We start from the raw sequence: 57,671 nt of genomic DNA on the forward strand, positions 1-57,671 counted from the left end.
CGGTCCTCTTTCTCGTTGCTGGCAAGCTCGATTTCTCCGGCTTCAACCCGCATGCCTCGTGAGCCCCGTTACCCACTGCATTTTCAAAAGAGCCAGCTTTAGTGAAATCGCATCGATTGACGGTGTGCGCCGCCTTTATTGGTTCAAGAATTTTCCGGGGCTACCTCTGATCATAATGGTCGCCGCGGCCGAGCGTGATATGTACGCGCTTTGACGCACACGTGCAATCACAATCGGATCGCTCATGTGCATCTTTTTGGGGCTGTGTTTATTGCGCTTTCGTTTTCACTTGCGGCTCAGCTTCGTCGCCGGATACAGGCAGAGGATGAACTGCGTTTGATTGCACGTACGGATGTGCTGACTGGCTTGAACAACCGACGCACTCTTGACGAAATCCTGGCGAAGGAATGGAGCACGGTGAAGCGAAATGGCTCGGAGTTCTCCTTGCTGTTTCATCGACGTCGCCGAAGGGCTTTGACGGGTTGAGCTGTTCGTACCAGGCGACCATCGCGGGATCTTCCCATTGTGAACGCGCCATCTCTGTCTTGAAGGTGCCGGGTGCGATGCCGTTCGCGCAAACCCCTTTGATTAGCGGGCAACAGGCGGTCGGGTATGGACTAGCGGAATCGCATAGTTGCCTCCGGACAGTTGATGGACGAGGCCCTGAAACTCGCTGACAAGCTGCTCGCCCAGCCACACAACGCCCTTCGGGAGACCAGGAAGATCATGAATACGGTTCTGCGTCAGAGTGCATCGCACGTGCTCGACACGACGCTAGCAGCGCAGCTTTCCGCCACGCTAAGCGATGAGCATCATCAGCTTGCAGGAGCATTTCTCGCTGGCCAGAAGCGCGCCCGGCGCGCCCCGGACTGCGGAGTACTCCATGCGCCCTCAGCTTTGCAGCATCCGTATTACCCAGCTTCTCGACATACGGCACCTGTCCGATTCAAGTTTGTTACTGACGCCTACAATGGCGGCGTCCGCCCGAGTCGCCGGCAGATTAAATTTCCGTTGACGGATGTTTTGAGGCTAGCCGATAGTCACTGCCGAAAAGACCCGTCAATTCCAGGCTCATGCGTGAAAGACACAACCCAATCTCCCTCATCGCGCGCTGACCATGTTTATTTCAGCGTGCGCGACGATATCTTCGACATGCGCCTGCTGCCCGGCGATCGTATGACCGAAGGCAGTATCGCGGATCGCTTCGGCGTTTCCCGCACACCGGCGCGCGAGGCGCTGCAGCGCCTCCAAAGCGACGGGTTGATGCGCGGCTATGTGCGCGGCGGCTGGGAAGTCGTGCCGATCGATTTCAAGCGCTTCGAAGATCTATACGAAATGCGCAAGCTGATCGAGACGTTTTCGGTCAGCCGGTTCTTTGGGGTCGACGGCGCCTTATCCGCGACCGCCTTGCAGATGCTCGAGCGGCTCGAGCGCATCTGGAACGTTCCTCACGCACAGCGCGTTCGCGATGGCCGCGAGATGGTGGCACTCGACGAAGCCTTTCACGAGGCGTTGGTCGTCGCCGCCGGCAACGCCGAGTTGAGCGCGGCCATGCAGCGCGTGACCGACCGCATCCGCGTGGTGCGGCGGCTCGATCTCGTCTATGGTGACTGCATCGATGACACTTACGACGAACACATTGCAATTCTCGCGGCCATCCGCAATCTTGCGGCGGACAGTGCCGTCGAGTTGCTGGGACGGCACATAGAAGGGAGCAGGGCGGAGGTGCGCACGCTGACGACCGAGCGCCTGCAACGCGCCCGCACCGCATTGGAGCCTCACAGCGCTCCCTATGCACCACCAAGGTTGCGCGGCACCATCTAGCAACATACGTTGGAGCGGCTCGAGCTTTTAAGCTCCTTCTGCAGTCAGCCTCTGCGGGAATTCTGGCTGATGGCACGGTTTTCGCATAGAGATGGGTATGTATACAAGCAAACCTCTATTGCTCCCATGGCATCCAAATTCCTGAATCCGGGCCGCGGAACCCGCGGCATGGCGGTTGCGCCCCACGCGCTCGCCGCGCAGAGCGCTCTCGCCATCCTGCGTGAAGGCGGCAACGCCGTCGAAGCGATGATTTCCGCCGCCGCGACCATCGCGGTCGTCTATCCGCACATGAACAGCATAGGCGGGGACGGCTTCTGGCTGATCTCCCGTCCCGGCGCCGAGCCGGTCGGCATCGAAGCATGTGGCGCGGCGGCGCTGGCCGCAACAATCGACGAATACCGCGCGCGCGGACTGGCGGCGATTCCCGTGCGCGGCCCGCTCGCAGCCAATACCGTGGCCGGCACGGTGTCGGGCTGGCAGCGCGCGCAGCGCTGGTCGGCTGAAACGCTCGGGGGCAGGCTGCCGGTCAAACGCCTGCTGGAAGACGCGATCCACTACGCGAAGCACGGCGTGCCGGTCACGTGCAGCCAGGCGCAGTGTGTGGAGAGCCGCCTTGCCGAATTGCGCCCGATCGCGGGTTTCACCGAAACCTTTCTACCCGGCGGTTCCGCGCCCGTTACCGGCGAGCGCTTCGTCGCACCGCGTCTTGCCGCTACGCTCGAACGTCTGGCCGACGCGGGCTTCGACGACTTCTATCGGGGCGACCTCGCACGTAGCATTGCCCGCGATCTGCAGTCAGCGGGCTCCCTGCTGAGCCTTGCGGATCTCGAACGGCACGAGGCGCGCCTGCGAACGCCGCTCGCGCTCAAGCACTCGCTGGGCACGATCTATAACATGCCCCCGCCGACCCAGGGGCTGGTGTCGCTGCTGATTCTGGGCATCCTCGATCGGGTGCTGACGAAGGACATGGACCCGCTTGGTCCCGAGTTCGTGCATGCGTGCGTCGAAGCGACCAAGCTGGCGTTCGCCGTGCGCGACGCCGAGATTACCGACCCGGATTACATGCGCGTCGATCCGCGTGAGTTGCTGCAGCCGGCCGCGCTTGACGCGATGGCCGCGCAAGTCTCGATCACGAAGGCCGCGCCGTGGGGCGCCGGTCGCGGGCCGGGCGATACGGCGTGGCTTGGCGTGACAGACAGCAACGGCGTCGCGGTGAGTTTCATCCAGAGCATCTATCACGAGTTCGGCAGCGGCATCGTGCTGGCGGGGTCGGGCATCAACTGGCAGAACCGCGGCTGCAGTTTTTCGCTCGACGAGCGCGCACGCAATCCGCTGATGCCGCTGCGCCGGCCTTTTCATACGCTGAACCCGGCGCTCGCACGTTTTGCCGACGGCCGTACGATGGTCTACGGCAACATGGGCGGCGACGGCCAGCCGCAATCGCAGAGCGCGGTTTTCTCACGCATCGCGAAATTCGGCTGGAATCCGCAAGCCGCGATCGATGCGCCGCGTTGGCTGCTGGGCCGGACCTGGGGCCAGTCGACCGACACGCTCAAGCTCGAAGCGCGCTTCGCGCCCGGCACAGTGGCCCGGCTCGAAGCGCTCGGCCACCAGGTCGAGACGATGCAGGCCTACGACGAGGCAATGGGACACGCCGGCGCAATCGTTCGGTATCCAGATGGATTGATTGAAGCGGGCTACGATCCGCGCAGTGACGGGGCAGCCGCGGGCTGGTAGACGCACACGCGCGCTTTTTTTCAATCGGATTGCAGGTCCGGCCTTTGAGGCCCGGAGGACGCTGCACGTCTGCCGGGCGCCGGCAGGCATTTGCTCAGTAAATGGAGTTACGATGACCACACCCACACGCTCGCAATCCATAGCGTCGGCGGACCTCCGCAGCACTTCGACCACCGTGACAGACAACCGTTGGCTTCAGTTGGGGCTGGGTCTCGTCTGCATGATGGCGATCTCGAGTCCGCAATATGTATGGACGCTGATGACCAAACCGCTTGCCGCGAAACTCGGCGTAGCGCTACCTGAACTGCAAGTCACGTTTTCGCTGCTGATCATATTGCAGACGTTTTTCTCGGCGTTTCAGGGCAAGCTGATCGACCGCTTCGGACCGCGCATGCCGATCTCGATCGGCACGGCGATGGCGGGCCTGAGCTGGATTCTGGCCTCGCAGGTGCATAGCGCGCCGATGCTCTATCTGACCTACGGTGTGATCGGCGGGCTGGGCACGGGCATTGTGTATGTCGGCGTGGTGGGGCTGATGGTGCGCTGGTTCCCGACCAGGCGCGGCTTCGCGGCGGGCGCGGTGGCTGCCGGCTATGGCATGGGCGCGATCGTCACGACGTTCCCGATCGCCACGTCGCTGCAGACACGCGGCATCGAAGCCACGCTGTGGATGTTCGGCATTGCGTTCGCAGTGGTCGGTCTGCTGGCTTCGCAGGGTTTGCGCGTGCCGCCTTCGCACGACGATGCCGCCGGTTCCGCGGGTTCCGCGGGTTCCATTTCCGCGCCGACGGTCGCGAGTTTTCGCCCGTCGCAGACACTGAAGACGCCGCTCTTCTGGCTGATGTTCGCGATGATGACCATGATGTCCACGTCGGGTCTGATGGTCACCTCGCAGATGGCCACCTTCGCCGCCGACTTCGGCGTGACCAGGGTGCTCGTGTTCGGCATGGCTGCGCTACCGCTGGCGTTGACAATCGACCGCTTCACGAACGGACTCACGCGGCCGCTGTTCGGCTGGGTGTCGGACAAGGTGGGGCGCGAGAACACGATGTTCTTCGCGTTCGCGCTCGAAGGCGTAGCAATGGCGCTGTGGCTGCTCACGCGCGATAACGCCGTGCTATTCGTACTGCTGTCGGGCGTGGTGTTCTTCGGCTGGGGCGAAATCTTCTCATTGTTCCCGGCGACGCTGACGGACACCTTCGGCACGCGTCACGCCACCGAGAACTACGGCTGGCTCTACATCTCGCAAGGGATCGGCTCGATCTTCGGCGGCCCCCTCGCGGCATTGCTGCATCAGCACGCGGGCAGTTGGGAGCCGGTGTTCTCCACCGCGATCACGCTCGACATCGCCACCGCACTGCTGGCCATTGCCGTGCTTAAGCCGATGCGCCGCCGCTTTCTCGCCGCACAGCGGGGCGTTTGACTCCGCCCGCCGTCTGCCGCAATGCACACCGAACCGTCGTCGAGGAACAAACATGCCCGTTCAGCTTGCCTTACGCAATATCCGCAAATCGTTTTCGAACAAACTCGGCTCGGTCGACGTCCTCGGCGGTCTGACCTTCGATATTCACGAACGCGATTTCGTCAGCATCATCGGGCCTTCGGGCTGCGGGAAAACGACCGTGTTCAACGTGATCGCCGGCCTGCTCGAGGCGGATAGCGGCGATATCGTCTATCGCGGGCAAAGCGTCGACGGCTTACGCGGCAAGGTCGGCTACATGATGCAGCGCGACCTGCTGCTGCCGTGGCGTACCGTGCTGCAAAACGTGCTGATCGGACCGGAACTGTCGAACATGCCGGCCGCTCAGGCGCTCGACATGGCGATGGAATACCTCAACACGTATGGCCTCGCGGGCTTCGAACATGCCTATCCCCGCATGCTGTCGGGCGGCATGCGTCAGCGCGTCGCGCTCATCCGCACGCTGATCAACGATCCCGACATCATCTTGCTGGACGAGCCGTTCTCGGCGCTCGACTATCAGACGCGCCTGTACCTGGAAGGCGTGTTGATGGAAGCTGTCGAAACGTTCCATAAGACAGTGGTGCTCGTCACACACGACATCGACGAAGCGGTCGCGTTGTCCAGGCGCGTGGTCGTGCTCGGCGGCCGGCCTTCGCAGGTGAAGAAGATCTATGACATCGACATCGCCGCGCGCTCGCCGATCGGTGCGCGCAGCGACCCCAACTTCGCGGGTTACTTTCATGCATTGTGCGGCGAGCTCGATATTCAGACGGAGGTAAAGGCAGCATGACACAGTCCATTTCCATCGATAAATCGGCACCGGCACGGCGTGCACCGAAGGCTCGCGTGCGGTACGCACTTGACAGCGGCTGGGGCCGCTCGCTGCTGCAACTGGCGGCCGTGATTGCGTTCTTCGCCATCTGGGAAGGGGCGGCGCGCCTGGGCTGGGTATCGAATTTCCTCGTCGGCTCGCCGTCGAAAATCCTCGCGGCGCTCGTGCGCGACATGCAATCGCATCAGCTTTTTATCGACACCGGCTATACGCTTTTCGAAGCCATTCTCGGTTTCGTGTTCGGCACGGCGGTCGGATCGGTGTGCGGGCTCGCGCTGTGGTATTCGCCGTTCGTCGCGCGGCTGATCGAGCCATTCATCGTCGCGATCAACAGTGTGCCGAAGATCGCTTTCGCACCGATCGTGATCTTGTGGTTCGGCACCGGGTTGATCTCGAAGGTCGCGCTGGCCATTTCGCTGACCGCGATCGTCGCGCTGATCGCCGCGTATGAAGCGGCCAAAGACGCCGATCCCGATTTGCAGGCGCTGCTTGTCACGCTCGGCGCGAACAAAAACGATGTCTTCATGAAAGTGGTGGTGCCGTTCACCCTACCCTATGTGATCTCCACCTTTCGCATCAACGTCGGCTTCGGTCTGGTTGGCGCGGTGGTGGGCGAATTCATCTCGTCAGAGAAGGGCCTCGGGCACATGATCTTCACAGCGTCGAGCCTGTATGACCTCAACACCGTGTGGGCGGGCCTGTTCGTATTGATGGCGATCGGCTTCGTTCTGTACTTTTTGATCGACCTGCTCGAGCGCAAGCTGCTGCCGTGGCGGCAGGCGTCGAATACCATCACGCTCAAGGTTTAACCCATTTCCGGCAGTCCAACCACTTCATCTCAGGACAGACGATGGCACTAACCGCAAGAAAGGCGCTGACCGCGCTGAGCATCGCTTTAACAGTGAGCGTTGCAGCTGTTTCGACGCCGGCGCTTGCCGCAGGCAAGAAAGTGACTATTTCGCAGGCGTTCCAGTCGATGCTGTATTTGCCGCTCTATGTAGCGATCGACGGCGGCTTCTTCGAGAAGCAGGGACTCGACGTTAGCAAGCAGACGGCGGGTAGCCCGAGCGCGGCGCTCTCCGCCGTGCTGTCGGGCAGCGCCGATTTCTCGCTGCACGGGCCGGAGTGGACGGCCGTGGCCGCCGAGAAGGGCGCGGACGTCGACGTGATCGCCAACGTCGTGAACGGTGCGGCGGTGTGGATCGCGGTTGCGCCGGACGTGAAGTTCAGCGGCATCAAGGATGTGAAGGATCAGGTTGTCGTGTCGGGACAGATGCCGACTACGAGCACGTCGCTGTTCTTCAAGCTGTTGAAGGAGAACGGCATGTCCCAGAGTGACATCAAGCTGGTTCAGGTGCCGCTCGGCTCGGAGATCGGACCGCTGGTCGCCGGTCAGTCGAAGATCGCGGTGATGTATGAGCCGGGTCTCGATCAGGCCGTCGCGAAGGGCATGAAAGTCGTGCTCGGCTTTCCGAAGCTCTATGGCGAATACGCGTTCTCGTCGATCTCCGCCAAACGCAGCGTCGATCCTGATGCGGCCGCGAGGTTCGTGAAGGGGCTGCAAAACGCGCTGGTTTTCATGCAGGGCCATCCTGCGGAAACCGCGGCGATCGCTCGCAAGGAATTCCCGACGCTCGATCCCGTGGTGGTCGATGCAGCCGTCAAGCGCATGCTGGACGAAGGCGTGTATCCGAAGAACGTCGGTATCACGCCGAAAGCGCTGACCGTCGCGATGGACACGCAGATCGCGCTCGGCAACCTGAAGCAGCAACCCAGCTACGATAGGTTCATCGTTCAGAGCTACATTCAGCCGGCGCTTGCCGCGAAATGACACCGTTTGCCGACGCTTCCATGACCATGTTCCCTGCTTCTTCCACCGTCGCCCCGATTCCCACTATCGCCCGGATTCGCGCCGAGGTCGCCTCGGGCAATGCAGACGTCGCGCAGTACGTCGTGCGCGCCTACGATGCCGCGTGCGAATCGCAGGCGTCATTGCATGCGTTCTGCTATTTGCCGGAGATCGCGCCGGTCAATGCCGTCGATGCGACGGCGCCGTTGGCGGGCGTGCCTGTCGCGGTGAAGGACGTTCTGGATACCGCCGACATGCCGACCGAATTCAACTCACCCGCCTACAAGGGCCGACGCCCTGAGCACGATGCGTGGGTGGTGGCGCGTCTGCGTGCGGCGGGCGCGTCGATTATCGGCAAGACCGTGACCACCGAATTCGCCTGGCGTCAGCCGGGCGCGACCGTCAACCCGTGGAATGGCGGGTACACACCGGGTGGTTCGTCGAGTGGCTCCGCGGCGGCGGTGGCGGCGGGCATCGTGCCGCTCGCACTCGGCACGCAGACCCAGGGCTCGGTGATCCGGCCTGCGGCGTACTGCGGCATCGTCGGGTTCAAGCCGACTTTTGGCGCGATCGCGCGCACGGGCGTGTTGCCGCTGGCGTGGTCGCTCGATCACGTCGGCATGTTCGCGACGCGCGTCGCCGATGTAGCTTACACACTGGCGCTCGTCACTGGGGCCGATGCAGCCGATCCGCACGTCTCGCACGTTCCGCACGTTCCGCACACTGCCGCGACGACGCGCGGCACTGGGACGCGGCGCATCGGCGTGCTGTCGAAACAGGTCGGCGGCGAAGTCGAGCCGGCGCAGCAGGCCGCGCTGGACAGGCTCGCGGCCCAGCTCGCGCGAGACGGTGCCGAGATAGTCTCAGTCGATCTGCCTGCCGAGATCTTCGAAACGCCCGCGCATGCGTTGAAACTGATGTCCGTGGAAGCGGCCATCACGCACGGCGAACTTGTAGACCGCACGCCCGAGCTCGTGAGCCAGGCAATGCGCGGTCTCGTCGAAGAGGGACGCAAGCTGCCCGTCACCACCTACGCCAGGATCAAGGCGGCGCAGATGCCGATGGCGCATCGCTTTCACGACTGGCTGACGCGCACGATGGCGCTCGATGCGCTGCTGGTCGCGCCGGCCACGGGCGAGCCGCCGCGCGGACTCGACTATACGGGCGACGCATCGTTCTGCGCACCGTGGACGTTCCTCGGTGTACCGGCCGTGACCGTTCCGGTGGGATTCGGGCCGGCGGGCTTGCCGCTTGGCGCACAACTGGTGGGCGCCGCTCACGGCGACCTGGATTTGCTGATGTTGGCGGAGTGGGTGGAAGCGCGCACTGGCTGGCAAGCGACGGTGGCTCAGCAGCACGGCTGAGCGCAGAGGCAAGGCTGGGGGCAATCGAAAACCGCATATCGCCGAGGGGCCGGTGAGCTGGCCTTTCCCATCGGCCGGTGTTGGTGTTCGTAAATTCCGCTAGCCGTGTTCGCAGCAGCTATCCGGCGGCGAAGGCCAATATCCCTGAACTGGCGAACGTCAGGCATGTGTTCGTCAAAGCGAGCGCTCGTGTCAACAACCGCGCAAAGCAGTCATCAGCCGACGCGCGAGCGCGAGCGCCGAATGCGTGGCTTCCGGGCCCCAGAGAAATTGAACAGGGCCTAGGCATCCGGATCGAAGCAACGCGTTCAGATCGCGTCGACGTCGACCGAGCTTTCGTCGTGCGCGAGCAACTGGCTGTCCGGCAGGCGCAAGGGCACGAGGTTGTCAGCGAGTTCAGGCTGATCTGCGTGTTGACCGCCAGCTCCAGTTCGCCATCATGCCTCACCCGCGCGCGAATGGACGAACGGGACGAACGGCCCAGCTGAGCCGCTTACGAGTCAATTGCCCGATCTTCGCGTGCAACACCTTCACATCGACCGGGGGCTCGGCCGATGTCTGGCCCGTCTCGAACACTTCGGCAACACGCTCCTGCAGTTGCTTCTTCCAGTCCGTGATCCGGTTCGGATGCTCCTTGTTGCCGGCCATTATGACCGACTCACGTCCCAGCTTTTCCACTTACCGACCTGTCCGAATTCTCTCGGCGCCACTTCTGGCGCCGCCATGCGATCAGCAGCAGTAGCCGTGAAGGTTCGAAAAGAACTCCATATCCTCGTCCCAACAGGGGCGGATAGGTGTCGTAGTGCTACATGAGCAATCAATCATCGTCATGCACCCGCCAGTGCCAAAGTGACATTTTTTGACACACCTTTCCAACAGATTTGAGGTCGCGATCTCTGTACATTCTCTTCTCGGCGCGCAATCCACTTCGTGCGCCCTCTATGTAAAGGAGGATGCTCATGAAAACTCGAACGTTTGCCATGCTGGTGGGTGGGGCTTTGCTCACATGCATGACTGCTTCCGCATTCGCCGGCGTGGTCGTCGGTGTCGCCGTGCCGGCCCCCGTCGCTGTCGTTCCGGCGACACCTGTCTATGCGCCGCCGACCGTGGTCGAGCAAAACGGTTACGCAGCCGCCGCCGTGCCGGCGGCAGTCGCACCGGTTGTGACGGTTGCGCCAGCGCCCCCACCTCCCATGGCGGTCGTCGTCATGCCGCGTCGTCCTGAGATGTATGTAGTTACGGTGCCGCGTCGCGTCTGGATGCCTGGTCACTGGGTAGGTGGGGTTTGGGTGGCCGGTCACTGGTCGTGAATTCTCTGCGCCGAACCCGTCTCGTGCGATACATCACCCCGGTCCATCAAAGCAGCAATGCCATGTAGCACATCGCTTCGGCGCCAACGCTGCTTGCCGCGGTCTGCTGGTTGCCGACTTTGTGCTGCTGGGCGTCCTCGGTGCACTTACGGTTGGAGGGTGCATGAGGCTGAATGGACGTGCACCCAAACGATTGTCCCCCGCAGCGATAATTCACCATCGTTTACAGCTTGGCATCGCAGTGCACAGTGCCGCATGCGGCGCTAATGAATCTGGCGGAGCTCGCGCGACGCTATGGCAATTCGTCCGCCATCCTTTTGGACGCGCTGTACGGCACGACCGCGCAAGTGGATGAGTGCCTTTCCCGGGCAAGGATGCAGAGGACCCACTGCGATCCCGGGACTGGTCAATCGAATGCAAAAGGCATCTGACTGTTTTATGTATACCTGCGTAGCAGGTCATCGAGAGAGCGAGATGAAAGGAAGCGGTATGTCGGTATGGCGGGGTTCCCTTTTCGCGCGCAACGTATTGCTGTTGATTGTACTGATGCTGACAAGTCAGATCCTGGTCTTTGCCGTCTATCTGAACTTTATCCAGAAGCCCAGAGTTGACGATGGCGCAGCGCTCGTGGCATCGCAGATCCGGATCCTGGACCGGCTGTTGTCAGTACTGCCGGACGACGAGCGAAACCGGCAACTGCTCGAAATGAACGGAGCGCCCCAAGGTGAACTGCCGCCGCCACAGGCTCGCGACGGGTTGCCTCCCGACTACATGGCGCACCGCTTTTTCGGTCGACTGGCATCGGAACTTGCCCCGGACGAACAGCTTCGCTGGGAGCGCGACGGGCACCGGATCTGGGTGCGTCTCCATGTGCAGGACGTGCGGTACTGGGTGGCGCTGCGTGGAACGTCGGCCATGAGCAGTACGCTGCCTTGGGCGCTGATCGGCCTGTTGTTAAGTGCGGCCACCCTTCCTGCTCTTGGGGCCTATCTGATCCACCGGCCGGTCGAACAGGCGCTGCGCCGGCTGGCGCGCGCTGCCGGCACCATCGAGCGTGGCGTTTGGCCCGAAGCGGTTCCCGTGAGTGGCCCGCGCGAGCTGGCAACAGTAGCGGAGGCGTTCAACCGGATGGCGTCGACGCTCGAAGATCTCGAAGCGACGCGCGCCGAAATGCTTGCGGGCATATCGCATGATATCCGCACGCCGCTGACCAAGCTGCGCATGGCCATCTTCGCGCCGGAGTCATTCGAGGCCCCGGCCGCCAGTGCGGAACGCTTTGTCGAGGAGATCGACACGATCGTCCAGCAGTTTATCGATTTCGCCCGTGGGTGGGATAGCGAACCGGCGACGCACGGCGATCTGAACGCGCTGATCGAACAGCTCGCCGCCGACTATGCAGGTCTCGGTCGCACGTTCGAACTGTCGCTCGCGGAATTGCCACCTGTTGCGTTCCGACCGGTGGGCATGCAGCGCCTGTTGATGAACCTGATGCAGAACGCGGTCGTGTACGGTCAGGTCGGGCTCGCAGTCCGGACTACCATGGACGCGCGAAGTGTCACGATTGCGGTTGAGGATCGGGGGCCGGGCCTGCCTCAAGAGCTTCTGTCGTTGATAAAGCAACCATTCCGGCGCGGCTCAGAGGCGGATCGAAAGGGCGGGAGCGGCCTCGGCCTCGCGATAGCGGAGCACGTCGCACAGCAGCATGGCGGCACGCTCGATCTCTTCCAGAATGCGCCGTCCGGACTCAAGGCCGTGGTGCAAATTCCCATTCCTTAACGGGCACTTGTCGGCGCGATGACTGCGCCGTCGACGTGGTGTGGCAGGGACTACGACTTAATGTGACGCTCGAGCCCCGCCCAAAGGGTCGGGCAGGGCAGCGTGAGCATTTGATGAGATGGCCATTTTTCAGGTTGTGTGATGAAAAACCTTACAAGATACTTTGCGCTACTTAGTATATTCATGGCCGGCGTCGTGGCCGTCGGGTGGTTCCACCAGGCTCACGCTCACCGTCAGACGGCTGTCGCACCAGATCCGATCCCCGTGAGCGCGGTTGCGGTTTCGGTTGCCGATGTTCCTGTCTATATCGACTCGCTCGGCACCGTGACTCCGACACGGACCGTCACGGTCATCACGCAGGTCAACGGGATACTGCGTTCCGTCGATTTCAGCGAGGGGCAGACGATCAGGAAAGGACAGGTGATTGCACGCATCGATTCGCGGGCGCTCGAAGCGCAGTTGCTGCAGGCACAGGGTACGCTGCGTCATGACCAGGCTGTACTCGCAAACGCGAAACTGGACCTGCAACGTTATCAGCAGCTGATCAAAGCGGGCTCGATTACGCAGCAGACGCTCGATACGCAAGTAGCTACCGTCCAGGAGGACGAAGGCACCGTGCTGGCGGACACGGGCAACGTGAACAATCTGCAGGTTCAGGTCGGCTATTGCACCATCACGTCTCCCGTGGACGGCGTGGTGGGCCTGCGCCTGGTCGACCCCGGCAACTACGTGAGCAGCACCAGCACGACCGGTATCGCGGTCATCACGCAGCTGCAGCCGGCGACCGTGATCTACTCGGTGCCGGAAGACTACCTGGGACGGATCCGGCGGGCGATGTCGCAGGGGGAGGTTCAGGTGCTGGCCTATGACCGTGACGGCAAATCGTTGCTGGCGAAGGGCTCGCTGCTTGCGGTCGACAACCTCGTCAATACGAGCGCCGGCACGATTAACGTCAAGGCCGTCTTCCCCGATTCCGGCAGCGCGCTGTTCCCGAACGAATTTGTGAATGTCCGGATGCAGGTCGACACGCTGCAGCGGATTCCGGTCGTGCCGACTACGGCGATCCAGCATGGCGCGAACGGCGATTTCGTTTTCGTGATCGGCGGCGCAGGCGCAGTGGTATTGCGCAACGTGAAGACCGGACCGGTAAAAGGCGACGACACGGCGATTCTCGATGGCGGGGTGAAGGAAGGAGAGCGGGTCGCGACCGACGGTGCAGACAGGCTCGATACCGGCTCGCTCGTGAAAGTCGTGGCGCACTGAGCGGAGTCGACGATGAACGCTTCACGAATCTTTATCGAGCGACCCATTGCGACCGCGCTGTTGATGATCGCGTTGTTTCTGGCCGGGGTGCTGGGATACATCCTGCTGCCTGTTTCGGCGCTACCGGAAATCGACTATCCGACGATCCAGGTATACACGCAGTATCCCGGCGCGAGCCCGGATGTGGTCAGTTCGTCCATCACCTCGCCGCTCGAAAGACAGCTCGGCCAGATGTCGGGGCTGAAGGCGATGAACTCGACGAGTTCGAACGGCACATCGGTGATCACGTTGCAGTTCGATCTGTCGTTCTCGCTCGACGTCGCCGAGCAGGAAGTGCAGGCCGCGATCGATGCGTCGTCGAGCTTTCTGCCGGCTAATCTGCCGTATCCGCCTGTCTACAGCAAGGTCAACCCTGCCGACCCCCCGGTGCTCACGCTGTCGCTGACATCCGACGTGCTGCCGCTGACGAAGATCGAGGACCTGGCCGATACCCGGCTTGCGCAGAAGATCTCGCAGATTTCAGGCGTAGGCCTCGTCACGATCAGCGGCGGTCAGCGGCCGGCCGTGCGGGTGCAGACCGATACCGGCGCGCTCAACGCACTCGGCATGTCGATCGACGACGTGCGCACCGCGCTCGGCAGTGCCAACGTTGACCAGGCGAAGGGCAGTCTCGACGGAAAATACCAGTCGTATTCGATCGGCGCGAACGACCAGCTGCAATCGGCGGCGGACTATCGCGACCTGATCATCGCGTACCGGCAAGGCGCACCGGTTCGGCTGGCGCAGATCGCCAGGTCGATCGACAGCGCCGAGAATTTGCAACAGGCGGCATGGACCAACAGCACGCCGTCTATCGTGCTGAACATCCAGCGGCAGCCGGGCGCCAACGTGATCGATGTGGTCGATAGCGTGCAGAAGCTGTTGCCGCAACTGCGGGCGAGCTTGCCCGCATCGGTGAAGATCGCCGTGCTGACGGATCGCACGAAGACGATCCGCGCGTCGGTTGCCGACGTCGAAACGGAGCTGGCAATCGCCGTGGCGCTCGTCGTGATGGTGATCTTCGTATTCCTGCGCAATGTGCCCGCTACCGTGATTCCCGCAGTCACCGTGCCGCTTTCGCTCGTTGGCACGCTCGCGGTCGCGTACGGGCTCGGCTTTTCGCTGAATAACCTCACGTTGATGTCGCTGACTGTCGCGACAGGCTTTGTCGTCGACGACGCGATCGTAATGATCGAGAACATTACGCGCTACATCGAGGCTGGGGAAACGCCCCTGAGGGCCGCGATCAAGGGTGCGAAGGAGATCGGCTTTACGATCGTCTCGTTGTCCGTGTCGCTGATTGCGGTCATGATCCCGTTGCTGTTCATGGGCGACGTGGTCGGGCGCCTGTTCCGCGAGTTCGCGCTGACGCTGTCGGTCGCGATCGTCCTGTCGGCGTTCGTATCGTTGACGCTTACGCCGATGATGTGCTCGCGCATGTTAAAAGCGCAGCCACACTCGCATCGAGTCGATTTCTTCGACCGGCTCAACAGCAGGTACATACGCGGTCTCGACTGGGTGTTGTCGCATCGGCGCCTGACGATCGCATCGGTGGTGTTGACGGCCACGCTGACGTTCGTCGTGCTGATGCTGATGCCGAAGGGCTTCTTTCCCGAGCAGGACACAGGTCTGATCGAAGGTGTCGTGCAGGCCGCGCCGACCATTTCGTTCCAGCGCATGATCGGCCAACAGCAGCAGGTCGTCGACCGGATCGCACGCGATCCGGCAGTCGCAAGTCTCTCGTCGTTTGTCGGCATCGACCAGACGAGACCGACGATCAATCAGGGCACGCTGTTGATCAACCTGAAGGACAAGGGCGAGCGAGCGCGCATCGACGAGGTGATCCGCCGCCTGACCGATGACACCGCAGGCCTCGCGGGCGTGCGCCTGTTTCTGCATCCGGTGCAGGATCTGACGCTCGACGACACCGTCTCGACGACGAGCTACCGGCTCGGCGTGCAGTCGACCGATCCGGCGCTGCTCACTCGCTGGACTGGCGAGCTGGTTGGCGCGTTGCGCGGCGATCCGGCGTTTGCCGACGTGCAGAGCGAGGCGATGCAGTCAGGCAATCAGGTGCAACTCACGTTCGACCGCGATACCGCGTCGCGCCTGGGCATCACGCCGCAGGCGATCGACGACGTGCTGTACGACGCGTTTGGTCAGCGCCAGGTGTCGACGATCTACACGCAGTTGAACCAGTATCACGTGGTGCTGGTCGCGAGAAACAACGCCGACGACCTTGCGCATCTGCTTTCAGGACTCTATGTCGATACGTCGTCGGGCAGCCTCGCGCCGCTCGCGTCGATGGCGACGATGAAGGTAATGCCCGCGCCGCTGAGGATTGATCGCAAGGGCCAGTTCCCGTATGCGGACGTGTCGTTCAATCTCGCTCCCGGATACAGCCTCGGCACGGCGATCGCCCGTCTTGAGCGGGTCAAGGAGCAGATAGGGTTGCCGCAGTCCGTCCAGGTGTCGCTGGAAGGATCGGCCGCGACCTTTCAGTCGTCGCTGGCGAGCGAAGGGTATCTGGTCGCCGCTGCCGTGATCGTGGTCTATCTGATGCTGGGCATCCTGTACGAGAGCTTCATTCATCCCGTCACGATCCTGTCCACGCTCCCCTCGGCGGCGCTTGGCGCGCTGCTGGCGCTGCTGATGACCGGAACCCAGTTCGACATCATGGGCCTGATCGGAATCGTGCTGCTGATCGGCATCGTGATGAAGAACGCGATCATGATGATCGACTTCGCGCTGGACGGGCAGCGCAACCACGGCCTGTCCGCACACGCTGCGATCCGGCGTGCGGCTGAACAGCGCTTCCGTCCGATCCTGATGACGACGATGGCGTCGCTGTTCGGCGCACTGCCGCTCGCGTTCGGCTCCGGCATGGGCTCCGAGTTGAGGCATCCACTTGGCATCGCGATTATCGGCGGCCTGTGCGTCAGCCAGTTGCTGACCTTGTTCTCGACGCCGGTGATCTATCTGGCGATGCATCGTCTGGAAAGACGCTTTGCCGCGGACGAGCCGATCGTAACGGAGTATGTGCAATGAACCTGTCTGGCCCATTCGTCAGGCGGCCCATCGCGACGACGTTGCTGGCGGTCGCCCTTGCGCTGTTCGGTATCCTGGCATTCAGGCTGCTGCCGGTTGCGCCGCTGCCCGAAATCGACTTTCCTACGATCCTCGTGCAGGGGCAACTGCCCGGCGCCGATCCGACGACGGTGGCCACCTCGGTCACAACGCCGCTCGAGCGGCAGTTCGGCCATATTGCCGGCCTGGCCCAGATGACGTCGGTCAGCTCGCGCGGGCAAACGCAGATCACGTTGCAGTTCGACCTGAGCAGGAATATCGACGGCGCGGCACGCGACGTGCAGGCCGCGATCAACGCGGCGAAAACCAACCTGTCGCCCAACATGGACGGCAGCCCGACGTATCGCAAGGTCAATCCCGCGGATTCGCCCATCCTCGTGATCAGTCTGACCTCCGACACGGCCACGCCAGCCCAGCTTTACGACGCGGCGTCGACGGTGCTGCAACAGAAGCTGATGCAGACAACCGGCGTGGGCAACGTGGTGGTGGCCGGCGCCGCGCTGCCGGCGGTGCGGGTCGAACTGAATCCGGATCGGGTGAGCCACTACGGCATCAGTCTGGAGCAGATCCGCAGCACGATCGGGAATGCGAATGTCGATTTGCCCAAGGGATCGATGTCGGCGAGCGGGCAGAACTATTCGATCGGCGCGAACGACATGCTGTATTCGCCCGCCGACTACGGACGGCTGATCGTCAGGCAGAACAACGGCAACATCGTGCGTGTGTCGGACCTCGGCTATGTACGTCAGGATGTCGAGCAGCTCGAGAACTACGGGCTGTCGAACGGCAAGCCGGCCGTGTTGCTGGTCCTCTATAAGGAACCGGGCGCGAACGTGATCGACGCCGTCGACAACGTGAAGGCCGAGCTGCCGGCGCTCGAGGCGGCGATCCCGTCGTCCATCAAGCTGGCGATTTCGGTGGACCGTACGAAGACGATCCGTGGCTCGCTGCTCGACGTCGAAATGACGCTGCTTGTATCCATCGTGCTCGTGACGGCCGTCACGTTCGCGTTCTTCCGCAGCTGGCGCGCGACGCTCATTCCGGCGATCGTCGTACCGCTGTCGCTGCTGGGTACGTTCGGGGTCATGTACGTCCTTGGCTACAGCTTGAACAACCTCTCGCTGATGGCCTTGACCATTTCGACCGGTTTCGTGGTCGACGATGCAATCGTCGTCGTCGAAAACATCATGCGGCATCTGGCGCGCGGCAAGAAGCCCATCGAGGCGGCACTCGCAGGGGCGCAGGAAGTGGGCTTCACGGTGTTTTCGATCAGCGTTTCGCTGATCGCGGTATTCGTCCCGCTGCTGTTCATGGGTGGCCTGATGGGCCGGCTGCTGCGTGAGTTCTCGGTGTCGCTTTCCGTTGCGATCGTAATGTCGATGCTGATTTCGCTCACGGTCACGCCGATGCTGACGAGCATTTTCCTGCGCGCAGGACCGCAAGCCGGGAACGGCGACGAGCATCACGAGAGCGGATTTTCTCGCCTGTACGGCACGTCGTTGCGCTGGGTCATCCGGCATCCGCTATTGATGGGTGGCGTGACGGTGCTGGTGTTCGTGCTGAACCTCTGGCTGTTCACCGTGGTTCCGAAAGGCTTCTTCCCGGAGGAAGACACGGGGCTGCTGCTTGGCACGCTGCAGGCGTCGCAAAGCATCTCCTGGCACGAGATGCAGCATCAGTTCCAGATGGTCAACAAGGCGGTGCAGGAGAATCCGAACGTCGCGTTCGTGGGTGGCTTCGTGGGGGGAGCGAACGCGCTCAACAACGCACTGCTGTTCGTCACGCTCAAGCCCCTGGGTGAGCGTCGCGCGACGGCCGATCAGGTGATCGCTCAGGTGCGCCGACGGCTTGCCGATATGCCGGGGACACAGCTCTATCTGCAGTCGTTGCAGGACCTCGCGGCCGGTGGCCGACAGAGCGCCGCGCAGTACCAGTACACCCTTACCGCGGACGACCAGGCGACACTCGATCAATGGGTGCCGAAGTTGGTCGCGCAGATGCACAAGATGCCGGCGCTGGCCGACATCAACACCGACCAGCAGGACAAGAGCATGCAGGTCGGCATCGACGTCGACCGCGACTCCGCCGCGCGAATGGGCGTGAGCTTCAAAGATATCGACGAGGCGCTTTATGACGCGTTCGGCGAACGGCAGGTCTCGGCCATCTACGGGAGCGCGAATCAGTATCACGTCGTGATGGAGGTGGCGCCCGAGTACTGGACAAGTCCTTCGGTACTGAAGGACATCCATGTTCCGGCGAGCCCGACGCTCGCCACGAGCGGCGCGTCGACGACCGCCGCCGGGGGGGCAACCGGCGCAAGCGCCGCTACGCCGTCGGCCGCGGCCCAGGCGAACGGTTCAGCGTTGGTGTCGCTCGCCGCGATGGCCCGGTTCTCGACCGACCCCAGCGCCATTTCGATCAATCACCAGGCTACGTTCCCCGCCATTACCGTATCGTTCAATCTGCGCCCCGGTGCATCGATCGGACCCGTGACGCAGCAGATCAGTCAGGCCGTCGCTGCGCTCAGAATGCCGGCGAGTATCTCCGGCGCGTTCGCGGGCACGGCAGCAGCGTTTCGTGAGTCGATGGCGAGCGAGCCGCTGCTGATCCTCGCCGCGCTGTTGTCGGTGTACGTCGTGCTCGGCATGCTGTACGAGAATCTGGTTCATCCTTTGACGATTCTCTCGACGCTGCCTTCTGCGGGCGTCGGTGCTTTGATCGCGCTGCTGCTCACTCACACGGAGCTGTCGATCATCGCCTTGATCGGCGTGCTGATGCTGATCGGCATCGTGAAGAAGAACGCGATCATGATGATCGACTTCGCGATTGCCGAAGGGCGTCAGCATGCACTGCCGCCGGAGGAGGCGATCGTGCGCGCGGGCGTGATCCGCTTCCGTCCGATCATGATGACGACGGTCGCCGCAATTTTCGGCGCGCTGCCGCTCGTGCTGGGGTCAGGCTACGGATCCGAATTCCGCAAGCCGCTCGGTATCTCGATCATCGGCGGTCTGGTGTTCAGCCAGGTCATCACGCTCTATACCACCCCTGTCATCTATCTCTGGCTCGATCGGGCGTCGCAGCGGTTGCGGCGCCGAAGGAAACACGCATGAAATCGCCCCTCGGATACCTGTCGGCCGTGTCGGTCGGCATGCGCTGCTGCGCCTGTGCGCTCGGCGCCACGCTTTGGCTTTCGGGCTGCGCGGTCGGCCCGGACTATCACCAGCCGGCCGTAGCGATTCCAACGCAGTTCAAGGAAGCGGGCACACAGTGGCGACTTGCGGCGCCCAACCCGCAGGCATCGCTCTCAACCCGGTGGTGGGACGCGTACGACGATCCCGAGCTGTCCCGGCTCGTCGACGCAGCACTGCAGTCGAATCAGTCGATTGCAGGCGCGGCGGCCGCCTATCGGCTCGCGCAGGCCACCGTCGCTGCAGACCGGGCGAGCCTGTTTCCGACGCTCGGTGTCGACGCGTCGGCCTCGCACAGCTCGGGCACGACGACGCAATACGCGAAGGCCTACGCGAGTTGGGAAGTCGATCTGTGGGGCGCCGTGCGCCGGCAGATCGAGTCGGGCAACGCGAACGCGCAGAGCGCGGATGCGACGCTTGCCGGCGAGCGCTTGTCGATTGCCGCGACGCTGGCGACCGACTATTTCGACATCCGCCAGCTCGATATCGACATCGACCTGTTGCGGCAGCAGGAGGCGGTCAACGGGCGGATTCTCGCGATCACGCGCGCAGCGCTGGCACAGGGGACCGCGTCGCAAGTCGATCTGCTGTATGCGCAGGACACGCAGGAGGCGGTTGTCGCGAACCTGCAAATTTCACAGACCTCGCGCGAGCAGGACGAGCACGCAATCGCGGCGCTCACGGGTGTGCCGCCGGCTTCGTTGTCGATTGCACCGCGGCTCGACTATGTGTTTCGCCAGCCCGAGGTGCCATCCGTGCTGCCGTCTGCGTTGCTGGAAAGACGGCCTGACGTGGTCAGCGCGGAACGCACCGCTGCTGCTGCGAACGCGCTCATCGGGGTAGAGAAGGCCGCATTCTTTCCCGACCTCGATCTATCGGCACAGGGTCTCGTGCAACACAACACCTTCGCGACGCTGTTCTCATTGCCGACCCGGATGTGGTCGCTCGGTCCCTCACTTGCCGCCACGCTGTTTGACGGTGGTGCCCGCGTGGCCGCCGTGCACAAGGCGCAGGCGACCTATGACGAAGACGTCGCATCTTACCGCGAAGCCGTGCTCACGGCGTTCCAGAACGTGGAAGACAGCCTGTCGTCGCTGAACCATCTGCGCCAGCAGGAGCACGCGTTTGCCGACATTTACCAGCGCAACCGGCAGTTGCTGGAGAGCGTCGCCGCGCAACTGACGGCCGGAACCGCGAGCGAGCAGTCCGATTTGACTCAGCAAGTGACGCTACTGACGGCCAGACAGAACCTGAACGACACGCAGGGGGCACTGGCGAAAAGCGGCGTTGGGCTGGTGAAGAACCTCGGCGGCGGCTGGATGTCGTCGAAGAGTTAGGCTCGATCCCATGATGGCGGGCGCGCCGTTGTGACGTCGTCTGCCGATCTGCGCGGTCCAGAGTCCGGTAGCGCCCACGGCCGTTTTTCAAAGTCCGCGTCTCGAACTGCGTGCAAGGCCCCGTTACGTCCACTTGTGCGGTATCGCTTCCCCGCGACGTGACTTGACATGACATGCAACACATTTCCAACCACATGTAGCGCACAGGTTCCCTACATTGGCGGCTGTGTCATGCGGGGTTCGCCAGTGGGGCGAATCCATCACTTGGAGAGTGTGCAGTGAAATTTAAAATCGTTCTCGTGTCTGCTGCCAGTGCGGCAATTTCTATGGTCGGCACGGCTGGAGGCGCCGCGGCGGGGGCTCTGATCGGCGCCGGGGCGGGCAACGCCGGTGCCGGCGCCGCAATCGGTGCGGGTGCCGGACTGCTGCTCGGCAGCATGATGGGCTCGGCGCAGCACAATCAGACCGAAGCGTCGTTGCAGCAGCAATACGACAACGCGTACGCGCAATGCATCGCGGCGAAGGGATATACGATCGAAACACCGCGTCCGGCAGCGATCGTCGTGCCTGTACGCCCCGTGCCACCCCGCGCCGTAATCTATGGCGCCCCCCCACCTTACTACTACGCACCGTACTGATTTCGCTCATATGGTCGTGGCATGGCTTGACCTGGAATTCTGCCGGCTGGAAATCCTGGGTCGAGCTTTGTCCCCCGGCTATTCCGTGCACGCCATTCATTTCTTAACGGAGTCTTTGATGAAACGTTTATTCATTATTCTGGCTGCAACGTTCGCTGTGTCGTCTGCGTTCGCGCAGAGCAGCATGCAGCAGATGTTGGAAGCGCGCTTTACTGCCGCGAATGCCACTCATGACGGCAAGCTCACGAAAGAACAGGCGGAGGCAGGTATGCCGCGCGTCGCAGCCCATTTCGATGAGATCGATACTACGCATCAAGGGTACGTGACGCTTGAGCAGATCGAGCAGTTCGCCGCGCGGCATCAGCAGTAAGCGCTTGCAAGGCAAGCTTCCATACCCTCGGCTGGTTCAACCGTGTATTGAATATGTCCCATCGGGTCGCCTCATCACGTCGAATGATGGGGCTGCTGCGCGCTCCGGCAACCCCGACGCTAGCAACCCGCCATGCGCAAGCCGATAGCTGGAAGTCCTGCGGGCCTGGCGCACCGAAATCAATCCCCGCGTGGCCCCCCCAAATGCGGATTACGGTCTGGGACACGAGCGGCGCGGCGTCCCCAGCGGTAATGCCTGAACGCATCCCTAATGCCAGTCGCTGAGCCTCAATTGAAAGGAGTTGAAATAATGCTTGATGCGCGTGTTCTTTGTCGCTTTGCGCTTGCTGCCGGTTTTTGCATGAGTGCCGCGGTGCTTAGCGGCTGTGTAGTCGTTCCGGTGGGTCGTCCAATAGTGGCCCGGCCACTGGTTGTAGTCCCTCGACCGCCACTGATCGTCGCTCCCGCGTACTATTGACCTGAGTCTATTCGTGTCCGCCCCGTGGGCGGGCGGGATGCATAGCGGCCGCTTTGCATCCTGTCCGAAGCTCGCCGCAGGGACGATGCGCAACTGCGTCCAGTTCACGGATAGCGACCAGGATATAACGGCCGCTCAAAAATCGTGTATCTGAGTGAGTCAGTTAGCCGGCGCTCGACTTATCTTCGATTACCCTTGCCATGGCGTTAGCGGTGGTCACCACCTGGCCGCTGCTACCGTATAGTAGTTTGGCGACTGGTCGCGCTCGAAGCAATAAGCGCATATTCCGCGAAAGGCGCAACAGCAGCATGAGGGCAACCAGAGACCTCAGTTATGCGAATGGTGAGTCGATGTGCCGGCAGCATGCTCTTCGAGGTCCGGCACGAAGACGTATCCGCACCCGCGAACGGTCTGGATGAATCGTGGTGTCGACGGGTCAGTTTCCACGATGCGGCGCAGACGATAGACCTGAACGTCGATGCCGCGATCGGCGGACTCGGATTCCGCGCCATGAAGTGACTTGAGCAGACGCCGGCGGGTGAGTGTGCACATGGGAGAATTAACGAAAATCTGCAGCAGCGCAAACTCACTGGCAGATAAGGTAAGAGACGTCTCTGCGCTATTCAGAGTGCGCGACTGAAAGTCCAGCGTGAACGCGCCGAATGTGTAAGGTTGCCGTCGTTGGGGAATGCCCGCATCGGGTACGGCGCGCTGGCGCCGCAGCACTGACTGAATCCGTGCTACCAGCTCACGCGGGTTAAACGGTTTGCGGAGATAGTCATCGGCACCCAATTCGAGGCCAGCGATGCGGTCCTCTTCGTTGGCGCGGGCGGTGAGCATCAAGACTGGAATGTCGTCGCCTGATGCGCGCAACCTACGTAGTGCCGTCAAGCCGTCGACGCCCGGCATCATAAGATCGAGCACTATCAGGTCCGGGCGTTCGTGTTTGAGCCGGTGTTCGAGCGAACGCGCATCATGTAGCACTGACACGTCGAAACCCCACCTTACCAGGTAGCGGCGAGTCGCATCACACAATTCGGCGTCGTCGTCGATTAGAAGAATCTGAGCTGACATAGGAAGAGAATAACGATCACAAACGAGTGATGACCAGGGCCGCGACTAACCGCAATGCGAGCGCACCGCAGAAGCTGCAGCACACGATCGATCGAAGAAATGTAGGCGAATTTCATCACGCCAGGTGTTAGCAAATGATGTCAGGAAATGTCATCGACGGGGCCTGTTTTTCTGTCTGCAAACGCACGGGTGCACTCGCTTTCTCGCTGACCACGAGCGACAGATGTAATATGAGCAGTCAGGATGGCATGCCCGGTACATACGGGTGGCGCCGGGCGGTCGTGGGCTTTCGCCAGTCAGTGTTGTGGCCAGCACAATCGATGACATCTTTTGACATACCTTTCCAACACATCCAGCGCGGAGATCCTTGTATATTCCGTTCGTCCAACCATACGGAACTTCCTTTGGCCGGCAGGCCGCCCGGCGCAGCCCGCTTCGACGAGATTGTCGCCGCCCACCGAGGCACGTGACGGCTGTAGCAAAGCTAAGCGGTTCGCCGCGTAGCATCGGAAACTGGAACTAAAAGACAGGCGTTATTAGAGGTGTCTGCTTAATCATATGTCAGATGATCTGCCAACCGGTCGCATCATCGTGCTTGACGATGATGTTGAAATCCGCAATATGCTGCAACGCTTTCTGACGGCACAAGGTTTCTCCGTGCGCGCGGTGAAGACAGGCATTGAGTTGGACGTATTGATCGAGCGCTACCCGTTCGACCTGTTGATTCTCGATATCATGATGCCAGGCGAAGACGGCCTGTCCATCTGCCGTCGGTTGCGTGCTCGGAGAGAGACAATCCCCATCCTCATGCTAACAGCGCGTGGCGATCCCGCGGACAAGGTCGTAGGTTTGGAGATTGGCGCCGACGACTATCTCGCGAAACCGTTTCTGCCGAGCGAACTGATAGCGCGGGTTCGGGCGATGTTACGTCGGCAGCAGTTTCAGGTGCGCCTGCAAAACGTGCGGGGCGAGATGCTGCTCGCAGGCGAGTCGCAATGCTTGCGGTTCGGCGCCTTCAGGCTGGACGTTCGGCGTAGAGAATTGATGTCGGACGAAGCGGGCATCGTCGAACTCGGCGCAGCTGAAATGCGTCTCCTGTGTGCGCTTGCGGAGACGCCAAACCGTCCCGTAAGCCGCGCAAATCTGATAGAGCGCGCGCGCGGGTCGCAATATGAGGCGAGCGCCCGCAGCGTTGACGTGCAAGTTCTTCGCTTACGACAGGTGATTGAGACAGAGGCAACCTCGCCGCGACATATCCGCACAGTGTGGGGCCTCGGCTACATGCTCGTTGCAACCTCAAACTGAAGCGTCACCTGTTGGACGCTCGAAAGTGACATTCAAGCCGCTTCCTCTGCTTTCCGTGTACACCGCGCGCAATGCCGTGGCTACAGCGTTCATCGGGTCTCTTGCGCTGCAACTCCCGCAACTCGTGTGGCTCCCGACAAAGCGTCGAGCGTGCCGCGGCTGCTCGGGTAAAACAACAAGGCAGTGTAGTTTCCGTCATCGCTTCTGCGTCCGTTCAGCTATTTCAGGCCCTGTCCAGCGCCTTGATCGCAAGCGCAGCGCCAGCCGCGCGCGTCTCGACGTGCAGCTTACGGAACAGATGTTCGAGGTGCTTGTTCACCGTGCGCGGCGCCATGCCGAGAATGTCGCCGATATCGCGATTCGTCTTGCCGCGAGAGACCCAGAGCAGCACTTCGGCCTCGCGCGCCGTCAAATTGAAGCGCGCCGCGAGTGCGCTGCTGTGCACAGTGTCATCGGTCTCCTTGAGGGTGAGGATCCACTCTCCAGGATCGGGAGCGGAGGTTGCGCTCGCAGAACGCCGCACGTGTCCTGCGGTGAATTCGAGGACGGCGCCGGTCGGACTCCCGCGCCCGAGCCAGTCCGCAAACCAGTCGCGCAACAGCGGCGGCAACATGGGGTGCGCAACCGCTTGCACGAGGTCATCGGCGTGGCTGGCCCGGTAGGCAGAAATTTGCCGTGCCGCTTGCGGACTCTGCCAGCGGATCGCGCCATCGGCACCGACGATCAGCGCCGCCCGCGCATCGAGCGACAGTGCCGCGTGCGCATAGAGTTGCGCACGTGAGCGCTGCACGTGTGCGCCAATGCGCGCGCAAACCTCCTCGGGACGCACGGGTTTCGTCACATAGTCGATGCCGCCGACGCGAAACGCGCGCACCACATGCTCGCTTTCCGTTAATGCCGTCATGAAGATCACGGGCAGATGTTCGTGGCGAACCTCCTGCTTCAGGTGGCTGCAGGTCTCGAAGCCATCCATGCCAGGCATCATCGCGTCGAGCAACACGACGTCGGGCGTCACGCGTGCGAGGCGCTTGAGCGCATCTTCGCCCGAGAGCGCGACCAGCACCGCGTAACCATGTGCCTGAAGCGTATCGGAGAGAAATGCGAGGTTGTCCGGCGTGTCGTCGACAATCAACACGACGGGACGCTCGCGCAGCCACTCGGGCGACGCATCGGTGGAGTTCATCGCGCGCGCGTCAGACGTCCGCGGCGCGAGACAGTCGGTCGAGTTCATGCTCAAGCTCCCTTAGCTGAAAGCGTTCCGCCAAAACGCGCAACACGTCGATCTGCTCCTGTAGCGCGGGCCAGGTCGCGCGCGCCGAGTCGAGTTGTTCGATCACGCCTTGCAGGTAACCGACTTCGAGGTGTGCGCGCAGCCGCTCGAGCACCGCTTTCGGCCACGCGACATCCAGTGATGCGTGCCTGACGGGCGGCGTGGCTTGCGCGGACGTGGACGGCTCGGAGGCGATCCAGTCGAGCACGAGTAACTGCGCGAGCTTGTCGAGCAACAAATTGATCTGGAGCGGCTTCACGAGATATCCGGCGCATCCGGTCGCGCTCGCGCGTTCCCGATCGTCGGCAAATGCATTAGCCGAAAGCAGCACGATCGGGGCGTTCGACAACTGGTTTTCGCGGATCAGCCGGCTGGCTTCGTAGCCGTCCATCAGCGGCATTGAGATGTCCATGATGATCGCGTCGACGCTGTGTGTCGCCAGCCAGCGCAACGCGTCGGGGCCGCTCTCCGCCTCGGCGACGTCGAAGCCGAGCGGCGTCAGCAGTTGCACGACGATGCCGCGCTGATCCGCGAGATCGTCGACGACGAGAATCGCGCGCTTCGGCCCGGTATAGCCGCGGATCGCCGCGAGTTCAGTGCGCGCGTCGGCTGCGCTGTTCACTGCTGGCGCGAACAGTCGCACGATGAAGCGCGTGCCGCGCCCGACCTCGCTGTCCACTTCCAGACTGCCACCGAGTGCCTGCGTGAGAAGCCGGCAGATCGTGAGCCCCAGTCCCGCGCCGTGATCGTGCGCATGCGCCGCTTCGCCTCGCTCGAACGGCAGGAACAGGCGCTCCATCTCGGCCGGAGGAATTCCGGGGCCGGTGTCGACTACTTCGAACTTCAACGTGTCGAGCACGTGACTCACACGCAGCGTCACAGTACCCGTGGACGTGAAGCGAATCGCGTTGCCGATCAGGTTGGTCAAAATCTGACCCATGCATTTCTGGTCGGTACGCACGGTGGCGGGCAGGCGGCCTACGGTCTGCACGTCGAAAGCGAGCGTTTTCTCGAGCGCCTGCGGGCGCAGCATTGAGGTGACGTGCGCGACGAAATCCACCAGTGACACGCGTGCGATGTTCAGTTCCAGCTTGCCCGCCTCGATACGCGCGACGTCGAGCAGCCCATCGACGAGCGCAAGCAGATGTTCGCCGCTGCGGTGAATCGTTCGCACGGCACTGTAGCGCGTCGGCGAAAACTCCTCTTTCGCCTGCAAAAGCAACTGTGCGTAGCCGAGAATGCTGTTCAGCGGTGTGCGCAACTCGTGGCTCAAACCGGACACGTAGCGGCTTTTCGCCTGATTCGCCGATTCGGCGGCGGCCGTCGCGCGCTTGAGCGCGGCGTCGGTTTTCTGGTGCGCGTCGATTTCCTGCATCAGCAATTCGTTTTGCCGTTGCGATTCTTCCTGCGTGACGCGGCGGCTTTCGCGCTCCAGCACGAACCACCACGCCGCTATGCAGCCGACGAGAGAAAGCGCGAAGAATATCTTCAGAAAACTGTGGCCGATCGCGCTGTCGATCGACGATCCGTCGACGGCGAGCGAGGTCACACTCTGTGACCAGATCAGATAGAGCACGCTCGCGAGCACCGCGAGTATCGCGCACATGAGGCTGGCATAGTGCATGAGACGCAGGGCGGCTGGGCCGAGCCGCACGCGGGGAAACACGCGATGTAGCGCACGATCGGCTTGCGACGCGAAGCGTGCGTGCGGCTTGCAGCGATCGTGGCAGCGCGAATCGAGCGAACAGCACAGCGAGCAGATCGTGCCGCCGTAGGCAGGGCAGAAGGCTGTGTCTTCCGGTTCGAACGCGTTCTCGCAGATCGCGCAGCGAAGCGAAGTGGCGTTGCCCGTGGGTTGGGCGGCGCGCGCGATGTAGTAGCGTCCGCGCGTGACGATCGCGAGCACCGGAGCACAGGCGAGCGCCACGCCGAACGCGATGAACGACGACATGGCTTGTGCCAGCAAGCCGAACATGCCGCTTCGCGCGAGCATCGCGGCGGCGGCGGCGATCAGCATCGCGCCTACGCCGACGGGATTCACGTCGTACAGGTGTGCGCGTTTGAATTCGATATGACGCGGGCTAAGCCCAAGCGGCTTGTTGATGACGAGATCGGCGAACAGTGCGCCGATCCACGCGATCGCGATGTTTGCGTAGAGCGACAGCACCCTGGCGATCGCCTCGAATACACCCATTTCCACGAGCAGCAGCGCGATCATCACATTGAACACGAGCCACACCACCCGCCCCGGATGGCTATGCGTCAGACGGGCAAAAAAATTCGACCACGCGAGCGAGCCCGCGTACGCATTCGTCACGTTGATCTTCAACTGCGAAACGATCACGAACAGCGTCATCGCGGGCAGCGCCCAGCTCGCGAGCCCAAACGGATCGAGCAGCAGGTGATAGGCGACGAGGTACATCTGGGTGGGCTGCGTGGCCTCCGCCGGACTGACTTCATACTGGATCGCGACGAAGGCGAGGAATGCGCCGCCGAGCATCTTGAGCGCGCCGGGCACGATCCAGCCCGGTCCCGCCGACAGCAGCGCGAGCCACCAGCGCGTGTGGTTCTTTGCAGTCAGCGGCGGCAGGAAGCGCAAGAAATCCACCTGCTCGCCGACCTGCACGATCAATGCAAACACCACGGTCGAGGCCTGCCCGAACGCGATCACGCTGAACGCGCGGCCTTGCGGAGCGAAGCCGGCAAAGGTCGTCCATTCGTGCACCAGACCCGGATGGTGCCACAGCACAGCCGCATAGGGCAGCGCGAACAGTACCAGCCACAGCGGCTGAGTCCAGCTTTGCAGCCGATTGATCAACGTGATGCCGAACATCACGATCGGAATCACGACGAGCGAGCTCAGTACATAGGCGATCGCCAGCGAGATATGAAAATAGAGTTGCAACGCGAGCGACATGATGGCCGCTTCGAGCGCGAAGAAAATAAACGTGAAGACGGCATAGAGCAGCGACGTGAGCGTCGAGCCGATATAGCCGAAGCCCGCGCCGCGCGTCAGCAGATCCATGTCGACGCCATGGCGCGCGGCGTAAAAGCTGATCGGCAGACTGGTGAGCCAGATGAGCACCGATACGACCGCGATCGCCCAGACCGCGTTCGTAAAGCCATAGTTGACGACGAGACTGCCGCCGATCGCTTCGAGCACCAGAAAAGACACGGCGCCGATTGCCGTGTTGGCGACGCGCAGTTCCGACCAGCGTCGAAACGAACGCGGCGTGAAGCGCAACGCGTAATCCTCAAGCGTTTCGTCGCCGACCCACGCATTGTAGTCGCGCCGCACCTTGACGATGCGTTGGGTACTGGGCGTGCCCACTGACGGGTGACTCTGGGGCATGGAGATGATCTGGATTGGTGCGGAAACGATCGGATCGGTGTCTGATGCAAATTACATTCCAGTGCGACTGCGGGGAATACGTCAATCGACGTATTCCGGTTGCCAATTTGGCTTTCTACATTGCGTCCAACCTCGAACCAGCTCTCGCAAGAAGCGCAGGGCGACCGATAAGGAGAATGTGATGTCCGCAGACGATCGAATCGATGATGATGCTCGCACACCGTCGCCGTTGCGCCGGAAACTGATCGGCGGCCTCGCCGCCGCGCCGTTGATGGCGCTGGGGCTGCCACGTACTTCATTTGCTCAAACGCCGCCCACCGCCAAGGTGAACACCACCGGACTCGCGGTGACCGATACCACGGTGACAGTCGGCCAGTTGCATTCGGCGACCGGCACGATGGCGATCTCCGAAACCGGTTCGATCCAGGCCGAACGCCTTGCGATCGAGCAGATCAACGCAATGGGCGGCGTGCTCGGGCGCAAGATCCAGATCATTCAGGAAGACGGCGCCTCCGACTGGCCGACCTTCGCGGAGAAGTCGAAGAAGCTGCTCGAGAACGACCACGTCGCGGCCGTGTTCGGCTGCTGGACCTCGGCCTCGCGCAAGGCAGTGCTGCCGGTGTTCGAGAAGGACAACGGGCTGCTCTATTACCCGACCTTCTACGAAGGCCTCGAACAATCGAAGAACGTGTTCTACACGGGCCAGGAAGCGACCCAGCAGATTCTCTGGGCGCTCGACTGGGCATCGAACACGAAGAAGGCCAAGACGTTTTTCCTGATTGGTTCCGACTATATCTGGCCGCGTACGTCGAACAAGATCGCGCGCCGTCATATCGAGCAGCATCTGCACGCGAAGGTCGTCGGCGAGGAGTATTACCCGCTCGGCACGACCGAGTTTGCGTCGCTGATGAACAAGATCAAGCTCGCGCGGCCGGACTGCATTTTCGCGAGCGTGGTGGGCGGCTCGAACGTTGCGTTCTACAAGCAGCTCAAGGCGGCCGGTATCACTCCGCAGAAGCAGTTCCTGCTGACGCTGTCGGTAACCGAGGACGAAGTGCTCGGCATCGGCGGCGACAACTTCGCGGGCTTCTATTCGTCGATGAAATACTTCGAGGCACTCGATAACGAGAACAACAAGAAGTTCGTTGCTGCGTTCAAGGCGCGCTACGGCCAGAAGTCCGTAATCGGCGACGTGACCCAGGCCGCGTATCTCGGCCCATGGATCTGGAAGGCCGCCTGCGAGCGCGCGGGCAGCTTCGACGTGGACAAGGTGGTGGCGTCGTCGGCGGGCATCGACGTGGCCAATGCGCCGCAGGGCTATGCGAAGGTCGATGCGAATCACCACCTGTGGAGCCGCTCGCTGATCGGCCAGGGCCAGGCAGACGGCCAATTCAAGGTCGTCGCGCAGTCCGACCAGCCGATCCAGCCGAATCCGTTCCCGAAGGGCTACATGTAATCCGTCAACCGCAGCTGCGCGGCGACGCAACGCGCCGCCGCGCGAGGAGCGCTCGATGTCCGCCACCGACATTTTCAACATCACGCTGATGCAGGGCTTCGCCGGTCTGAGCCTGTTCAGCGTTCTGCTCCTGATGGGGCTTGGGCTCGCCGTGATCTTCGGCCAGATGGGCGTGATCAACATGGCGCACGGTGAATTCATGACGATCGGCGCTTATACCGTCTACATGTTTTCGTGGTTCTCGCAGAACGTCTGGCACGCGTTCACGCCGGTGTACTTTTTCTTCGCGATCGTCGCGGCGTTCGGCCTCGCGTTCGCGGCGGGCTGGCTCGCCGAATGGGCATTGATCCGCCATTTATACCGCCGTCCGCTCGACACGCTGCTCGCTACCTGGGGTCTGAGTCTCGGCATGCAGCAAGTGTTTCGCTCGACGTTCGGGCCGAAGGAAGTGAGTCCTGCGCTGCCCGACTGGCTGATGGGCTCCTGGGAGCCAGCGCCTGGCCTGGATATTCCAGTCAGCGGCATGTTCGTGATGGGACTCGCGCTGGTCATGACAGGTGGACTGCTGCTTGCGCTCTACCGCTCGCGCTGGGGCCTGCGCGTGCGTGCCACGGTTGCCAACCGGCCCATGGCCAACGCTGCCGGCATCAACACGCGGCGCACTGACCGGATGACCTTCGCGATCGGCTGCGGTATTGCGGGGGTGGCGGGCGCGGCGTTCACAGCGATCGGCTCGACCGGACCCACCAGCGGTTCTCTCTATATCGTCGATTCGTTTCTTGTCGTCACCTTTGGCGGCGCGGCGAGCCTGCTCGGCACCGTGGCCTCGGCGTTCGGCATCGCGCAAATGCAGTCGATCAGCGAGTTTTTCCTGTCGGGTTCGATTGCACGTGTTCTTACGCTGCTGACGGTCGTCGTGATCCTGATGCTGCGTCCGCAGGGACTCTTTGCGTCGAAGGTGCGGCGCGTGTGAGTGCGGGGCGCCGTGCACGGCTCATTCACTGATTAATTCGTATGGAGATGGACATGGAACCCATCCAAGCCGTGGCGGGGAGCGTTTCCCCGCGATCCGGTCCCAGCGCGCCGGGAGGCTGGCGCGCGCTCGCGATGCGGCTCGACGCGTCGGGCTACGTGGGCATCGCGATACTCGCGGTGCTGATCGTTGTCGTGTTTCCGCTTGTGCTGGATACGTTTCGCTTGAACCTGATGGGCAAGTACCTCACCTACGCTTTCGTGGCGATTGGCCTCGTGATCGCGTGGGGCTACGGCGGCGTGCTCAGCCTCGGACAAGGCGTGTTCTTCGGCCTCGGCGGTTACGCGATGGCGATGTTCCTCAAGCTTGAGGCGTCCGACCCGGCCGCCACCCACACGCAGACCACGCCCGGCATTCCCGACTTCATGGACTGGAATCAGCTCACCGCGCTGCCTACGTGGTGGAGGCCGTTTCATTCTCTACCGTTCTCGATCCTCGCCGTGCTCGTGGTGCCTACGGCTCTCGCGTTCGTCGTCGGTTATGCGATGTTCAAGCGGCGGGTGGGCGGCGTGTACTTCGCGATCATCACGCAGGCGGTCGCCTTGATTCTTTCGGTGCTGATCATCGGCCAGCAAGGATATACGGGTGGCGTGAACGGGATCACCGATCTGCGCACGCTGCTCGGCTGGGACATCCGCACCGACCACGCGAAGCTGGTTCTTTATTTCGTCAATGCGGTGCTGCTGATCGGCGCGCTGCTCGCCTGTCGCTGGGTCCAGCGCAGCAAGCTCGGCACGCTGCTGCTCGCGATGCGCGACAAGGAGGACCGCGTGCGCTTCTCCGGTTACGACGTCGCGATGTTCAAGGTGTTCGCGTTCTGCCTCGCGGCGCTGCTCGCGGCTGTCGGTGGCGCAATGTTCACGTTGCAGGTGGGTTTCATGTCACCGTCGTTCGTCGGCATCGTGCCGTCGATCGAGATGGTGATCTATGCCGCAGTCGGCGGGCGCATGTCACTGGTGGGCGCGGTGTATGGCGCGATTCTCGTCAACCTCGGCAAAAGCTGGTTCTCGGAGAGCCTGCCTGATCTCTGGCTCTATCTGATGGCGGCGATGTTCATCGGCGTGGTGATGGCCTTTCCGAACGGGCTCGCGGGCCTCTACGAAGAGCATGCCCGGCCGCGTATCCGCCGGTGGCTCGGCGCAGCGAACAAGGAGATCTGACGCATGAGCAACACTGACTTTCTGCTTGCGATCGAAGATCTGAGCGTGTCGTTCGACGGTTTCAAGGCGATCGATTCGTTGAACCTCTATCTCGAGCGCGGCGAATTGCGCGTCGTGATCGGCCCGAACGGTGCGGGCAAAACGACGCTGCTCGATCTGATTTGCGGCAAGACCAGGGAAACCGCCGGCAGCATCAAGTTCCGCAACGAGGAAATCACGAATCTCGCCGAGTTCCGGCGGGTGCGCAAGGGCATCGGCCGCAAGTTCCAGACGCCGTCGATCTACGAAAACCTGAGCGTCGCGCAAAACCTCGAAGTGTCGTTTCCGCGCGGACGCAGCGTGTTCGGCGCGCTCGCCTATCGCGAGGATGCCGAAGTGGCCGACCGGGTGCGTGCGGTAGCCGATGAGATCGGTCTTGCCGCTTCGCTCGATCTCGAAGCCGGGCTGCTGTCGCACGGCCAGAAGCAGTGGCTGGAAATCGGCATGTTACTGATGCAGGACCCCGAACTCCTGATGCTGGACGAACCGATTGCAGGCATGAGCGCGCGCGAACGGGAAGTCACAGCGGAACTGCTCGATCACATTTGCCGCAATCGCTCGATGATCGTGATCGAGCACGACATGGCCTTCGTCGAGCGGATCGCGCACAAGGTCACGGTCATGCATCAAGGCAAGATCCTCGCGGAAGGGCCGATGGCGCAGGTGCAATCCGATCCTCGCGTGATCGATGTCTATCTCGGCCACTGAATTTACACGGAGAACACATCATGCTGGAAGTCGACGATCTCGTGGTCAGCTACGGCCAGAGCGAGGTGCTGCACGGCATCGGATTTTCCGTGGCGAACGGCGAAAGCGTCGCGGTGATGGGCCGCAACGGCATGGGCAAGACGACGCTTTTCAAGGCGCTCATAGGCATGCTGCCCGCCAATCGCGGCACGGTGCGGGTGGGCGGCGCCGACGTGTCCAAAGACGAGAGCTACCGGCGCGTGGCGAAAGGCATCGGCTACGTGCCGCAAGGCCGGCAGATCTTCGCGTCGCTGAGCGTCGAGGAGAACATCCAGACGGGCCTCGAAAACGCGCGCAGCCAGCTCGTGCCCGACGATCTCTACGCGCTCTTTCCCGTGCTGTTCGACATGCGACGGCGCAAGGGCGGCAACCTCTCGGGCGGCCAGCAACAGCAGCTCGCGATTGCGCGCGCGCTCGCGACCGATCCGAAGGTGTTGCTGCTCGACGAGCCTACCGAGGGCATTCAGCCGTCCGTCATCAAGGACATCGCGAAGGCACTCAATCAGATTCGCACGAGCCGCAACATCGCCATCGTGGTGTCCGAGCAGGTGTTGAGCTTCGCGCTCGACGTCGCCGACCGGCTCTTCGTGATCGAAGGCGGCCGCTTCGTACATCAAAGCACCCGCGATGCAGGCGACACCGACCGCATCCGCGAATACCTCTCGGTATGAGTGCGGCGCACCGAACCGCATTTACTGACCCTCGAACCACGGAGCGAACGCAATGCCCGAAACTCTCATCAAGGTGGATCTGAACCAGCCGGCCTACGAAAACACGCAGGTGCACAACCGCTGGCACCCGGATATTCCGATGGCTTGCTGGGTCAAGCCCGGCGACGACTTCATCCTCGAAACCTACGACTGGACCGGCGGCTTCATCAAGAACGATGACAGCGCCGACGACGTGCGCGACATCGATCTGTCGATCGTCCATTTTCTGTCCGGCCCGGTCGGCGTGCATGGCGCGGAACCCGGCGATCTGCTGGTCGTGGACCTGCTCGACATCGGTGCGAAGTCCGAGAGCCAGTGGGGCTTCAACGGATTTTTCTCGAAGTCCAATGGCGGCGGTTTTCTCACCGACCATTTTCCCGCCGCGCAGAAGTCGATCTGGGATTTTCACGGCGTCTATACGAACTCGCGCCACATTCCAGGCGTGAATTTCGCGGGTCTGATTCACCCCGGCCTGATCGGATGCCTGCCTGATCCGAAACTGCTAGAAACCTGGAACGCACGCGAAACCGGCCTGATCGCGACCGCGCCGGAGCGCGTGCCGCCACTGGCGAATCCGCCGTTCGCCGCGACCGCGCATATGGGGCAACTCACGGGCGACGCGCGTGACAAGGCGGCGGCGCAAGGGGCGCGCACCGTGCCGCCGCGTGAGCACGGCGGTAATTGCGACATCAAGGATCTGTCGCGCGGCTCGAAGGTGTTCTTCCCCGTCTACGTGGATGGCGCAGGACTTTCCGTCGGCGATCTGCACTTCAGCCAGGGCGACGGCGAGATCACGTTTTGCGGCGCGATCGAAATGGCGGGCTGGGTACACATGCGCGTGAATCTGATCAAGGGTGGCATGGCGAAATACGGAATTCGCAATCCGGTATTCCAGCCGAGTCCTATCACGCCGAATTACAACGATTACCTCATTTTCGAAGGCATTTCGGTCGACGAGCAGGGCGCTCAACATTATCTCGACGTGACGGTCGCGTATCGGCAGGCTTGTCTGAACGCGATCGAGTATCTGAAGAAGTTCGGCTATTCGGGCGCGCAGGCGTATTCGTTGCTCGGTTGTGCGCCGGTGCAGGGGCATATCAGCGGCGTGGTCGATATTCCCAATGCGTGCGCGACCTTGTGGCTGCCGACACAGATTTTCGACTTCGACATTCGCCCAAATGCCGATGGGCCCATTCAGCACATCAAGGGCGGTGTGGATTTGCCATGCTCGCCGGATCTGGCGAACGTCTGAGCCAACGCTACCAGGAGAGCTTGTCATGCCGATCTACGACTTCGAATGCGTGAGTTGCGGTCCGTTTTCCGTCATGCGGCGCATGGCGGACCGCGAAAAGTCTTGCTGCTGTCCCGAGTGCGGAGGGGAGAGTGGCCGGGTGATCAGCGCGCCGTCGCTAGCCTTGATGGCGAATACACGGCGCTCCGCGTACGCAACGAACGAGCGCGCGCAGCACGCGCCGCGCCAGTCCGGTGACGGGGCGCCGTTGCGTCATCGGGCAGGATGCAGTTGCTGCTCGGGTGGCAGCGCGAAGCTCGCGGGATCGGCTTCGGACGGACTCAAACGGCCGGCAGGACGACCATGGATGATCAGCCACTAATGAGTGTGTGCTGAAGCGGAGCGGGCGGCCCGAAGTCCGCCTGCGATCTGAGGGACTTAAGGAGGATATGTCATGCGACATGGCGATATTTCGAGCAGCAACGATTGCGTGGGCGTCGCGGTGGTCAACTACAAGATGCCGCGTCTGCATACGAAGGCGGAGGTGCTCGACAATGCGCGCCGCATCGCCGGCATGGTGATCGGCATGAAACAGGGATTGCCTGGCATGGATCTCGTCGTGTTTCCCGAGTATTCGACGCACGGCATCATGTACGACCGGCAGGAGATGTTCGATACGGCGTCGACGGTGCCGGGCGAGGAGACGGAAATATTTGCGGCGGCGTGCCGCCAGGCCAACGTCTGGGGGGTGTTCTCGATCACGGGAGAGCGTCACGAAGAACATCCGCGTAAGGTGCCGTACAACACGCTTGTGCTGATCGACAATCGCGGCGAGATCGTGCAGAAGTATCGCAAGATCATGCCTTGGACGCCGATCGAAGGCTGGTATCCGGGCGATCGTACCTACGTGACGGATGGGCCGAAGGGTCTGAAGATCAGCCTGATCATCTGCGATGACGGCAACTATCCCGAGATCTGGCGCGACTGCGCGATGAACGGCGCGGAATTGATCGTGCGCTGCCAGGGCTACATGTATCCGGCCAAGGAGCAGCAGGTGATGGTGGCTAAGGCAATGGCGTGGATGAATAACACTTACGTCGCCGTGGCGAATGCCACGGGCTGGGACGGCGTGTATTCGTACTTTGGTCACTCGGCGATCGTGGGTTTCGACGGGCGCACGCTCGGCGAGTGCGGCGAGGAGGAGATGGGCGTGCAGTACGCGGAGCTCTCGCTGAGCATGATCCGCGACGCGCGGCGCACGATGCAGTCGCAGAACCATCTATACAAACTTCTGCACCGCGGGTACACGGGCACGATCAATTCGGGCGACGGCGCGAACGGCGTGGCGGCCTGTCCGTTTGGGTTCTATCGCGACTGGATCGAAGACCCCGACGGCACGCGCCGCCGCGTCGAAGCACTCACGCGCCCGACGCCAGGGACGCCGGAGTGTCCGATTGAAGGGATTCCGAACGGGGCGTGAGGATTGGTTCGCCGGGCGTTGTCACGTTCGCGCGCTGGTCAGCTACGATGACGTGATGAAGAAGACGAAATCGCTCTACCATGGCCATCGATTCCCGGCGTCAGTCATCAGCCACGCGGTTCGGTGGTATTTCCGCTTTCAACTCAGCCTTCGCGACATCGAGGAGCTACTGTTCGAGCGCGGCGTGGTTGTCAGCCGAATCGATCCGGCGGTGGACGGACAAGTTCGGCGCCGGTTTTGCGCATCAGGTCAGGACTGCCCGTCGCAAGCCGGGCAGCACATGGCCCGCGAAAACAGAGATCCCTGAGCTGGCGAATGTGAAGCACGTGTTCGTCAAGGCCTGCGCGCGCGTGAACAACCGCGCTGAAAACAGCCATCAACCCACGCGCGAACGCGAGCGCCGGATGCGAGGGTTTCGCTTGCCCGAACGCACGCAGTCATCTGCTGAGCGCCTCGCTCTATCGCAAACAGCTCGCCGCGCGATTTGAAGCGTGGCGTCTCTTCGCCGGTATTGCCCAAGCTCCGTCCACCGTGTTCTGAGACACGCCTATTGGTTGCGTTTTTTTACATCGCAGCTCTGCGCATTTATTTTGTCACTGTTTTCTCATTAACGGGATGGCGGGCGGAGAGACGCGCGCGCTGGTTTCGGGCGATCTTCGCACACAGTGGTTTTTTTGCAGCTGCAATTGGTGCGGAAGCGCACATACCGGTTGCCGCGCCTCCATGAATCATGCTCCGCATATCGAGCCGCGTGAATGCTTTCAATTTAAAAATTAAAGAATATAAAAATGAAAGGAAACGCAATGAAGCGATATTTACACGTAAGAAAAAGGAAAACAAAATGAAGGCGATGCTCCCGGGGCTGGACATCCTGAGGTTCCTGCTGGCCTGCTATCTGGTCGTCTTCCACACGCTCGTCATTTACCCCGAGGCGAAGGCGATGCCAATGGCCGACTTCTTCAAATTCGGCGGCTGCGCGACGAGTATCTTCTTTATTCTGTCAGGATTCATTCTATCGCACGTTTCGGTGGAAAAGAAAACTGGCGAAGTGATGAAGGTTTCGGCATCGAAGTTTTTTATCAACCGTTTTAGCAATATTTATCCCATTCACATTGTTACGTTAGCGCTGAGCGTTGCATTAATGGCTGTGAATTCCCATCCCTTCGACACCGAACTGAGCAACCTCGATTCAGCACCGCCGATTGTGCACACCATGAGCGGTGTGGAAGTGGCGGTCAATGCGGTTTTACAGATTCTGTTATTGCAGGCCTGGAATCCCTTTTATCTGTCATTCAACATTCCGTCGTGGTCGTTGTCGACGCTGTTTTTTTTCTATTTATTGTTTCCGGCGCTCGCGCCACGCCTGCTGTCGATGCGCTTGAAATCCACGATGCTGATGGCGATGTGGGGCGCCAGCCTGTTGCCGGCCGTGATCGTCGTTGCAGGCGGCTGGTATCAGGTGTGGCCGATCGGTGTGTTGCATACCAATCCGCTGGTGCGGCTTCCGGAGTTTCTGGCGGGCATTCTCGCTTACGGGATATTCGAGGCGAACGCCGAAAGCATTACCGGCATGATCGCGAGTTGCCGGTGGATCATATTCGCTGCTACAGGGGCACTTTTCATCGGCGCCACTTTTCTGTTTACGGCGGGAATGCGTTCGTGGGAAGTACTTCTTCACAACGGCGCACTCTTGCCCGCGCAAGTCGCGGTGATTTTTGTTTGCGCGAGCGCACTGCAAAACGCGTCGCCGCGCGTAACCGCCTGGACGAGACGGCTCGGCAACGCTTCGTTGTCGATCTTCGCGCTGCAATACCCGCTATTTATCGGCTTTCTCAAAGTGCAGAAGCTGCTTGGCATTCCGTATTCGCTGTTGTCATGCGTGCATCGACCGCATGTTTGCCGGGAGGCGGCAAGCCAGGTGCCCATGCATTTTTCCGCCTATCCGGTCTATCTGATCCTGGTGCTGGTGGCGTCGGTGCTGTTTCAGGAGCGGGTCGTGGTGCCGCTCAGGACCAGGCTGCGCCGCGTGCTGAAGAGCCGCTGGGACGCAGCGCGGCCCGCGCCGCTGCCTGCGACGTCGGTGCCGAAGACACAGTGAGACGCGCTGCCGGCCAGGTGCAGGCGTTTGCGCATCCCGGTCCCGCACTCGTCGATGTGATCACATCGAAGCATGAGCTTGCCATGCCTCCGAAGGTGGAACTTGCCCATGCGAAGGGATTCAGCCTTTATATGCTGCGTGCGATATTGAACGGACGCGGCGACGAGATCGTCGAGCTGGCTCGCACCGAGCTCAGATGAAAACAGGCGCGAGCCCGATTGCCGACGGCTCGGGCCCGCGTCCGTGATCCTCGTCAACGTGTTCGCCTCAGCGCGCCAGCAACGAAACCGTCGCGATGCCGAGAATCGTCATGATCAGCGAAGTGCTCAGGTGAATCGCCACTTCGCCCGCCGCCCAGCCGAACCGGCCGTCCTGCAGACGCTGCACGACCTCCGCGGAGAACGTCGAGAACGTCGACAGCCCGCCCATCAGACCGGTGATGACGAACAGCCGCCATTCCGGCGTGAGCTGGGGCACACGCGCGAAGCCCGCGACCGCCACGCCGATGATGTAGCCGGCGATCACGTTGGCGGCGAGCGTGCCGAGCGGCAGGTCGCTAAAGACCGGGTTAAGTCGAATGCCGAGGAACCAGCGAAACAGCGAGCCGAGTGCGCCGCCAATCGCGACAGCGAGAAAAGACCAATACATGGAAGAGGATCGAAACCGGAATGTCGACAGACCGGTCGATGCGGGCGAGTTGATGCCGCGTCCGCATAACCGGGCGTAGCAGGCATCATCAGCCCCAAGGGCGGTTAATGGAGAATGCCATCTCCAGCCGCGAAGTCTAACATCGGCGCGCGCATTTGGGGACAGGCGCGGGATTCGCGCCTCTCCTGTTTCCCGCGAGCGCCGCCTTCGTTCACTCCGGCGTTGCCGAAATCTTGTGAATCGACAGATCGGCGCCGTTGTATTCCTCTTCCTGGTCGAGGCGCAGACCGACCGTCATGCGGATCACGCCATACACGACCGTGCCGCCGAGCCCCGACACGACGATTCCGCCGAGCGTGCCGATGACCTGCGAGGCGAACGACACACCGCCCAGCCCGCCGAGCGAATGGATGCCGAAGATCCCGGCCGCGATGCCGCCCCATGCGCCGCACAGCCCATGCAGCGGCCACACGCCGAGCACGTCGTCGATGCGCCAGCGGTTCTGCACGCAGGTGAACATGTAGACGAACAGCACGCCGGCGATACCGCCCGTGACCAGCGCGCCGAGCGGATGCATGATGTCCGAGCCCGCGCACACCGCGACGAGCCCGGCGAGCGGGCCGTTGTACGTGAAGCCCGGGTCGTTGCGGCCCGCGAACCACGCGCTCAGCGTGCCGCCGACCATCGCCATCAGCGAATTGACCGCGACGAGGCCGCTGATCTTGTCGAGCGTCTGCGAGCTCATCACGTTGAAGCCGAACCAGCCGACCGTCAGCACCCATGCGCCGAGCGCGAGAAACGGAATGTTCGACGGCGGATGCGCGGCGATACCGCCGTCGCGGTGATAGCGACCGTGGCGCGCGCCGAGCAGCAGCACGGCCGGCAGCGCGACCCAGCCGCCGAACGCGTGCACCACCACCGAGCCCGCGAAGTCATGGAACGGCGCGCCGAAAGCCTGCGTGAGCCAGTCCTGGATGCCGAAGCGGTCATTCCACGCGATGCCTTCGAAGAACGGATAGATGAAACCGACCAGCACGAACGTCGCGAACAACTGCGGATTGAACTTGGAGCGCTCGGCGATGCCACCCGACACGATCGCGGGGATCGCGGCGGCGAACGTCAGCAGGAAGAAAAAGCGCACGAGCGCATAGCCGTTGTGCTGGGCGAGCGTCGCCGCGCTGTCGAAAAACTGCACGCCGTATGCGATCGTGTAGCCGATGAAGAAGTACGCGATCGTCGAGACCGCGAAGTCCACCAGAATTTTGACCAGCGCATTCACCTGATTCTTCTTGCGCACGGTGCCAAGCTCCAGGAAGGCGAATCCCGCGTGCATCGCCAGCACCATGGCGGCGCCGATCAAAAGAAACTCGGTATCGGCGCCGTATTTCAGACTTTCCATCGATATGTCCCGCTTATGCCAAAAAAGTGCGCTATGTCAGCAAGAAGCGGGCCAAAGCTGTGCTGGTCGCGTCGACACGGTGCAATCGGGCACCGGGATGGGCATCCGGTGGGTTTTGAGCCATGCGCCGCCCGAGCGCGTCATGCACCTGAACAGAGATGAATAGCACAAGAAAAGTGCATAAATCGACGCCCTTGCACAGATTGACCCAGACGAGGGCGAAATATTCGATGTAAATTACATTTTCATTCGAAGTCCTGACGCAGCGAGATGCTGGTCGGGCGCGTCGATGCCCATTTCTGGCGCACGGTGCGCGAACGGCAGAAGCTGCCGTCGACGCGTTCGTGCCCCTCTTTCTTTTCCCGCGCAAACGCCGACATAATGTGCCGACTCCGTGCACGATCCGCCGGCCAACCCCTCCCATGGGCACGCATGAGACTGACCACTAAAGGCCTGCTTCTGATCGCGATCCCGGCCGTTTTCGAACTCGCGCTGCTCACCGGTGTCGTGAAGGCCCAGGCGGATGCGACGATGGCCGAGCGCTGGGCGATGCATAGCGAGGAGGTGTTGCGCCAGACCACGGAGATTCTCGATCCGGTGCTGGCCGAATCGGTCGCGCTGCGGGGCGCGGTGCTCGCCAACGACGCGCATTTCACCACCCCGATCGCGGTATGGATGGACGTCGACCGGCGCATCGACGAGCTCGCCGAACTCGTCGCGGACGATCCGGCGCAGGTCGAGCGCGTGGCCGAGGTGCGCCAGGCGGTGCAGGCGTACCGCCAGTGGTCCGACCGGATCCAGGACATGCTGCACGCCGGGCGGACCGGCGAGATTCTCGCGCGCTTCCACGATCTCGCCCAGGCCGACGTGCTCGATCATTTCCGTGTGGAGGTGACCGCGTTCCAGGCCGAGGAGCGCCGTCTCGATAGCTCGCGCTCGAATGCCGTCGCCGCCGTGCGCGAACGGGAACAGACGCTGATCGTCGCTGCCGCGTTGGGCTCGCTGCTGTTCGTCGCGCTCGCCGTCTGGATGTTCACGCGCGGTGTGCGCGGCCGGCTCGCACTGCTGTCCGACAACGCGGGCCGGCTCGCCGGCAACGAGCCGCTCGCGCCGCTCGGCGCGGGTAGCGATGAAATCGCGCGGCTCGATCTGACCTTGCACGAGACGAGCCGCCGACTGCTCGAAGCCGAGCGCATCGAAGCTCGCTTTCACGCGGACCTCGAGCGGCGCGCCGCCGAGCTCGCGCGCAGCAACGAGACGCTGCGCCAGCAGACCCAGGAAAACGAAATGTTCATCTACAGCGTGTCGCACGACCTGCGCGCGCCGCTCGTGAACCTGCAGGGATTTTCCAGGGAGCTGATTCGCGCAAGCGACGAGTTGCGCGACGCGGTGCGCGGTTCGTCGCTCGCGATCAGCACGCGCGAGCGGATCGAGCGCCTCGTCGACGAGGACATCGGCGAGGCGCTGCATTATCTGCAGACCGCGGTGCTGCGTGCGTCGCACATCATCGACGCGCTGCTGCGGCTGTCGCGGGTCGGGCGGGTCGAGTACCGGCGCCAGAATGTCGATGTGCGCGACATCGTGCAACGTGTCGTCGATGCGATGCAGGGCTCGATCCGTGCGCGGCGCGCGCGCGTGACGGTCGGCGAACTGCCCGCGGTAAGGGGCGATCCGACCGCGCTCGAACAGATCTTCGCAAACCTGATTGGCAACGCGGTCAACTATCTGGACCCGGCGCGCGAGGGCCGCGTCGAAATCGGCACGACGCCTGCGCCGCCGGGCGTGCATTCGCTGCGGATCTTCTACGTGCGCGACAACGGCCTCGGTATCCCGGCGATCGCGCTGCCGCGCCTGTTCACCGCGTTCCAGCGGCTGCACGGCAATGCCGCGGCCGGCGAGGGCATCGGCCTCGCGCTCGTGCGGCGGATGGTCGAGCGACATGGCGGCCGCGTGTGGGCGGAATCGAAGGAGGGGGTGGGCACGACGTTCTATCTGTCGCTGCCAGAGGCGGGTGCCGCGGGCGCGAAACCGGCCGCGGCTGGCGCGGCTGCGCTCGCCGCGGCGGGTCCGGCTCCGGCGGCGCGCGGTGCGCGTCAGAGCGTGCCGGGCGCTGCGGGGCCAGGCTTAGGCGCAGGCGGCGGGTCGTCCGCGCGTTCGATCGACGCGGTGCGAGGAATCAGCACGCGGTAGGGGGCGCTCGATCGTGCGGCGCGGATGGCGCTCGCCCGCGCATCAACCGGCGAAAATCCGCCGCGGCTTCAGCAGTCTTCTGCCGCGCACCGACCAGTAGCAACCGCATGCCAGCAGCACGGCGATGCCGGCGAACGTTTCGGCCGGTGTTGGCCGAATGCCCGCAAGACCCTCGACGGCAAACAGGCCGTGCGTGACACCCAGCAGCGCCGCCCACAGTGCACACGCGGCCTGCATCAGCAAACGGGTCCCTTTCATATGCCGAGCGCGGGTGTCGTGCGACCAGGTGGGCAGCCGGCGCGCGCAGAAAAAAACGATCACCATCAGCATGATGACGAGGGTGACGATCCAGTCGATCAGTTTCATCGAAACAGCACTCCCCAAAAGCAGCGCGACTATAGGGAGGTGTTTCGCCTGCAACTGTCGGAAGATTCTGAATTGTGGGGCGATGTTGAGGCGAGCGCCGCTGCAAGTCGACGCTCGTTGCTGCACGTGGTCTCGGGGCTCGGTGCGCGATCCGCGTGCCGCCCAGCTGCGAGTACATCGATGTGCTCGCCAGATTGCATCAATCCTCGCAGGGTTCGGGTGCAATGCCAGAACAGCGGCTCAACCCATGCCGAACCGCCGCTTTCCTCACTCAGGCAGCGAAGTCGGTTGAAGACGACAGCTGTTTCCACGTTTCCGTTTCCTGCGTCACATAAGCGTTTTTCGCAGCGATGGCGGCCAGCGTGTCCGTCCCAAGCGGCAGGCGCAACGGCGGGGACGCCGCGTCGACCAGCGCGATCATCGCGGCCGCAAGCCTGGTCGGGTCGCCAGGCTGGTTGTGATTCAATTGCATGGCCTTGCGGCGAACCGCACCCGAGGTTTCGTCGTAATCGTGGATCACCTCGGGCGCCACGACCAGCGAGGACGCATCGAGAAAGTCGGTACGAAAATACCCCGGCTCGACGACTGTCGCGCGAATGCCCAGCGGTCTCAACTCGGCATGCAACGCTTCCGTGATGCCTTCGACGGCGAACTTCGTCGACGAATACACGCCAAAGCCCGCCGCGGCACGATAGCCGCCAATCGATGAAACATTGATCACGTGGCCCGAGCGGTTCGCGCGCATGGTCGGCAATACAGCGCGCGTGACGTTGAGCAAGCCGAAGACATTCGTGTCGTACATGCGACGCACTTCGTTGTCGGCGGATTCTTCCACCGCGCCAAGGAGACCGAACCCGGCGTTGTTGACCAACACGTCGATGCGGCCGAATTTTTCAATCGCGGCCTGCACCGCCGCCTTTGCCTGGGCCTCGTTGGTCACGTCCAGCTCCACCGGCAACAACGCAGCCGACTCGCCAAGACGCTCGCTGATCGCCGCGACCTTGCGTCCGGCGGCCACCACCGCGTTGCCGTCCGCGAGCGCAGCTTCAGCTATCAACGCGCCGATGCCTCGCGATGCGCCGGTGACGAACCATACCCGCTTGAAACCACCCTGTTGAACGTTAGCCATGATGTCTCTCCTGCGTGTGTGATGAAGTGATGCCATCGTAAGCTCGGCGATTGACACAAACTAGCCGTACATGATTGGCGACATAATCAACTTTTATTTGCTAATTGGGGATTCGCAATACTGCCGCGGCAAGAGGCGCGCGACGAAGACGATCGTTGAGGCAAGGGTCGCCTTTTGAATCGCGCGGACGTCAGCTCCATCAGGTTCGACAAAACCGCGACCAACTCGCCGGGGCGATCCGAAGCGGTCGCGCGGCGCAACGGCGGTATCATGGGCACGTCTTCGCATGTGCGAGCCGCCCGACGCGGCTCCTTCCAGATCATGATTTCATCTCTTTCCTCATCGTTATTGCGCCGCGCGGCGGTCGTGGTCCTCGTGTTCGGCACGCTGGCCGCGTGCCAGAAGAACGACGCGTCGGCCGGCCAGGTCGCGGGCAAGCTGAACGACGCCGCGCAGCTTGCCGGTCAGAAGCTCGATCAGGCCGCGAGCTACGTCGGCCAACAGGTCGACGCGACCAAGGACGCCGCGCAACAGAACCTCGACTCGGCCTCCGCGCCGTCGCTCAAGATCGACCCGGCCGCGCTCGCGTCGAGCGCGCAGGCCAACCTGCAGAACGCGGCGAGCGCGGCCAACGCGCAGCTCGGCAAGGCCGCGTCGATCACGGGCCAGGGCCTCGAAACGGCGGGGCGCAAGCTGCAGACGTGGTCGGCGCAGAATGCGGGCGCGTCGGCTTCGTCGACTGCATCGACCGATTCCGCCGACGCGCAGAAGCAGATGGATAAATGACCCGCGCCGTTCGATCCGGTTTCGCCGTTTGACATTAGCTTTATATGTAATTACGATGGATACACATTGTCGTTTCGGGACGGATCTGCCGTGAACACGAGTAGCCGGTTTGCCTTTGCCGTGCATGTGCTCGCGCTGTTGTCGCTACAGGGCGGCGTGCCGTTGTCGTCGGAGATGATCGCGGGCAGCGTGAACACCAATCCCGCGCTCATTCGCCGGCTTCTGAGCATGCTCTCCGACGCCGGCATCACCGCCTCGCAGATGGGCGCCGGTGGCGGCGCGTTGCTTGCGCGGCGGCCGGAACGGATCACGTTGCTCGACGTCTATCGCGCGGTGGAAGACGCACAGTTGTTCGCGTTGCATCGCGAGGAGCCAAATCCAGCGTGCATGGTGGGGCGCAATATCCAGAGCGTGCTGAGCGGGATCATCGACGAAGCGCAGCAGGCAATGGAAGCGACGCTGGCCGCGCGCACGCTCGCCGACGCGACCGCCGACGTGGTCCGCTCGGAGAAGCAGCGCGAGCGCAAGCGCCGTGCTTGAGCGTGTCTTCGCGCGCAAGACTCGTCGGCGGTGAACGATAGAAGCGCAGTGTCGTAGGGCGCGGGTCGAACTATTCCGGCACGCGTGCCAAACAAAGGAACGGGGTGAGCGCCCCGCTTTTTTTCTCGTTATATGTAACTATAAAAGTTACATATAAGACAACCTGAGGAGTACGCTGATATGAGCAAGCAACTGAAGATCGCCCTGTTTGGCGCGACTGGCATGATCGGTTCGCGGATTGCCGCGGAAGCCGCGCGTCGCGGGCATCAGGTGACGGCGCTGGTGCGCGATCCGGCGCGCGTGCCGACCGGCGTCGCGAATCTGCATGCGGCGCAGGCCGATCTGCTCGACGCCGCGAGCGTCGGCGCGGCGGTGCGCGGTCACGACGTGGTCGCAAGCGCGTATGCGCCGCCGCAGGGCGATCTCGCCACGCTGACGCAAGCGACACGCGCGCTGGTCGAGGGGGTGCGCGCGGCGGGGCTGAAGCGCGTCGTCGTGGTAGGCGGCGCGGGCTCGCTCGAAGTCGCACCGGGCAAACAACTGGTCGATACCGACGGCTTTCCGGACGCGTACAAGGGTATTGCACTCGCGCACCGCGACGCCTTCGAGTACTACCGCGGCGTGACCGATCTCGACTGGACGTTCTTCGCGCCAGCCGCGCTGATCGCGCCGGGCGAGCGCACCGGCAAGTTCCGCACGGGCGCGAACACGCTGATTGCGGACGCGGACGGCAACAGCCGCATTTCGGCCGAAGACTACGCGATCGCGTTCGTCGACGAACTGGAGCAGGGCCGCTTCATCCGCCAGATCGCGACGGTCGCGTACTGACGAGCGGCGGTCCGAATTCGCCGGCCGCGCAAGCGTACTAACATTCGGTTACGCATGTTCGGCCGCGCCGGGCGAAACTGCGGCTACACTGGCGTCTGCCGTTTTCTCACGGATTGCCATGCAGTCATGCCCGTCGCGGCGTGAGTCCGAGGCTGCGCCGTCTGGCGGCGGGCAGCAGCCGGCGATTCTCAGCGCCCCCCATCTCTCCTCCGCTCACACCGCTCGCGACACGGCCAGCGGCGACGCCCGCCCGCGCGCGAGCACAGATGCCGTCGGTTGGTTTGCCGCGCTGCTGTGCGCCGCGCTGATTCTGTGCCTTGGCGCGCTGCCGCGCATGGCGCAAGCCGCGGGCCCCGCGGTCGGCGGCGGCACACCGGTGATCCCGGCATTGCAGAGCCTGATCAACAGCGCGACGGTGAACGCGACGCCGGCGTCCGCGGCATCGGGGGCGTCCGCGCCCGAGGCGGCGTCGGCGCCGTCGCCCGCGAGCCAGGCGGAGCTGGCGCGCTCGCTCGACAGCGTGATCGCCACGCTCGACAACGACCGCCAGCGCAGCGCGCTCGTTGCCCAGCTGAAAAAGCTGCGCGACGTGTCGCAAAGCGCCGCGCAAACCGTCGGGCCACCTGCGCCCGCGTCCGCGCAACCTAGCCCGGGCCTGCTCGGCGCGATCGCCTCGGGTATCGCGTCGTTTGAATCCGACGTGCATCAGGGCCGCACGCCGGTGCGCTACTGGAGCGGGCGCGTGACCGCGGCCGGCAACGAGCTGTACACGATCGTCTCGGGCCAGGGACACGAGGGTGTCGGCACGATCCTGTTGGCGATGCTGGGGATGCTGGCCGGCTGGGGCGCCTGTGCCGGCGCGCTGATCTATCTGCAGCAACGGCTGCACCGGCGCTTCGGTGTCGAGCTGGTGCTGCGGCCCAATCCCACCACGCGCGAGCTGCTGATCTTCGCGTTGCGCCGCGTCGGTCCGTGGATCATCGCGTTCATCGCGGCGCTGCTGTTCATGCGCGCGATGCCCGATTCGCTCGGCCGCACGCTCGGCATGGTGGTCGCGTATGCGATCGTCGCGGGCGCGGTGTTTTCCGCGATCTGTCTGATCATGTTTTCGCTGTTCGGCTCGGGCCACCGCCGCGTCGCGGTGCGCCTGCTGATCGATCACGCGCGCCGCGTGCTGTTCGTGATCGGCGTGTGCGGCGCGCTCGGCGACGCAGCCGTCAATTACGACGTCGAGCATCAGCTCGGCACCAACCTCGCCGCGCTGATTTCGACCGCGGCCAACATGACGGCCGCCGTGCTGACCGGCTATTTCGCGCTCGCGTTTCGCCGGCCGGTCGCGCATCTGATCCGCAACCGGCCGTACGAACAGCGCAACGACCACAAGGCCGCGACCGATGCGTTCGAGGTGCTCGCCGCGCTGTGGCACGTGCCGGTGCTGGTGCTCTCGGCCGCGTCGGTGGTCGCGACGCTCGGCGGCGCCGGCTCCAGCGAAAACGTGCTGCAGATCTCGATCGTCACCGCGCTGCTGCTGGTGCTGGCGTTCTTCCTGTCGGCGATCGTGCTGCGCATGACGCGGCCGCGCAGCGCCCGCGCGCGGCGCCGCTCGCCGTATCTGACGCGGCTGCTGCGCTTTTGCGGCACGTTGCTGACATTGTTCATCTGGCTGTTTTTCTTCGAATCCGCGGCGCGTCTGTGGGGCGTGTCGCTGGCCGCGATGATCGAGAGGAACGTGGCGGCGCGCGGCATCGCGCATGCGATGACGGCGATCGTCGCCACCGTGTTCATCGCGTGGCTGCTGTGGATTCTGGTCGACACCGCGATCACCGAGACGCTCAATCCGGGCAGCCCGCGCAACAAGGCGCGCAGCCCGAGCATGCGCGCCCGCACGATGTTGCCGCTGGTGCGCAACGTGTTGCTCGTCACGATCATGACGATCGGTGCGATCGTCACCGCCGCGAACCTCGGCATCAACGTGACGCCGCTGCTCGCGGGCGCGGGCGTGATCGGTCTGGCGATCGGTTTCGGCGCGCAGTCGCTGGTGACCGACCTGATCACCGGCCTCTTCATCATCATCGAGGACACGATCTCGGTCGGCGACTGGATCGACGTCGATGGCGGGCATGCGGGCACGGTCGAGCATCTGTCGATCCGCACCGTGCGGCTGCGCGACGGGCAGGGCGCGATCCACGCGATTCCGTTCTCGCAGATCAAGATCGTGAAGAACCTGTCGCGCGATTTCGCGTACGCGGTGTTCGAGGTGCGCATGTCGTTCTCGACCGATGTCGACGAGATCACGCAGCTGATTCGCGAAGTCGGCGCGGAGCTGATGGCCGACTTCCGCTACCGGCGCGAGATGCTCGGGCCGATCGAGGTGTGGGGCCTCGACCGCTTCGATCCGAACTGGATGGTCGTCAAAGGGCAGATCAAGACGCGGCCGCTGCAGCAATGGAGCGTCGCGCGCGCGTTCAATTTGCGGCTCAAGCGCAAGATGGACGAGGCCGGCATCGAGATTCCGGTCGCGCATATGCGGGTGTACACATCGTCGAAGGATCGCGAGGGCGAGCCGCTGCGCGACGATGAGATAACCGGGTTCGTCGCGCCTGTGAATGCCGGTGCCGATGACAGCCGGCATGCGCATGGCGAGGCGCAGCAGCCGGCGCGGGACGGCGAGCGCGGCAAAACCCATCAAAGGGCGCATGAACCCACTCGCGAAAGAGACCGCGAAGCGGCGCACGAGTATCCGCGCGAAGCTGAGTATGAGGTGGGCGTCGTTGGCCCGTCGGCGCGCGCGTCGACACAGGTGCCGCTTGCGCCCGCCCGTGACGTGTCGCACGAACCGCGTCCGGCGCCGCCGACGACCGGACAGACCGCGCCGATTCCGCCGCAGATTCCGACGGCGGGTGATGTGGGTGGGAAGAATTGAGGCGGGGGTGTGTTTGGGGGCCGTGCAACCGTCAAACCATCTCCGCCGCGTCGGCCATGCGCACGATGTCGTTCACGTGTGTGCCGATGCGCGCGCCTTCGACGCCATAGATATGCAGCGACACCGCCGGCGCATCACTGCTGTTGCCAAGCCGATGAATCGCAGCACGGCCGCCGCGCACGAACGACACTGCGCCGCGTTTGCGCGTCTGAGCGCGCAGCGCGCTCGCGCATTGATGCGCGTCGTCCCATTCGAAGACCGTTTCGCTCAGCTTGCCCTCGACCACCCCGTAACCGCACCAGGTGTGATGCGCGTGCACGGGGCTCGCCTGGCCGGGCTGCCAGACCAGCGCGGCAATCGCATAGCGGCCTTGCGGATCGGCGATGAGCAGATGGCGCCGATAGGTGTCGGCGGAACCTTCGCGTTGCATCGGTGCGAGCAGAGCCGGGTCGGCGGCCGCCTCGGCGAGCGCGAGCCGCATGGTGCGCGCGAAGAACGTCGAATGGGACGGCTCCGGAAATTTCGCGCAGGCTTCGAACATTGCGTCGAGCGTGTCGCACAGGCGCTCGAGCGGTGTGCGCCCGATCTCGCCCAGCGTTTGTGTCGGTAACGCGGCCGCTTCAAGTCGGGCCGGGTCCGGCAGCGACTTCAGGTAGTCGGGAAGGTGCTCGAAAGCGGTGGCGCGAAGGTCGTCGCTCATGGTTTTATTGCAGCGCGGGCGCTGCTGTTCGGCAATTTTCGGTATCGATATTTATACCGGTTTTCCCGGAGAAAGAGTTTCCATATAATTCCCTCGACCGTCAGAAAAGTAGAATAATTTCCTATGAGGGGTGGTGGTATGAGTATGGATATCATCGATCGGAAGCTGCTCGAATTGCTGCAGGCAGACGCGACGATGCCGATCGCCGAACTCGCGCAGCGCGTGAACCTGTCCCAGACGCCTTGCTGGAAGCGGCTGCAGCGCCTGAAGGAGGCGGGCGTGATTCGCGCGCAGGTGGCGCTGTGCGACGCGCGCAAGCTCGGGGTCGGAACCACGGTGTTCGTGGCGGTGCGGACGAATCAGCACACGGAGACATGGGCCGCCGCATTTACGCAGGCGGTGCGCGATATTCCCGAAGTGGTCGAGGTCTACCGGATGAGCGGCGAGACCGACTATCTGCTGCGCGTGGTGGTCTCCGATATCGACGACTACGACCGGATCTACAAACAGTTGATCACGGCCGTGCCGCTGTACGACGTGAGTTCGAGCTTTGCGATGGAGCAGATCAAGTATTCGACGGCATTGCCGGTGCGGCCGGTTGTGACTGTCACAAATAACGGCTGACGCGCGACATGCGATGGGGCGGTGACGAACGAACGGAACACGGGTTCGCTACGATGGCGACGTGGTCGATGCATTTAAGGCGACGGGACAGCACAGACCAAAATCACCAGCAGCGACACGAGGCAGACCGGGTGCCGTCAGGAGCGCCGCTTGCTGCCTCGACAGTAAACGCGCCACAGCGCATCCGTACTGCTCCCCCGGCTGCAAGCCGCGTGCAAGCCCACGGGGCGTAGAATGCCGCCTTCTCCGACCCATCCGCGACTGCGTCGCGAATCGAGCCCGCTTCATGACCAGACCGCCGCGCAAGAAGAATCCGACCTTTGGCATCTCCGTCTTTATCGTGGTGGCGATCCTGCTGGTGATTGCCACGCTGTTCTATAACGCGATCCGCGAAAAGCACGAGTTCGACAGCCAGCCCACGCAGGTGCCGCCGGTTGCTTCGCAGGCTGCCGCGGCGGCCACCGCGATGAAACCGGCGAGCGGCGCCGCGCAATAACGCCCGCGCGCTTCCTGCTTCACTCCTCCGGTAGCCGGATCATGCTCGCGTCTTTGCGAATCTGCGCGGACGCCGCGAGCATCTGCTTGCATTGATGCGCGAGCAGCTTCGTGTCATGCACGGCATCGGCCGTATAGTCCGGCGATTTCTCCGTTTCGACGACCATCGCATCGAGCTCGCGACTCATCAGTTTGATCTGCTCGCCCTGCTCGGCGGGCAACGCGGTGCCGGCTTCGGCGGCGCTCAGGTTGTCGCGCACGAGGCTCAAAGCGCGCTGCAGCGGCTGTAGCGAGATATCCTCGACCTGGTGCTGCTGTTGCGCGGAAGTGCGCAACAGCGGCGCGGCGGCCGTGATCTGCGACGCGAGCACATGGCTGCGCACCAGCAGACCGTTCAACTCCGGCACGAACTTCTGCGCGGACTTCGGTTCGAGCATCATCCGCTGGAACGCCTGACCGAGATTCGCGAACGCAACGTGAACGTTCTTGCGCGCGAGCCGATAACGGTAATCGCGGTCGAGCGCGGTCGCCGCGGCGGCAGCGGCGACCGATGCACCGCTTGCCGGCCGCGCGGTCGCGTTGCGGATCGTGGTGGTGTCATGGCTGGCCTCGTCCGCGTTCGCCTCGGCATTGGCGTCGGCGACCGGCTGTGCCACGCCGGCGCGCCCAGCGCCGCGCGCACCGACGCCACCCGCCACTTCGGCACCGGCACCGGCACCGGCACCGGCACCGGAGCCGGAGCCTGCGACGGCGAGCGCCGGGCCGCCAAAGCCGATCGCCGGATCCGCCATCGCCGCCGCCGGCGCGCGCGCGCCCGCTTCGGTCACGGCCGCGATCACCGCCGCGGCCGGTTTGCCGCTCCACCACCAGCTCGCTTCGAGATACTGCCGCGTCGCGCTGATCATGTTGTTGACGAGCTTGCCCATCAAGCGGTACTCCCAGTACGGGAACAGGTGGCTTGCCGCGATCGCGATCGCGCAGCCGACTACGGTGTCGATCGCGCGCTCGCCGATGATGCGCATGCTGCCCGGCGCGAGCAGATGGAACAGCAGCAGCACATACGATGACGTGAACACGACGCTCGCCGTGTAGTTGAACAGCAGCAGGCTGTAGCTCATCACCATCGACGCGAACAGCACGACCATCAGGATGTGCGGCTCCTTCACGAAGATGATCAGCGTGATGCTCGCCGCGCAGCCGATCAGCGTGCCGATGATCCGCTGCCCATTGCGCTGCTTGGTCAGCGAGTAGCCGGGCTTCAGAATGATCACGGTGGTCATCACGATCCAGTACGCGTTCGTGAGCGGCAGCAGGCGGCCGAGCCAGAAGCCCACGGCGACCGCGATCGTCACGCGCAACGCGTGTCGAAAGCTCGGCGAGGCCATTGTCAGATTCGACAGGATCTGCCCGAACGGCACGCGCCGGCTCGACACGAAACGGCTCAGCGCCTGGTCGATGCGCAGTTCGGTTTCGGTCGGGCTCGGCCCGGTGGCAAGGCTTCGGCGCATCTTGTCGATCAGCCGCGTGGCGCTCCAGATGCGGCGGAAATTCGACGACACGGCCGAATACGCCTCCGGGTTCTGCGTCGGCAGCTCCTGCTTGCGCATCAGTTCGATTTCATACTCGATCGCGCGCAATTCCGCCTTCACGTTCACGCGCATGCGCGGCGCCTGGTTCTGCAGCACCGCGAGGCCGATCTCCTCAAGATCTTCGGCCGCCTTGCGGATCAGATCGCGATAGAACACCAGCAGATCGGAGCCGCCGAACGTGCTGCGCACGAGCGTGTAATCGGTTTGCGCGCCGACGAACAGCTCGTGCAGATCGACGCTATTGATGAACAGGTTGTAGAGCATCGCGCGGCGTGGTTCGAGCTTGCCGCGCTTCAACCTGGGCAGATTGCGCAGCACCATGTCGCGCGCGGCGTCCTGGCGATCGACCGCGGAGATCTGCTTGTCGACGAGGTTGCGATAGCACTCGTCGAGATCGTTGTCGAGATCGTAGAAGGCGGCGCGCGCGAGCAGATAGTCCGCGCACGCGAACACGCTTTCGGCGAGCGCCTGCTGCTCGATCCGATGCATCATCCAGCGGCTCACGAAGGTCGACCAGTACGTGTACCAGAGGCCGCCGAGCAGGATCCACGACGCGTTGACGAGCGCCTGCAGCGGCGTGAAGTGTTCCTCCAGCGTCATGATCATCATGAACAGCGTCGCGAAGCTGATCTGCGGCCAGCGATTGCCGTACACGACGATCAGCGACAGCACGAACGTGAGCGGCACGACCGTGCACCACAGCGCGATCGGATTGACGGTGGCGAGGCCGGTGGCGAGCGCGGACAGAAAGCCGATCACCGAGCAGGCCAGCATCTCGTTGTGCTTGTACTTGAGCGGGCCCGGCATGTCGACGACGCAGGCGCCGAGCGCGCCGGTCGCGATCGTGAAGCCGAGGTCACGATTGTGAAACACGATCAGGCACAGGATGGCCGGTAACGACACGCCGACCGCGATGCGCAGGCCGCCATAAAAATACTGGCTATAAAGGAATTTTCTTATTTCGACCGAATAGCGCATCGACTACCTGAATCCATTCACCGAGAAAACCGCAGTTGGAAAGACAGCGCGAAACTGCCGTCGAGTCTAACTGATTTTGCGCGCGTTCTGACCTCGTCCATTCGGCGAGGTTATGCCTTGGGGATGGGTTTGTTATGCTGTCGCTTCAATGTCCGCCGTGGCTCGCGCGCATCGCTCGCGGGCCATCAGCGTGCCAAATGTGATCCGGAATCCATGCTTCAGCTCTTCTACTCGAACCGCTACGAAACGCTGGTGGGCGCGCTGCTCGGCGACCTCGCGCAAGCGCCGTCCGATCCGTGGACCGCGCGGCCCGTGATCGTGCCGAGCGCGGCCGTGCGCCGGCGGCTCGAGCTCGATATCGCCGCGCGCCAGGGCATCTGCGCGAACGTTAACTTTGGTTATCTCGCGCAATGGCTGTGGGCGCAGATCGGCGGCGTGATCGAGGTGCCGAAGCATTCGCCGTTCGCGCCGGACCGGCTCGTGTGGCGCTGCTACCGGCTGCTCGACGACTCAGACGAAGCGCTGCCGTGGAACGCGTCGCCGCGTCTGCGCACCTATCTCGATGCGGCCGACGCGTCGATGCGCTACGAACTCGCGCGTCGCGTCGCGACCGTGCTCGATCACTATCTGACTTATCGCCCCGAATGGCTGCTGCAATGGCACAAGGGCGGCTCGATCTTCGCGAGCGGCGCGGCTGACGACACCGGTCCGCGTCTGACCGGCGCGAGCGACACGGCGCGCGAGGACGAGCGCTGGCAGGCGGCGCTGTGGCGCGCGGTGCTCGCCGAGCTCGCGCAAGCCGGCGGTCATGCGCAAACATCCGCGGCCGCGCTGCCGCCCGCGTATCGGTTCCTCGATGAAATCGCGGCGCTCGATCTCGAGGCGATCTCGAACGCGCGATGGCCCGAGGCGGTCAGCGTGTTCGCGCTGCCGACCATGCCGCCGCTGCATATCGCGTTGCTGCGCGCGCTGTCGCGCTGGATCGACGTGCGTCTGTACGTGATGAACCCGTGCCGCGAGTTCTGGTTCGACGTGGTCAGCGAAGGGCGCGTGCAGGCACTCGACGCGGCGGGGCAGCTCGACTATCAGGAAGTCGGTCATCCGCTGCTCGCCGAATGGGGCCGCCAGACTCAGGCGCAGCTGCATATGCTGCACGAGCTGACCGAAAGCGCCGCATCGGCCGAGACCGGCGACTTCACCGAAAACCCGGAGCCGAGCTGGCTCGCCGCCGTGCAGAACGGCATCCTCGCTTTGCGCAATGAGGCCGATGCCGACGAGTTGCCTATCGAGCGCGGTATCGAGGTGCACGTCTGTCATAGCCTGTCCCGGCAGCTCGAAGTGCTGCACGATCGCCTGCTCGGCTGGTTCGACGAATTCGACGATCTGCAGCCGTCCGACGTGCTGGTCGCGGTGTCCGATCTCGCGGCGGCCGGTTCGCTGATCGATGCGGTGTTCGGCACCACGCCTGCCGGCGACACGCGCCGCATTCCGTACCGCATTACCGGCCTGCCGCCGTCGCAGGCCAATCCGGTCGCGCGTCTGTTGCTCGACTGGCTCGCGCTGCCCGAGCGCAGCGTCGGCGCGCCGGATCTGATCGAATGGCTGCGCGTCGATGCGGTCGCGGTGCGCTACGGCATCGATGCGAATTCGCTCGAAGCCGCGCAGGAATGGCTCGCGGCCGCCGGCGCGCGGCGCGGGCTCGCGCCGCTCGAACCGTTGGCTGAACACGTGCCGGTCGCGCGTCATACGTTCGCCGATGCGCTGACGCGCCTGTACCTCGGCTACGCGATGCCGGCAGGCGGCGAACCGGTCGATGCGTGGCTGCCGGTCGAAGGCGCGGGCGGTTCGGATGCTGAACTGCTCGGTCGTCTGTCGCGTTTCGTCGACGACATCGACAGCTTCGCGGCGAGCTGCGCGATCGAGCGCACGCCGTCCGACTGGTCGCAACTGCTGCTCGAAACGCTCGGGCAGTGCTTCGACGGCGGCGTCGAGTTCGCCGATTCGCTCGCGGCCGTGCGCGACGCGCTCGATGCGATGAGCGCCGCGATGCAGGCCGGCGCGCATGATGTGCTGCTGCCGGCGTCGGTGGTGCGCACCGCGCTCACCGAAGCGCTCGACGACCCCGCACGCGGCGGCGTGCCGTGGGGCAGCGTGACGTTTTCTTCGCTGACGAGCTTGCGCGGTTTGCCGTTCCGCGTGGTCTGCCTGCTCGGCATGGACGACGGCGTGCTGCCGTCGCTCGCGCGTGCCGACGAATTCGATCTGATGGCCGCGTTTGGCAAGGCCGGCGACCGTCAGCGCCGCGACGACGAGCGCAATCTGTTCCTCGATCTGCTGCTCGCCGCGCGCGAGCGGCTCTTCATCGCCTACACGGGCCGCAGCATTCGCGATAACGCGCCGCTGCCGCCGGCCGCGCTCGTCGACGAACTGCTCGATCATCTCGCGCAGGTGTCGGCGGGCGAGGACGCGAGTCCGGCCGAGGTCGACAGTGCGCGGCGCGAGTTCATCGTCGAGCATCCGTTGCAGGCGTTCGCGTCGGACTACTTCGCGGCGAAGCCCGACCTGTTCACCTACGACGCCGATCGCGCCGAACTGGCCACGCTGCTTGCCGAACCGCAGCATGCCGCCGCCACGCTGTTCTTCGATCAACCGCTGCCGCCGGAAGACATGCACGAGGTGGAGTTCGACGACTTCGTGCGCTTCTGGCGTCATCCGGCGCGCGCACTGCTGCGCGACCGGCTCGGTATCGCGTTGTCGGATGCGCAGGGCGAGTTGCTCGACACCGAGCCGTTCGATCTCGACTATGCGGGCCGCGACGCACTCGCCGAGCGCCTGCTGCCGGTCCTGCTAGACGCCGGCACCGACGACGAGGTGATCTATAGCCGCGTGCAGCGCGTCGCCGAGGCGAGCCCCGAGTTGCCCGGCGGCGCGACCGGCGCGGTGTGGCGCGCGCGCGAGCTGTCCGCGC

43 protein-coding genes, 6 pseudogenes and 1 riboswitch (1 of these 50 running past the window's edge) are annotated in these 57,671 nt (G+C 63.3%); of the genes and pseudogenes, 38 read left to right on the forward strand and 11 right to left on the reverse strand.

Annotation, left to right across the window (positions count from 1 at the left end; translation table 11 throughout):
* Positions 1–94: 94 nt before the first annotated feature.
* The 9 genes and pseudogenes from HDG32_RS23770 to HDG32_RS36640 all read left to right on the forward strand — a co-directional run.
* Positions 95–453 (forward strand): annotated as a pseudogene (locus HDG32_RS23770) (GGDEF domain-containing protein); the annotation flags it as partial.
* A 624-nt stretch (positions 454–1,077) separates the two neighbouring features.
* Complete coding sequence (locus HDG32_RS23775; RefSeq protein WP_184044496.1) at positions 1,078–1,824, forward strand: GntR family transcriptional regulator; 747 nt, start codon at positions 1,078–1,080, stop codon at positions 1,822–1,824.
* A gap of 168 nt (positions 1,825–1,992) precedes the next feature.
* Entirely contained in the window at positions 1,993–3,561 is a 1,569-nt protein-coding gene (locus HDG32_RS23780; RefSeq protein WP_311540337.1) for a gamma-glutamyltransferase family protein, read from the forward strand.
* Between the two features lie 112 nt (positions 3,562–3,673).
* Positions 3,674–4,984: an oxalate/formate MFS antiporter gene (gene oxlT, locus HDG32_RS23785; protein ID WP_184071161.1), complete on the forward strand. Its 1,311-nt coding sequence runs from the start codon at positions 3,674–3,676 to the stop codon at positions 4,982–4,984.
* 52 nt (positions 4,985–5,036) lie between these two features.
* Positions 5,037–5,813: an ABC transporter ATP-binding protein gene (locus HDG32_RS23790; RefSeq protein ID WP_184071163.1), complete on the forward strand. Its 777-nt coding sequence runs from the start codon at positions 5,037–5,039 to the stop codon at positions 5,811–5,813.
* A 56-nt stretch (positions 5,814–5,869) separates the two neighbouring features.
* Complete coding sequence (locus tag HDG32_RS23795; protein WP_409340055.1) at positions 5,870–6,664, forward strand: ABC transporter permease; 795 nt, start codon at positions 5,870–5,872, stop codon at positions 6,662–6,664.
* Between the two features lie 41 nt (positions 6,665–6,705).
* The gene (locus HDG32_RS23800; RefSeq protein ID WP_184039821.1) at positions 6,706–7,686 is read left to right on the forward strand and encodes an ABC transporter substrate-binding protein; all 981 of its coding nucleotides are present in this window, start codon (positions 6,706–6,708) and stop codon (positions 7,684–7,686) included.
* A 20-nt stretch (positions 7,687–7,706) separates the two neighbouring features.
* Positions 7,707–9,068, forward strand: coding sequence for an amidase (locus HDG32_RS23805; RefSeq protein ID WP_184071167.1), 1,362 nt, complete (start codon positions 7,707–7,709; stop codon positions 9,066–9,068).
* Positions 9,069–9,184: 116 nt separating this feature from the next.
* Positions 9,185–9,338: pseudogene (locus tag HDG32_RS36640) on the forward strand (IS6 family transposase); the annotation flags it as partial.
* A gap of 228 nt (positions 9,339–9,566) precedes the next feature.
* Here the strand turns inward: HDG32_RS36640 and HDG32_RS36645 are convergent.
* A pseudogene (locus HDG32_RS36645) lies at positions 9,567–9,698 on the reverse strand (IS3 family transposase); the annotation flags it as partial.
* Between the two features lie 329 nt (positions 9,699–10,027).
* Between HDG32_RS36645 and HDG32_RS23815 the strand changes: the two are divergent.
* From HDG32_RS23815 to HDG32_RS23850, 8 genes are all read left to right on the forward strand, one after another.
* A complete protein-coding gene (locus HDG32_RS23815) occupies positions 10,028–10,378 on the forward strand; it encodes a hypothetical protein (protein ID WP_184071171.1) in 351 nt (116 codons plus the stop codon).
* Between the two features lie 474 nt (positions 10,379–10,852).
* Positions 10,853–12,154: an ATP-binding protein gene (locus HDG32_RS23820; protein WP_260336577.1), complete on the forward strand. Its 1,302-nt coding sequence runs from the start codon at positions 10,853–10,855 to the stop codon at positions 12,152–12,154.
* Positions 12,155–12,418: 264 nt separating this feature from the next.
* On the forward strand, positions 12,419–13,417 hold the full coding sequence (locus tag HDG32_RS23825) for an efflux RND transporter periplasmic adaptor subunit (protein WP_184071173.1): 999 nt from the start codon (positions 12,419–12,421) through the stop codon (positions 13,415–13,417).
* A gap of 12 nt (positions 13,418–13,429) precedes the next feature.
* Complete coding sequence (locus HDG32_RS23830; protein ID WP_184071176.1) at positions 13,430–16,504, forward strand: efflux RND transporter permease subunit; 3,075 nt, start codon at positions 13,430–13,432, stop codon at positions 16,502–16,504.
* Positions 16,501–19,653 carry an efflux RND transporter permease subunit gene (locus HDG32_RS23835; protein WP_184071179.1) on the forward strand — a complete coding sequence of 1,051 codons (3,153 nt, stop codon included), beginning with the start codon at positions 16,501–16,503 and terminating at the stop codon, positions 19,651–19,653. Before HDG32_RS23830 ends, HDG32_RS23835 begins: the two co-directional genes overlap by 4 nt.
* Positions 19,650–21,068: an efflux transporter outer membrane subunit gene (locus HDG32_RS23840; RefSeq protein WP_221307846.1), complete on the forward strand. Its 1,419-nt coding sequence runs from the start codon at positions 19,650–19,652 to the stop codon at positions 21,066–21,068. Before HDG32_RS23835 ends, HDG32_RS23840 begins: the two co-directional genes overlap by 4 nt.
* 278 nt (positions 21,069–21,346) lie before the next feature.
* Positions 21,347–21,706 (forward strand): glycine zipper domain-containing protein, encoded by a 360-nt coding sequence (locus HDG32_RS23845; protein WP_311540338.1) that lies wholly within the window; start codon positions 21,347–21,349, stop codon positions 21,704–21,706.
* 118 nt (positions 21,707–21,824) lie between these two features.
* Positions 21,825–22,076 carry an EF-hand domain-containing protein gene (locus HDG32_RS23850; protein WP_184071181.1) on the forward strand — a complete coding sequence of 84 codons (252 nt, stop codon included), beginning with the start codon at positions 21,825–21,827 and terminating at the stop codon, positions 22,074–22,076.
* Positions 22,077–22,880: 804 nt separating this feature from the next.
* Here HDG32_RS23850 and HDG32_RS23855 read toward each other — a convergent pair.
* The gene (locus HDG32_RS23855; protein WP_184071183.1) at positions 22,881–23,627 is read right to left on the reverse strand and encodes a response regulator; all 747 of its coding nucleotides are present in this window, start codon (positions 23,625–23,627) and stop codon (positions 22,881–22,883) included.
* Between the two features lie 558 nt (positions 23,628–24,185).
* On the opposite strand from HDG32_RS23855, the gene HDG32_RS23860 reads away from it, so the two are divergent.
* On the forward strand, positions 24,186–24,932 hold the full coding sequence (locus tag HDG32_RS23860) for a response regulator (RefSeq protein WP_184071184.1): 747 nt from the start codon (positions 24,186–24,188) through the stop codon (positions 24,930–24,932).
* 223 nt (positions 24,933–25,155) lie between these two features.
* Here HDG32_RS23860 and HDG32_RS23865 read toward each other — a convergent pair whose 3' ends face one another.
* Together HDG32_RS23865 and HDG32_RS23870 are read right to left on the reverse strand one after the other, a co-directional pair.
* Complete coding sequence (locus HDG32_RS23865) at positions 25,156–26,115, reverse strand: response regulator transcription factor (protein WP_311540340.1); 960 nt, start codon at positions 26,113–26,115, stop codon at positions 25,156–25,158.
* Between the two features lie 10 nt (positions 26,116–26,125).
* Positions 26,126–29,554, reverse strand: coding sequence for an ATP-binding protein (locus HDG32_RS23870; protein ID WP_184071188.1), 3,429 nt, complete (start codon positions 29,552–29,554; stop codon positions 26,126–26,128).
* A 181-nt stretch (positions 29,555–29,735) separates the two neighbouring features.
* Between HDG32_RS23870 and urtA the strand changes: the two genes are divergently transcribed.
* The 12 genes and pseudogenes from urtA to HDG32_RS23925 form a co-directional block, all read left to right on the forward strand.
* The gene (urtA, locus tag HDG32_RS23875) at positions 29,736–31,010 is read left to right on the forward strand and encodes an urea ABC transporter substrate-binding protein (RefSeq protein WP_090804068.1); all 1,275 of its coding nucleotides are present in this window, start codon (positions 29,736–29,738) and stop codon (positions 31,008–31,010) included.
* Positions 31,011–31,065: 55 nt separating this feature from the next.
* Positions 31,066–31,983 carry an urea ABC transporter permease subunit UrtB gene (gene urtB, locus HDG32_RS23880; RefSeq protein ID WP_090804070.1) on the forward strand — a complete coding sequence of 306 codons (918 nt, stop codon included), beginning with the start codon at positions 31,066–31,068 and terminating at the stop codon, positions 31,981–31,983.
* Between the two features lie 53 nt (positions 31,984–32,036).
* Positions 32,037–33,203 carry an urea ABC transporter permease subunit UrtC gene (gene urtC / locus HDG32_RS23885; RefSeq protein ID WP_184071190.1) on the forward strand — a complete coding sequence of 389 codons (1,167 nt, stop codon included), beginning with the start codon at positions 32,037–32,039 and terminating at the stop codon, positions 33,201–33,203.
* Between the two features lie 3 nt (positions 33,204–33,206).
* Positions 33,207–33,950 (forward strand): urea ABC transporter ATP-binding protein UrtD, encoded by a 744-nt coding sequence (gene urtD, locus HDG32_RS23890; RefSeq protein ID WP_090804072.1) that lies wholly within the window; start codon positions 33,207–33,209, stop codon positions 33,948–33,950.
* A gap of 20 nt (positions 33,951–33,970) precedes the next feature.
* Positions 33,971–34,660, forward strand: a complete 690-nt coding sequence (gene urtE / locus HDG32_RS23895) for an urea ABC transporter ATP-binding subunit UrtE (protein WP_184071192.1) — start codon at positions 33,971–33,973, stop codon at positions 34,658–34,660.
* A 52-nt stretch (positions 34,661–34,712) separates the two neighbouring features.
* A complete protein-coding gene (gene fmdA, locus HDG32_RS23900; protein WP_184039865.1) occupies positions 34,713–35,951 on the forward strand; it encodes a formamidase in 1,239 nt (412 codons plus the stop codon).
* Positions 35,952–35,976: 25 nt separating this feature from the next.
* On the forward strand, positions 35,977–36,312 hold the full coding sequence (locus HDG32_RS23905) for an FmdB family zinc ribbon protein (protein WP_184071194.1): 336 nt from the start codon (positions 35,977–35,979) through the stop codon (positions 36,310–36,312).
* Positions 36,313–36,384: 72 nt separating this feature from the next.
* The gene (locus tag HDG32_RS23910; protein WP_184039871.1) at positions 36,385–37,410 is read left to right on the forward strand and encodes an aliphatic amidase; all 1,026 of its coding nucleotides are present in this window, start codon (positions 36,385–36,387) and stop codon (positions 37,408–37,410) included.
* A gap of 55 nt (positions 37,411–37,465) precedes the next feature.
* A pseudogene (locus HDG32_RS37295) lies at positions 37,466–37,644 on the forward strand (IS6 family transposase); the annotation flags it as partial.
* A gap of 113 nt (positions 37,645–37,757) precedes the next feature.
* Positions 37,758–37,847: pseudogene (locus tag HDG32_RS37300) on the forward strand (IS6 family transposase); the annotation flags it as partial.
* 314 nt (positions 37,848–38,161) lie between these two features.
* Positions 38,162–39,508: an acyltransferase gene (locus HDG32_RS23920; RefSeq protein WP_184071196.1), complete on the forward strand. Its 1,347-nt coding sequence runs from the start codon at positions 38,162–38,164 to the stop codon at positions 39,506–39,508.
* Positions 39,509–39,531: 23 nt separating this feature from the next.
* Positions 39,532–39,708 (forward strand): annotated as a pseudogene (locus HDG32_RS23925) (ubiquinone-dependent pyruvate dehydrogenase); the annotation flags it as partial.
* Between the two features lie 67 nt (positions 39,709–39,775).
* Here the strand turns inward: HDG32_RS23925 and crcB are convergent.
* From crcB to HDG32_RS36650, 3 genes are all read right to left on the reverse strand, one after another.
* On the reverse strand, positions 39,776–40,156 hold the full coding sequence (crcB, locus tag HDG32_RS23930) for a fluoride efflux transporter CrcB (protein ID WP_184071198.1): 381 nt from the start codon (positions 40,154–40,156) through the stop codon (positions 39,776–39,778).
* Between the two features lie 72 nt (positions 40,157–40,228).
* A riboswitch (Fluoride riboswitch) is annotated at positions 40,229–40,290 on the reverse strand.
* A gap of 77 nt (positions 40,291–40,367) precedes the next feature.
* Entirely contained in the window at positions 40,368–41,555 is a 1,188-nt protein-coding gene (locus tag HDG32_RS23935) for an ammonium transporter (RefSeq protein ID WP_090804085.1), read from the reverse strand.
* Between the two features lie 245 nt (positions 41,556–41,800).
* Positions 41,801–41,935, reverse strand: a complete 135-nt coding sequence (locus HDG32_RS36650) for a hypothetical protein (RefSeq protein ID WP_260336579.1) — start codon at positions 41,933–41,935, stop codon at positions 41,801–41,803.
* Positions 41,936–41,987: 52 nt separating this feature from the next.
* Between HDG32_RS36650 and HDG32_RS23940 the strand changes: the two genes are divergently transcribed.
* On the forward strand, positions 41,988–43,745 hold the full coding sequence (locus tag HDG32_RS23940; RefSeq protein ID WP_184071200.1) for an ATP-binding protein: 1,758 nt from the start codon (positions 41,988–41,990) through the stop codon (positions 43,743–43,745).
* 42 nt (positions 43,746–43,787) lie between these two features.
* Here the strand turns inward: HDG32_RS23940 and HDG32_RS23945 are convergent, their stop codons facing one another.
* Positions 43,788–44,111 carry a hypothetical protein gene (locus HDG32_RS23945; RefSeq protein ID WP_184071202.1) on the reverse strand — a complete coding sequence of 108 codons (324 nt, stop codon included), beginning with the start codon at positions 44,109–44,111 and terminating at the stop codon, positions 43,788–43,790.
* A gap of 271 nt (positions 44,112–44,382) precedes the next feature.
* The gene (locus HDG32_RS23950) at positions 44,383–45,240 is read right to left on the reverse strand and encodes an oxidoreductase (RefSeq protein ID WP_184071204.1); all 858 of its coding nucleotides are present in this window, start codon (positions 45,238–45,240) and stop codon (positions 44,383–44,385) included.
* Between the two features lie 321 nt (positions 45,241–45,561).
* Between HDG32_RS23950 and HDG32_RS23955 the strand changes: the two genes are divergently transcribed.
* The 4 genes from HDG32_RS23955 to HDG32_RS23970 all read left to right on the forward strand — a co-directional run bounded on the left by HDG32_RS23955 (position 45,562) and on the right by HDG32_RS23970 (position 50,317).
* Entirely contained in the window at positions 45,562–46,026 is a 465-nt protein-coding gene (locus HDG32_RS23955) for a hypothetical protein (RefSeq protein WP_184071329.1), read from the forward strand.
* 90 nt (positions 46,027–46,116) lie between these two features.
* Positions 46,117–46,566 (forward strand): Rrf2 family transcriptional regulator, encoded by a 450-nt coding sequence (locus HDG32_RS23960; protein WP_184071206.1) that lies wholly within the window; start codon positions 46,117–46,119, stop codon positions 46,564–46,566.
* A 180-nt stretch (positions 46,567–46,746) separates the two neighbouring features.
* Positions 46,747–47,394 carry an NAD(P)-dependent oxidoreductase gene (locus tag HDG32_RS23965; RefSeq protein ID WP_184071208.1) on the forward strand — a complete coding sequence of 216 codons (648 nt, stop codon included), beginning with the start codon at positions 46,747–46,749 and terminating at the stop codon, positions 47,392–47,394.
* A 118-nt stretch (positions 47,395–47,512) separates the two neighbouring features.
* Positions 47,513–50,317 (forward strand): mechanosensitive ion channel family protein, encoded by a 2,805-nt coding sequence (locus HDG32_RS23970; protein ID WP_184071210.1) that lies wholly within the window; start codon positions 47,513–47,515, stop codon positions 50,315–50,317.
* Positions 50,318–50,348: 31 nt separating this feature from the next.
* Here HDG32_RS23970 and HDG32_RS23975 read toward each other — a convergent pair whose 3' ends face one another.
* A complete protein-coding gene (locus tag HDG32_RS23975; protein ID WP_184071212.1) occupies positions 50,349–51,017 on the reverse strand; it encodes a cysteine dioxygenase family protein in 669 nt (222 codons plus the stop codon).
* A gap of 138 nt (positions 51,018–51,155) precedes the next feature.
* Here HDG32_RS23975 and HDG32_RS23980 point away from each other — a divergent pair, with 138 nt between their 5' ends.
* Together HDG32_RS23980 and HDG32_RS23985 are read left to right on the forward strand one after the other, a co-directional pair.
* Positions 51,156–51,641: an Lrp/AsnC family transcriptional regulator gene (locus tag HDG32_RS23980; protein ID WP_184044147.1), complete on the forward strand. Its 486-nt coding sequence runs from the start codon at positions 51,156–51,158 to the stop codon at positions 51,639–51,641.
* Positions 51,642–51,927: 286 nt separating this feature from the next.
* Positions 51,928–52,137, forward strand: a complete 210-nt coding sequence (locus HDG32_RS23985; RefSeq protein ID WP_090804099.1) for a hypothetical protein — start codon at positions 51,928–51,930, stop codon at positions 52,135–52,137.
* A 19-nt stretch (positions 52,138–52,156) separates the two neighbouring features.
* Here HDG32_RS23985 and HDG32_RS23990 read toward each other — a convergent pair whose 3' ends face one another.
* Positions 52,157–54,703, reverse strand: a complete 2,547-nt coding sequence (locus HDG32_RS23990; protein ID WP_184071214.1) for an FUSC family membrane protein — start codon at positions 54,701–54,703, stop codon at positions 52,157–52,159.
* 213 nt (positions 54,704–54,916) lie between these two features.
* On the opposite strand from HDG32_RS23990, the gene recC reads away from it, so the two are divergent.
* Positions 54,917–57,671, forward strand: partial view of an exodeoxyribonuclease V subunit gamma gene (gene recC, locus HDG32_RS23995; RefSeq protein WP_184071216.1) — the 5' portion only. The gene runs 638 nt beyond the window's last position; 2,755 of the gene's 3,393 nt are visible here — the first part of the coding sequence; it begins with the start codon at positions 54,917–54,919; its stop codon lies beyond the right edge, outside the window.

This window comes from Paraburkholderia sp. CI2, assembly GCF_014201055.1.
Lineage (GTDB): Bacteria > Pseudomonadota > Gammaproteobacteria > Burkholderiales > Burkholderiaceae > Paraburkholderia > Paraburkholderia tuberum.

Bases quoted from the DNA above. Each gene is read 5' to 3' on its own strand.
- HDG32_RS23780 (WP_311540337.1), top strand. From the start codon at position 1,993: ATGGCGGTTGCGCCCCACGCGCTCGCCGCGCAGAGCGCTCTCGCCATC.
- oxlT (WP_184071161.1), top strand. From the start codon at position 3,674: ATGACCACACCCACACGCTCGCAATCCATAGCGTCGGCGGACCTCCGC.
- HDG32_RS23790 (WP_184071163.1), top strand. From the start codon at position 5,037: ATGCCCGTTCAGCTTGCCTTACGCAATATCCGCAAATCGTTTTCGAAC.
- HDG32_RS23800 (WP_184039821.1), top strand. From the start codon at position 6,706: ATGGCACTAACCGCAAGAAAGGCGCTGACCGCGCTGAGCATCGCTTTA.
- HDG32_RS23805 (WP_184071167.1), top strand. From the start codon at position 7,707: ATGACCATGTTCCCTGCTTCTTCCACCGTCGCCCCGATTCCCACTATC.
- HDG32_RS23815 (WP_184071171.1), top strand. From the start codon at position 10,028: ATGAAAACTCGAACGTTTGCCATGCTGGTGGGTGGGGCTTTGCTCACA.
- HDG32_RS23820 (WP_260336577.1), top strand. From the start codon at position 10,853: ATGAAAGGAAGCGGTATGTCGGTATGGCGGGGTTCCCTTTTCGCGCGC.
- HDG32_RS23830 (WP_184071176.1), top strand. From the start codon at position 13,430: ATGAACGCTTCACGAATCTTTATCGAGCGACCCATTGCGACCGCGCTG.
- HDG32_RS23835 (WP_184071179.1), top strand. From the start codon at position 16,501: ATGAACCTGTCTGGCCCATTCGTCAGGCGGCCCATCGCGACGACGTTG.
- HDG32_RS23840 (WP_221307846.1), top strand. From the start codon at position 19,650: ATGAAATCGCCCCTCGGATACCTGTCGGCCGTGTCGGTCGGCATGCGC.
- HDG32_RS23850 (WP_184071181.1), top strand. From the start codon at position 21,825: ATGAAACGTTTATTCATTATTCTGGCTGCAACGTTCGCTGTGTCGTCT.
- HDG32_RS23855 (WP_184071183.1), bottom strand. From the start codon at position 23,627: ATGTCAGCTCAGATTCTTCTAATCGACGACGACGCCGAATTGTGTGAT.
- HDG32_RS23860 (WP_184071184.1), top strand. From the start codon at position 24,186: ATGTCAGATGATCTGCCAACCGGTCGCATCATCGTGCTTGACGATGAT.
- HDG32_RS23865 (WP_311540340.1), bottom strand. From the start codon at position 26,115: ATGAACTCCACCGATGCGTCGCCCGAGTGGCTGCGCGAGCGTCCCGTC.
- HDG32_RS23870 (WP_184071188.1), bottom strand. From the start codon at position 29,554: ATGCCCCAGAGTCACCCGTCAGTGGGCACGCCCAGTACCCAACGCATC.
- urtA (WP_090804068.1), top strand. From the start codon at position 29,736: ATGTCCGCAGACGATCGAATCGATGATGATGCTCGCACACCGTCGCCG.
- urtB (WP_090804070.1), top strand. From the start codon at position 31,066: ATGTCCGCCACCGACATTTTCAACATCACGCTGATGCAGGGCTTCGCC.
- urtC (WP_184071190.1), top strand. From the start codon at position 32,037: ATGGAACCCATCCAAGCCGTGGCGGGGAGCGTTTCCCCGCGATCCGGT.
- urtD (WP_090804072.1), top strand. From the start codon at position 33,207: ATGAGCAACACTGACTTTCTGCTTGCGATCGAAGATCTGAGCGTGTCG.
- urtE (WP_184071192.1), top strand. From the start codon at position 33,971: ATGCTGGAAGTCGACGATCTCGTGGTCAGCTACGGCCAGAGCGAGGTG.
- fmdA (WP_184039865.1), top strand. From the start codon at position 34,713: ATGCCCGAAACTCTCATCAAGGTGGATCTGAACCAGCCGGCCTACGAA.
- HDG32_RS23905 (WP_184071194.1), top strand. From the start codon at position 35,977: ATGCCGATCTACGACTTCGAATGCGTGAGTTGCGGTCCGTTTTCCGTC.
- HDG32_RS23910 (WP_184039871.1), top strand. From the start codon at position 36,385: ATGCGACATGGCGATATTTCGAGCAGCAACGATTGCGTGGGCGTCGCG.
- crcB (WP_184071198.1), bottom strand. From the start codon at position 40,156: ATGTATTGGTCTTTTCTCGCTGTCGCGATTGGCGGCGCACTCGGCTCG.
- HDG32_RS23935 (WP_090804085.1), bottom strand. From the start codon at position 41,555: ATGGAAAGTCTGAAATACGGCGCCGATACCGAGTTTCTTTTGATCGGC.
- HDG32_RS36650 (WP_260336579.1), bottom strand. From the start codon at position 41,935: ATGTCGGCGTTTGCGCGGGAAAAGAAAGAGGGGCACGAACGCGTCGAC.
- HDG32_RS23940 (WP_184071200.1), top strand. From the start codon at position 41,988: ATGAGACTGACCACTAAAGGCCTGCTTCTGATCGCGATCCCGGCCGTT.
- HDG32_RS23945 (WP_184071202.1), bottom strand. From the start codon at position 44,111: ATGAAACTGATCGACTGGATCGTCACCCTCGTCATCATGCTGATGGTG.
- HDG32_RS23950 (WP_184071204.1), bottom strand. From the start codon at position 45,240: ATGGCTAACGTTCAACAGGGTGGTTTCAAGCGGGTATGGTTCGTCACC.
- HDG32_RS23955 (WP_184071329.1), top strand. From the start codon at position 45,562: ATGATTTCATCTCTTTCCTCATCGTTATTGCGCCGCGCGGCGGTCGTG.
- HDG32_RS23965 (WP_184071208.1), top strand. From the start codon at position 46,747: ATGAGCAAGCAACTGAAGATCGCCCTGTTTGGCGCGACTGGCATGATC.
- HDG32_RS23970 (WP_184071210.1), top strand. From the start codon at position 47,513: ATGCAGTCATGCCCGTCGCGGCGTGAGTCCGAGGCTGCGCCGTCTGGC.
- HDG32_RS23975 (WP_184071212.1), bottom strand. From the start codon at position 51,017: ATGAGCGACGACCTTCGCGCCACCGCTTTCGAGCACCTTCCCGACTAC.
- HDG32_RS23980 (WP_184044147.1), top strand. From the start codon at position 51,156: ATGAGTATGGATATCATCGATCGGAAGCTGCTCGAATTGCTGCAGGCA.
- HDG32_RS23985 (WP_090804099.1), top strand. From the start codon at position 51,928: ATGACCAGACCGCCGCGCAAGAAGAATCCGACCTTTGGCATCTCCGTC.
- HDG32_RS23990 (WP_184071214.1), bottom strand. From the start codon at position 54,703: ATGCGCTATTCGGTCGAAATAAGAAAATTCCTTTATAGCCAGTATTTT.